At 56.3% G+C, this 57671-nt stretch carries 44 protein-coding genes and 1 tRNA gene (1 of these 45 cut by a window edge); 26 read left to right on the forward strand and 19 right to left on the reverse strand.

All coding sequences use genetic code 11. From position 1 onward, the window contains the following. Positions 1-41 precede the first annotated feature (41 nt). On the forward strand, positions 42-614 hold the full coding sequence (gene yeiP, locus V1572_RS18090) for an elongation factor P-like protein YeiP (RefSeq protein ID WP_008500940.1): 573 nt from the start codon (positions 42-44) through the stop codon (positions 612-614). Between the two features lie 117 nt (positions 615-731). Here the strand turns inward: yeiP and uxuA are convergent, their stop codons facing one another. Then, positions 732-1922 carry a mannonate dehydratase gene (gene uxuA / locus V1572_RS18095; RefSeq protein WP_048028201.1) on the reverse strand — a complete coding sequence of 397 codons (1191 nt, stop codon included), beginning with the start codon at positions 1920-1922 and terminating at the stop codon, positions 732-734. Between the two features lie 205 nt (positions 1923-2127). Here uxuA and V1572_RS18100 point away from each other — a divergent pair, with 205 nt between their 5' ends. The 9 genes from V1572_RS18100 to yejF all read left to right on the forward strand — a co-directional run bounded on the left by V1572_RS18100 (position 2128) and on the right by yejF (position 13719). Then, the gene (locus V1572_RS18100; RefSeq protein WP_395299448.1) at positions 2128-3594 is read left to right on the forward strand and encodes a mannitol dehydrogenase family protein; all 1467 of its coding nucleotides are present in this window, start codon (positions 2128-2130) and stop codon (positions 3592-3594) included. A 122-nt stretch (positions 3595-3716) separates the two neighbouring features. After that, entirely contained in the window at positions 3717-4703 is a 987-nt protein-coding gene (locus V1572_RS18105; protein ID WP_395299449.1) for a CobW family GTP-binding protein, read from the forward strand. A 33-nt stretch (positions 4704-4736) separates the two neighbouring features. Then, positions 4737-5438 (forward strand): phosphatase PAP2 family protein, encoded by a 702-nt coding sequence (locus V1572_RS18110; protein WP_165473151.1) that lies wholly within the window; start codon positions 4737-4739, stop codon positions 5436-5438. A gap of 427 nt (positions 5439-5865) precedes the next feature. After that, entirely contained in the window at positions 5866-6435 is a 570-nt protein-coding gene (gene mepS, locus V1572_RS18115; protein WP_008500946.1) for a bifunctional murein DD-endopeptidase/murein LD-carboxypeptidase, read from the forward strand. Positions 6436-6562: 127 nt separating this feature from the next. After that, positions 6563-8119, forward strand: a complete 1557-nt coding sequence (locus tag V1572_RS18120) for a cyclic di-GMP phosphodiesterase (protein ID WP_045334347.1) — start codon at positions 6563-6565, stop codon at positions 8117-8119. Positions 8120-8193: 74 nt separating this feature from the next. Beyond that, positions 8194-9999, forward strand: coding sequence for an extracellular solute-binding protein (locus tag V1572_RS18125; protein WP_048028192.1), 1806 nt, complete (start codon positions 8194-8196; stop codon positions 9997-9999). Between the two features lie 9 nt (positions 10000-10008). Continuing rightward, positions 10009-11103: a microcin C ABC transporter permease YejB gene (locus V1572_RS18130; protein WP_395299450.1), complete on the forward strand. Its 1095-nt coding sequence runs from the start codon at positions 10009-10011 to the stop codon at positions 11101-11103. After that, positions 11103-12128, forward strand: a complete 1026-nt coding sequence (locus tag V1572_RS18135; RefSeq protein WP_395300001.1) for an ABC transporter permease — start codon at positions 11103-11105, stop codon at positions 12126-12128. The genes V1572_RS18130 and V1572_RS18135 overlap by 1 nt, the downstream gene beginning before the upstream one ends. 1 nt (position 12129) lies before the next feature. Then, positions 12130-13719 (forward strand): microcin C ABC transporter ATP-binding protein YejF, encoded by a 1590-nt coding sequence (gene yejF / locus V1572_RS18140; protein ID WP_395299451.1) that lies wholly within the window; start codon positions 12130-12132, stop codon positions 13717-13719. A 3-nt stretch (positions 13720-13722) separates the two neighbouring features. Here yejF and V1572_RS18145 read toward each other — a convergent pair whose 3' ends face one another. The 3 genes from V1572_RS18145 to rsuA form a co-directional block, all read right to left on the reverse strand. After that, positions 13723-14067, reverse strand: a complete 345-nt coding sequence (locus V1572_RS18145) for a YejG family protein (protein ID WP_008500952.1) — start codon at positions 14065-14067, stop codon at positions 13723-13725. 278 nt (positions 14068-14345) lie between these two features. Continuing rightward, on the reverse strand, positions 14346-15542 hold the full coding sequence (locus tag V1572_RS18150) for a Bcr/CflA family multidrug efflux MFS transporter (RefSeq protein ID WP_045334334.1): 1197 nt from the start codon (positions 15540-15542) through the stop codon (positions 14346-14348). A gap of 15 nt (positions 15543-15557) precedes the next feature. Further along, positions 15558-16265 carry a 16S rRNA pseudouridine(516) synthase RsuA gene (rsuA, locus tag V1572_RS18155; protein WP_021241522.1) on the reverse strand — a complete coding sequence of 236 codons (708 nt, stop codon included), beginning with the start codon at positions 16263-16265 and terminating at the stop codon, positions 15558-15560. Positions 16266-16546: 281 nt separating this feature from the next. Here rsuA and V1572_RS18160 point away from each other — a divergent pair, with 281 nt between their 5' ends. Beyond that, the gene (locus tag V1572_RS18160) at positions 16547-18307 is read left to right on the forward strand and encodes a DEAD/DEAH box helicase (protein WP_196351917.1); all 1761 of its coding nucleotides are present in this window, start codon (positions 16547-16549) and stop codon (positions 18305-18307) included. Between the two features lie 125 nt (positions 18308-18432). Continuing rightward, positions 18433-18717, forward strand: coding sequence for a 50S ribosomal protein L25 (gene rplY / locus V1572_RS18165; RefSeq protein WP_008500956.1), 285 nt, complete (start codon positions 18433-18435; stop codon positions 18715-18717). Between the two features lie 50 nt (positions 18718-18767). Here the strand turns inward: rplY and yejK are convergent, their stop codons facing one another. Then, complete coding sequence (yejK, locus tag V1572_RS18170; RefSeq protein ID WP_008500957.1) at positions 18768-19775, reverse strand: nucleoid-associated protein YejK; 1008 nt, start codon at positions 19773-19775, stop codon at positions 18768-18770. 134 nt (positions 19776-19909) lie between these two features. On the opposite strand from yejK, the gene V1572_RS18175 reads away from it, so the two are divergent. From V1572_RS18175 to V1572_RS18185, 3 genes are all read left to right on the forward strand, one after another. Next, a complete protein-coding gene (locus V1572_RS18175) occupies positions 19910-20137 on the forward strand; it encodes a YejL family protein (protein ID WP_008500958.1) in 228 nt (75 codons plus the stop codon). 19 nt (positions 20138-20156) lie between these two features. After that, positions 20157-21917 (forward strand): LPS biosynthesis-modulating metalloenzyme YejM, encoded by a 1761-nt coding sequence (gene yejM, locus V1572_RS18180; protein WP_229226157.1) that lies wholly within the window; start codon positions 20157-20159, stop codon positions 21915-21917. 72 nt (positions 21918-21989) lie between these two features. Continuing rightward, a tRNA-Pro gene (locus V1572_RS18185) sits at positions 21990-22066 on the forward strand. Between the two features lie 38 nt (positions 22067-22104). Here V1572_RS18185 and V1572_RS18190 read toward each other — a convergent pair. Together V1572_RS18190 and V1572_RS18195 are read right to left on the reverse strand one after the other, a co-directional pair. Next, complete coding sequence (locus tag V1572_RS18190; protein WP_395299452.1) at positions 22105-23292, reverse strand: MFS transporter; 1188 nt, start codon at positions 23290-23292, stop codon at positions 22105-22107. A 125-nt stretch (positions 23293-23417) separates the two neighbouring features. Continuing rightward, positions 23418-23678: a DUF2534 family protein gene (locus V1572_RS18195; protein ID WP_010433451.1), complete on the reverse strand. Its 261-nt coding sequence runs from the start codon at positions 23676-23678 to the stop codon at positions 23418-23420. Positions 23679-23887: 209 nt separating this feature from the next. On the opposite strand from V1572_RS18195, the gene eco reads away from it, so the two are divergent. Continuing rightward, the gene (gene eco / locus V1572_RS18200) at positions 23888-24391 is read left to right on the forward strand and encodes a serine protease inhibitor ecotin (RefSeq protein WP_234084061.1); all 504 of its coding nucleotides are present in this window, start codon (positions 23888-23890) and stop codon (positions 24389-24391) included. 93 nt (positions 24392-24484) lie between these two features. Here the strand turns inward: eco and mqo are convergent, their stop codons facing one another. Next, entirely contained in the window at positions 24485-26134 is a 1650-nt protein-coding gene (gene mqo, locus V1572_RS18205) for a malate dehydrogenase (quinone) (protein WP_023344564.1), read from the reverse strand. A 187-nt stretch (positions 26135-26321) separates the two neighbouring features. On the opposite strand from mqo, the gene V1572_RS18210 reads away from it, so the two are divergent. Next, positions 26322-27611, forward strand: a complete 1290-nt coding sequence (locus V1572_RS18210) for a SulP family inorganic anion transporter (protein ID WP_395299453.1) — start codon at positions 26322-26324, stop codon at positions 27609-27611. Here the strand turns inward: V1572_RS18210 and mgtE are convergent. The 6 genes from mgtE to V1572_RS18240 all read right to left on the reverse strand — a co-directional run bounded on the left by mgtE (position 27574) and on the right by V1572_RS18240 (position 34919). After that, the gene (mgtE, locus tag V1572_RS18215) at positions 27574-29010 is read right to left on the reverse strand and encodes a magnesium transporter (RefSeq protein WP_045414667.1); all 1437 of its coding nucleotides are present in this window, start codon (positions 29008-29010) and stop codon (positions 27574-27576) included. The genes V1572_RS18210 and mgtE overlap by 38 nt on opposite strands. Before the next feature lie 148 nt (positions 29011-29158). Next, complete coding sequence (locus V1572_RS18220; RefSeq protein ID WP_045908765.1) at positions 29159-30802, reverse strand: multidrug ABC transporter permease/ATP-binding protein; 1644 nt, start codon at positions 30800-30802, stop codon at positions 29159-29161. 69 nt (positions 30803-30871) lie between these two features. Next, entirely contained in the window at positions 30872-31528 is a 657-nt protein-coding gene (gene alkB, locus V1572_RS18225; protein ID WP_395299454.1) for a DNA oxidative demethylase AlkB, read from the reverse strand. Then, positions 31528-32586, reverse strand: coding sequence for a bifunctional DNA-binding transcriptional regulator/O6-methylguanine-DNA methyltransferase Ada (gene ada / locus V1572_RS18230; protein ID WP_395299455.1), 1059 nt, complete (start codon positions 32584-32586; stop codon positions 31528-31530). The genes alkB and ada overlap by 1 nt, the downstream gene beginning before the upstream one ends. Positions 32587-32658: 72 nt before the next feature. Continuing rightward, on the reverse strand, positions 32659-33714 hold the full coding sequence (gene apbE / locus V1572_RS18235; RefSeq protein ID WP_045908705.1) for an FAD:protein FMN transferase ApbE: 1056 nt from the start codon (positions 33712-33714) through the stop codon (positions 32659-32661). Positions 33715-33830: 116 nt separating this feature from the next. Further along, complete coding sequence (locus V1572_RS18240) at positions 33831-34919, reverse strand: porin OmpC (protein ID WP_048029692.1); 1089 nt, start codon at positions 34917-34919, stop codon at positions 33831-33833. Between the two features lie 743 nt (positions 34920-35662). Here V1572_RS18240 and rcsD point away from each other — a divergent pair. Together rcsD and rcsB are read left to right on the forward strand one after the other, a co-directional pair. Continuing rightward, positions 35663-38335 carry a phosphotransferase RcsD gene (gene rcsD, locus V1572_RS18245; protein ID WP_063622157.1) on the forward strand — a complete coding sequence of 891 codons (2673 nt, stop codon included), beginning with the start codon at positions 35663-35665 and terminating at the stop codon, positions 38333-38335. Positions 38336-38351: 16 nt separating this feature from the next. Continuing rightward, positions 38352-39002, forward strand: a complete 651-nt coding sequence (gene rcsB / locus V1572_RS18250) for a response regulator transcription factor RcsB (protein ID WP_003859405.1) — start codon at positions 38352-38354, stop codon at positions 39000-39002. 111 nt (positions 39003-39113) lie between these two features. Here the strand turns inward: rcsB and rcsC are convergent, their stop codons facing one another. Beyond that, positions 39114-41960: a two-component system sensor histidine kinase RcsC gene (gene rcsC / locus V1572_RS18255; RefSeq protein WP_104950479.1), complete on the reverse strand. Its 2847-nt coding sequence runs from the start codon at positions 41958-41960 to the stop codon at positions 39114-39116. Between the two features lie 135 nt (positions 41961-42095). Continuing rightward, a complete protein-coding gene (gene gyrA, locus V1572_RS18260; protein ID WP_395299456.1) occupies positions 42096-44732 on the reverse strand; it encodes a DNA topoisomerase (ATP-hydrolyzing) subunit A in 2637 nt (878 codons plus the stop codon). A gap of 146 nt (positions 44733-44878) precedes the next feature. On the opposite strand from gyrA, the gene ubiG reads away from it, so the two are divergent. The 4 genes from ubiG to yfaE all read left to right on the forward strand — a co-directional run bounded on the left by ubiG (position 44879) and on the right by yfaE (position 49725). Continuing rightward, positions 44879-45607, forward strand: a complete 729-nt coding sequence (gene ubiG, locus V1572_RS18265) for a bifunctional 2-polyprenyl-6-hydroxyphenol methylase/3-demethylubiquinol 3-O-methyltransferase UbiG (RefSeq protein ID WP_045908709.1) — start codon at positions 44879-44881, stop codon at positions 45605-45607. A gap of 347 nt (positions 45608-45954) precedes the next feature. Continuing rightward, positions 45955-48240 carry a class 1a ribonucleoside-diphosphate reductase subunit alpha gene (gene nrdA, locus V1572_RS18270; RefSeq protein ID WP_395299457.1) on the forward strand — a complete coding sequence of 762 codons (2286 nt, stop codon included), beginning with the start codon at positions 45955-45957 and terminating at the stop codon, positions 48238-48240. A gap of 100 nt (positions 48241-48340) precedes the next feature. Beyond that, positions 48341-49471 (forward strand): class Ia ribonucleoside-diphosphate reductase subunit beta, encoded by a 1131-nt coding sequence (gene nrdB, locus V1572_RS18275; RefSeq protein WP_045908711.1) that lies wholly within the window; start codon positions 48341-48343, stop codon positions 49469-49471. Continuing rightward, complete coding sequence (gene yfaE, locus V1572_RS18280; RefSeq protein ID WP_025757202.1) at positions 49471-49725, forward strand: class I ribonucleotide reductase maintenance protein YfaE; 255 nt, start codon at positions 49471-49473, stop codon at positions 49723-49725. Before nrdB ends, yfaE begins: the two co-directional genes overlap by 1 nt. A gap of 89 nt (positions 49726-49814) precedes the next feature. On the opposite strand, the gene glpQ is transcribed toward yfaE, so the two are convergent. Further along, complete coding sequence (gene glpQ, locus V1572_RS18285; RefSeq protein WP_048029690.1) at positions 49815-50870, reverse strand: glycerophosphodiester phosphodiesterase; 1056 nt, start codon at positions 50868-50870, stop codon at positions 49815-49817. An 11-nt stretch (positions 50871-50881) separates the two neighbouring features. Further along, positions 50882-52234, reverse strand: coding sequence for a glycerol-3-phosphate transporter (gene glpT / locus V1572_RS18290; protein ID WP_045354273.1), 1353 nt, complete (start codon positions 52232-52234; stop codon positions 50882-50884). A 251-nt stretch (positions 52235-52485) separates the two neighbouring features. Between glpT and glpA the strand changes: the two genes are divergently transcribed. From glpA to glpC, 3 genes are read left to right on the forward strand one after another with little or no spacing between them, the layout of a single operon-like run. Beyond that, positions 52486-54114 carry an anaerobic glycerol-3-phosphate dehydrogenase subunit A gene (gene glpA, locus V1572_RS18295; RefSeq protein WP_395299458.1) on the forward strand — a complete coding sequence of 543 codons (1629 nt, stop codon included), beginning with the start codon at positions 52486-52488 and terminating at the stop codon, positions 54112-54114. Continuing rightward, positions 54104-55321, forward strand: coding sequence for a glycerol-3-phosphate dehydrogenase subunit GlpB (glpB, locus tag V1572_RS18300; RefSeq protein WP_395299459.1), 1218 nt, complete (start codon positions 54104-54106; stop codon positions 55319-55321). Before glpA ends, glpB begins: the two co-directional genes overlap by 11 nt. Further along, complete coding sequence (gene glpC / locus V1572_RS18305; protein WP_395299460.1) at positions 55318-56508, forward strand: anaerobic glycerol-3-phosphate dehydrogenase subunit GlpC; 1191 nt, start codon at positions 55318-55320, stop codon at positions 56506-56508. The genes glpB and glpC overlap by 4 nt, the downstream gene beginning before the upstream one ends. 33 nt (positions 56509-56541) lie before the next feature. Here glpC and V1572_RS18310 read toward each other — a convergent pair whose 3' ends face one another. Further along, a protein-coding gene (locus V1572_RS18310) for a nicotinamide mononucleotide deamidase-related protein YfaY (RefSeq protein WP_045908716.1) crosses the window boundary here: on the reverse strand, positions 56542-57671 show its 3' portion. 70 nt of this gene lie beyond the right edge of the window; the window shows 1130 of its 1200 coding nt (coding positions 71-1200); its start codon lies off the right edge, out of view; it ends in the stop codon at positions 56542-56544.

Genomic DNA, 57671 nt, shown 5'->3' on the forward strand with positions numbered 1-57671 from the left:
TGGCGCGATATTTTTTACCTCCCGTAAACAGGATTACTGCAATGCCAAGAGCGAACGAAATTAAGAAAGGTATGGTACTGAATTACAACGGCAAACTGCTGATTGTGAAAGATATCGATATTCAGGCACCAAGCGCCCGTGGTGCAGCTACGCTGTACAAAATGCGTTTCGCCGATGTGCGTACCGGCCTGAAGGTGGAAGAGCGCTTTAAAGGTGACGATATCGTTGATACCGTGACCCTGACCCGTCGCTATGTTGATTTCTCCTACATCGACGGCAACGAATATGTGTTCATGGACAAAGAAGATTACACCCCGTACATCTTCACCAAAGATCAGATTGAAGAAGAGCTGCTGTTCATCCCGGAAGGCGGTATGCCAGACATGCAGGTTCTGACCTGGGACGGCGTGCTGCTGGCGCTGGAACTGCCTCAGACGGTCGATCTGGAAATCGTTGAAACGGCACCTGGCATCAAAGGCGCATCCGCAAGTGCCCGCAACAAACCGGCGACCCTGACAACCGGCCTGGTTGTGCAGGTACCGGAATACCTCTCTGCTGGCGAGAAGATCCGCATCCATATTGAAGAAAAACGCTATATGGGTCGCGCTGACTGATTGCGGCATTTGTCGGGTGGCGCTACGCTTACCCGACCTACGAAAAAACCGGCCCTGAAGCCGGTTTTTGTGTTTTTGTAGGCCGGGTAAGACGAAGCCGCCACCCGGCAATTCCGGTTACAGCAGCTCCGGATACTTCGTCATCTTCAGCGCCAGCTCAACGCCGCGCACTTCCGCCATCCCTTTAAGACGGCCAATCGCCGAATAACCCGGGTTAGTTTTTTTGCGCAGATCGTCCAGCATCTGATGGCCGTGGTCAGGACGGAACGGAATAGGACGCACATCGCCAGTCTGCTTGCGACGCGCCTCTTCCGCCAGAATGGCGTCTACCACCGCCACCATATTCACATCACCGCCCAGGTGCGCCGCCTCGTGGAAGGTTTTTGGGTTCTCTTCGCGGCAGGTCGCGCGCAGATGCGTGAAGTGGATACGATCGCCGAAGGTTTCAATCATCCGCACCAGGTCGTTATCCGCCCGCACACCGTAGGAGCCGGTACACATGGTGAAGCCGTTATAGATGCTGTCGACCGTCTCTTTCAGCCACTGCATATCTTCAATCGTGGATACGATACGCGGCAGGCCGAGGATTGGACGCGGTGGATCGTCCGGATGTACGGCCAGGCGAACCCCTACCTCTTCCGCAACCGGCACGATAGCGCGCAGGAAATACGCCATGTTTTCACGCAGCTGCTGCTTATCAATATCGCCGTATTCCGCCAGGCGGGCGCGGAACTGATCCAGCGTATACCCTTCTTCAGCCCCCGGCAGGCCCGCAATAATATTACGGGTCAGCTTTTCGATATCTGCGTCACTGGCGGCGTTAAACCACGCGAGCGCCTGCTGCTGCTCTTCCGCGGTGTAATCCGCGTCGGCGCCAGGGCGTTTCAGAATGTGCAGTTCGAATGCCGCAAAGGCAATCTGATCGAAACGCAGCGCTTTCGAGCCGTCCGGCATCTGATATTCAAGATCGGTTCGCGTCCAGTCCAGGATAGGCATGAAGTTGTAGCAAACCGTATCAATGCCGCAGGCCGCAAGGTTACGGATGCTCTGCTGGTAGTTAGCAATCCAGGTCTGGTACTCCCCTGAATGGGTTTTGATATCTTCATGAACCGGAATGCTTTCTACCACAGACCAGGTTAATCCCTTCTCCGCCAGCAGCGCCTGACGCGTCTGTATTTCCTCTACCGGCCAGACCTGACCGTTAGGAATATGATGCAGCGCCGTGACGACACCCGTTGCGCCAGCCTGACGCACATCATCAAGAGAAACCGGATCGTTCGGCCCGTACCAACGCCAGGTTTGTTCCATTGCCTCACCCTCTTAAGTTGTTATACCAATATGTGCTACTGCAATGACGACTACCATACATGTTTGCCGTGAAGGGTCAATACACCGCCACACATTGATTGATCAAACTCACATAACGGGGATATTTACGGCTCACCAATTTTATTTGCTGTCATATAACTTTACACTGGCATTGTTAATTAATGGTTAATCAGGTGTGTATCTCATGAAGACAATTGCCTCCACCGCCCTTCCTGCCCGGGTTCAGCAACCTCGCTACGATCGCCAGTCATTACGCTCCCGCATCGTCCACTTTGGCTTTGGCGCGTTTCACCGTGCGCACCAGGCATTGTTAACAAACCGGGTGCTGAATGAAAAAGGCGGCGACTGGGGGATTTGTGAGATTAGCCTTTTCAGCGGCGATGTGCTGATGAGCCAGCTGCGCGCGCAGGATCATCTGTTCACCGTGCTGGAAAAAGGGGCTGAAGGAAATGAGGCCATTATCGTCGGTGCTGTCCATGAATGCCTGAACGCAAAGCTGGACTCTCTGCCCGCCATTATTGAGAAATTTTGCGAGCCTCAGGTTGCGATTGTCTCGCTCACCATCACGGAAAAAGGCTATTGCATCGATCCCGCGACCGGAAAACTCGATCTGAATAACCCCCGGATCGTCCACGACCTTGAAAACCCCTCCGAGCCACATTCGGCCCCTGGCATCCTGGTCGAAGCCCTCCACCGCCGCCGCGAGCGCGGCTTGCCTGCGTTTACCGTGCTGTCCTGCGACAATATCCCTGACAACGGGCACGTGGTGAAAAACGCGGTGCTGGGCATGGCGCAAAAACGTTCCGCAGGGTTATCTGAATGGATTGATAGCCACGTGAGTTTCCCGGGGACGATGGTCGACAGGATTGTGCCCGCCGCAACGGAGGCCTCGCTGGCGGAAATCACCGACGCGCTCGGCGTGGAAGATCCGTGCGCCATCAGCTGCGAGCCGTTCATTCAGTGGGTCGTGGAAGATAATTTTGTCGCCGGGCGTCCCGAGTGGGAAGTGGCGGGTGTCCAGATGGTGCAGGATGTGCTGCCTTGGGAGCAGATGAAATTACGCATGCTCAACGGCAGCCACTCTTTCCTGGCGTATCTGGGGTACCTCGCGGGCTACGCTCATATAAATGAATGTATGGAGGACGCGGCGTTCCGCGAAGCCGCCCGTCGGCTGATGCTGGACGAGCAGGCCCCCACGTTGCGCATCAAGGATGTCGACCTCACGGCATACGCCGATAGTCTGATCGAACGCTTTGCCAACCCGGCCCTCCAGCATCGGACCTGGCAAATCGCGATGGACGGTAGCCAGAAGCTGCCCCAGAGAATGCTGGACGGGATCCGCGTTCATCTTGAGCGAAATACGCCGTGGTCGCTGCTGGCCCTGGGCGTGGCCGGCTGGATACGCTACGTCAGCGGTACCGACGAACGCGGAAACGCAATTGATGTTCGCGATCCCCTCAGCGATAAAATCCGCGCCATCGTCGACGCCAGCAGCGACGCCAACCGCGTCCACGCGCTGCTGGGGCTGAGTGAGGTCTTCGGGCACGATCTTGCGCATAATCGCGTTTTTGTGGAGGCTGTCAGCCAGGCCTATGAGCGCATTACCCGCCACGGCGCGCGTCAGGCTGTTATCGAAACGTTAAATCTTTAACGATTATTGCGCTTAATGCGAACGGATGAGGCCTCCGTTCGCCCTTCCCCTTCTCACGGGGCCCGTTTTTCGCCAGGATAGAGAACAGTGTTATAGCATCACAATTCTCATCCGGAGCGCACGTGACCAAAACCAACCTCATCACCGGTTTTCTCGGCAGCGGTAAAACCACCTCAATTCTCCACCTGCTGGCGAATAAAGATCCGGCCGAGAAGTGGGCCGTGCTGGTCAATGAATTTGGCGAGGTGGGCGTTGACGGCGCGTTGCTGTCATCCAGCGGCGCGATGATTAAAGAGATCCCCGGCGGATGCATGTGCTGCGTTAATGGCCTGCCGATGCAGGTCGGGCTCAATACCCTACTGCGTCAGGGCAAACCTGACCGCCTGCTGATTGAACCCACCGGGCTGGGTCACCCGAAGCAGATCCTCGATTTGCTGACAGCCCCGGTTTACGAGCCGTGGATCGATCTGCGCGCCACCCTGTGCCTGCTCGATCCGCGCCAGCTTCTGGATGACAAGGCGGTGGCCAACGAGAACTTCCGCGATCAGCTTGCCTCGGCGGATGTGATCGTCGCCAACAAGGAAGATCGCGCCACGCCAGAAAGCCAGGCCGCGCTGGAGGCGTGGTGGCACCATTTTGGCGGCAATCGCACGCGGGTGCAGGCCACCCAGGGGAATATTGATAGCGCCCTGCTTGACCTGCCTCGTCTGAACCTCACCGCGTTGCCCGCCAGCGCGGAGCATGCGCACAGTCACCCGGTTAAGCAGGGTCTGGCAGCCCTGAGTCTGCCGGAGCACCAGCGCTGGCGTCGTAATCTGAACAGCGGTCAGGGATATCAGGCCTGCGGATGGATTTTTGATGCTGAAACCGTTTTTGACACCATTGGGATCCTGGAGTGGGCCCGCCTTGCGCCCGTCGATCGCGTGAAAGGGATCATGCGCACGCCGGACGGACTGGTGCGGATCAACCGGCAGGGCGACGATTTCTTTATTGAAACGCAAAACGTGGCGCCGCCCGACAGCCGAATAGAGTTAATTAGTGCGGTTAACGCCGACTGGAATGCCCTCCAGTCCAGCCTGTTGAGGATTCGTTTAAGTTCGGGCGGCTAACGTTGCCCCAGTTTTCACTCTATGCAGAACGTTATGACAACTCGATTTCCCCTGATATTACTGCTTAATGTCGCCGGTCTGGCGCTTTTCTTCTCCTGGTATATCCCGGTGAATCATGGTTTCTGGTTCCCACTGGATTCTGCCCTCTTCCACTTCTTCAACCAGGAGCTGGTGAAGAGCAAGGCGTTTCTGTGGCTGGTGGCCATCACCAACAACCGTGCCTTTGACGGCTTCTCGCTGCTGGCGATGGGCTGCCTGATGCTCTCTTTCTGGCTGAAAGAAGATAAAGCAGGACGCCGACGTATTCTGATTATCGGTCTGGTGATGCTGCTGTTTGCTGTCATCATTAACCAGCTGGCCACCGCGATTATTCCGGTTAAGCGTTCCAGCCCAACGCTCTTTTTCACCGATATTTATCGCGTCAGTGAGCTGCTGCATATTCCAACAAAAGATGCGTCGAAGGACAGTTTCCCTGGCGATCACGGCATGATGCTGCTTATTTTTTCCGCAATTATGCTTCGCTATTTCGGCAGAAAAGCGTTTGCCATAGCCCTGATTATTTTTGTGGTTTTTGCCTTCCCGCGCGTAATGATTGGCGCTCACTGGTTCACCGATATTGCCGTCGGTTCGCTTTCCGTTGCGCTGATTGCGCTGCCGTGGTGTTTGATGACCCCACTGAGCGACAGGATAATAGCGCTGTTCGATCGCTACCTTCCCGGTAAAGCGCAACAATAATTGAACAAAAAACTAACTTAAATTAACGTGAGCTATCAGGGATCGACATGATCCCCGATAGCCTTCCCGCCACGATCTTTTCCCAGTGTCATATTCTTGTCATCACATTCATGATAAAAATGAAGCAATTGCGCGATAAAGCCTCGGATCTGACCGCATTTTAAGCAATTACGGATTTTTACTTTCTGTATCACATTTTCTTATAAAAAAAAGGCTTTTTTTACTCGCAATACCCCTGGCAATCGGTTAATCTCGAACTCGTTTTGCCCCATAGGGATAATTATTTCGATGGTGAATAATTTTGTGCGCTACGCCACAAATGTGACCAGAAAGAATTGTCTCAATGTGAACAGATAATTAGTCTCGTCACGTTTGGCATTTTTATAACGATATTTGTCGTTAAGGACTTCAAGGGATAATAAACAAAATGGTCAAATCTCAACCGTTTCTGAGATATATCTTACGGGGGATCCCGGCGATAGCAGTCGCGGTACTGTTATCTGCATGTAGTACATCGAACACCGCAAAGAATATGCATCCTGAGACGCGTGTTGTGGGAATGGAAGATTCCTCTTCACTGCAAGCCTCTCAGGATGAATTTGAAAATATGGTACGTAATCTGGACGTGAAGTCCCGAATTATGGACCAGTATGCTGACTGGAAAGGCGTGCGTTATCGTCTTGGCGGCAGCACGAAAACAGGTATTGATTGTTCCGGTTTTGTACAGCGTACGTTCCGCGAGCAATTTGGGTTAGATCTTCCGCGTTCGACCTATGAACAGCAGGAGATGGGCAAGTCGATTTCACGTACCAAACTGCGCACCGGTGATTTAGTTCTGTTCCGTGCCGGTTCGACAGGTCGACATGTTGGCATCTACATTGGTAATGACCAGTTTGTACATGCTTCCACCAGCAGCGGTGTGACCATTTCCAGCATGAACGAACCGTACTGGAAGAAGCGTTATAACGAAGCGCGCCGCGTACTGACCCGCAGTTAATATCGCTATTGTATCGTTGGTTATCCCTTGGCTGGCGATATGATGAAAAAAAGCACTGCTTCGGCAGTGTTTTTTTTTGCCCGTTACACTGAATACATCCAGCGGCTTTTCAGGAATCACGACGTCTATGCTTACCCGCTACTTCTCCAGTAATCGCAAGATACTGATCCTCAGTATTATCACTGGTCTCATTACCGCCCTGCTCCTGGGTTCCCTGCAATTTTCCTGGAGTTACCACAAGCGAGAAGTCAAATTCGACACCCTGGTGAATGATGTGAGCGCCTACATGGGGAGCTATTTCGACGATTTAAAAAAAGCGGTCAATGTTCTCCAGCCCCTCACGCTAAATACCTGCCACGACGTCAATCAGGAACTCACCTCACGCGCGGCCTTCAGCATTAACGTTCGCGCCTTCCTGCTGGTCAGGGACAAGATGGCGTTCTGCTCTTCCGCGACAGGCCCGATGAATGTCCCGATGAAGACGCTGATACCTGAGCTGAACATCGATAAACAGATCGATATGGCCCTGCTTCCGGGTACCCCCATGCTGCCTGATGAGCCTGCGATTGCGATCTGGTACCGCAACCCATTAGTAAAAGATGGCGGCGTGTTCACCTCAGTGAATATTAATCTGACGCCTTACCTGCTCTACACGGAGCGCCAGGACGAGTTCGCGGGTATCGCCATCATCATCGGCGATAACGCGCTGTCGACGCGGTCCAGCACCCTGGTTCATGCACACGAACTGCATGACATCCCGGTCCGCACGGCGACACTGAAAGACGTCCCCCTGACCATCAACCTGTATGCGGACGCATGGACAGGCGATGAAATCCTCTATGCGCTGTTTTTCGGGCTGGTATGCGGTATTTGTGCCGGATCGCTTAACTACTACATCCTCAGCATTCGGCTCAATCCGGGTAAAGAAATTTTAAGCGCCATCAAGCGCGGTCAGTTTTATGTGGTCTATCAACCCGTCGTCGATGCCAAATCGCTCAGGATGACCGGGCTTGAGGTCCTGATGCGCTGGAAACACCCGACAATGGGAGAAATTCCGCCGGACGCGTTTATTAATTTTGCCGAAGCGCAGAAGCTGATTGTCCCGCTGACGCTGCATCTCTTTGATCTTATCATTCACGACGCTCCCGTATTACAAACGCTGTTACCTCCGGGCGCCAAGGTGGGCATTAACATTGCGCCGGGGCATCTGCATGCGGAAAGCTTCAAGGACGATATGCGCACCTTCAAAGCGTTACTGCCGCCGGATTATTTCCAGATCGTGCTGGAAATTACCGAGCGCGATATGCTTAACCATCGGGAAGCCAACAGCCTCTTCGAATGGCTGCATAACGAAGGGTTTGAAATCGCCATTGATGATTTTGGAACCGGCCACAGCGCGCTGATTTACCTGGAGCATTTCACCATGGACTACCTCAAAATAGACCGTGGTTTTGTTAATGCGATCGGTACTGAGACCGTGACGTCGCCGGTGCTGGATGCCGTTCTGACGCTGGCAAGACGACTGAATATGTCGACCGTCGCCGAAGGGGTAGAGACGCCGGAACAGGCGGCCTGGCTACGCGAACACGGCGTTAACTTCCTGCAGGGATACTGGATTAGCCGTCCCATGCCGCTGGCGCAGTTCCGCGAATGGCGTCCTGATATTTCGCCCGAGGGCGATTAATTTCACATTGTCCGCGACGTCACTTATTATTCAGCTTAACCGAGCCGGTCTGTAAAAGAGGGAGCTGCCGCGAGATGCTTATGCGCTTTATGTTGCTGATGTTGGCATTCACGAGCCTGTCCAGCCAGGCGCAAGCCATCAAAGAAAATATCGCCTTCGCGGTGATTGGCGAGCCGAAATACGCGGTCAATTTTACGCACTTTGATTACGTCAACCCTGCCGCGCCTAAGGGCGGTAAGGTCACGCTTTCCGCCACGGGAACCTTCGACAACTTCAACCGCTACGCCCTGCGCGGCGTGGCGGCCGCGCGGACGGAATCCCTTTACGATACGCTCTTTGTCACCTCCGATGACGAGCCCGGTAGCTATTATCCGCTGATTGCCGAGAACGTGCGCTACGCCGATAACTTCGCCTGGGCGGAAATCTCGCTGAACCCGCGAGCACGTTTTCACGATGGCACGCCGGTTAAGGCCAGCGACGTCGCCTTCACCTTCCATAAATTCATGACCGAAGGCGTGCCCCAGTTCCGCATCGTATATAAAGGCGCGTCGGTCAGAGCCATTGCGCCGCTCACCGTGCGCATCGAACTGAGCGACCCCAACAAAGAGAACATGCTGAGCCTGTTCTCGCTGCCGGTGATGCCGGAATCGTTCTGGAAAGATCATAAGCTGAGCGACCCGCTCTCCACGCCACCACTGGCTGGCGGCCCCTACCGCATTACCGACTGGCGCATGGGGCAATATGTCGTCTATTCCCGCGTCAAAGACTACTGGGCGGCCAATCTGCCGGTAAACCGCGGGCGCTGGAACTTCGACACCCTTCGTTATGATTACTACCTCGACGATAACGTGGCGTTTGAGGCGTTCAAAGCCGGGGCCTTCGATTTGCGCGTCGAGAGCAGCGCCAAAAACTGGGCGACCCGCTATATCGGCAAAAATTTTGCTAAAGGCTATATCGTCAAAGACGAGCACAAAAATGCGTCTGCGCAAGACACGCGCTGGCTGGCGTTTAATATTCAACGTCCGGTATTTAGCGATCGCCGGGTGCGGGAAGCCATCTCCCTGGCCTTTGATTTTGAGTGGATGAACAAAGCGCTGTTTTACGGTGCCTACAGCCGCGCCAACAGCTATTTTCAGAATACCGAATACGCCGCGCGCGATTATCCGAAAGCCGACGAGCTGGTCCTGCTGGCGCCGCTGAAAGCGGAACTGCCACCGCAGGTTTTCACCACCGTGTTTCAGCCGCCCGCATCGAAGGGTGATGGTTACGACCGCGACAACCTGCTGAAGGCCAGCAAGCTGCTGGATGAGGCGGGCTGGCACCTGAAGAATCAAAAACGTGTTGATGCCAAAACGGGCAAGCCGCTCAGCTTTGAGCTGCTGCTCTCGTCCGGGGGCAACGATCAGTGGGTGCTGCCGTTTAAGCACAACCTTGAGCGGCTGGGCGTGACCATGAACATTCGCCAGGTGGATAACGCGCAGATCACCAGCCGCATGCGCAGCCGTGATTACGACATGATGCAGCGCCTGTGGCCCGCCCAACCGTGGCCCAGCTCGGACCTGCAAATCTCCTGGGCCTCCAGCTACATCGACTCCTCGTACAACGCGCCGGGGGTTAAAAGCCCGGCGATTGATGCGCTGATTGCGAAAATCGTGGCGGCGCAGGGGGATAAAGAAAAGCTCCTCCCGCTCGGGCGCGCCCTCGACAGGGTCTTAACCTGGAACTACTACATGCTGCCGATGTGGTATATGGGCGAAGATCGCCTTGCGCGCTGGGATAAGTTCTCCGTGCCTGCCGTGCGCCCTGTCTACTCCCTGGGCTTTGATACCTGGTGGTATGACGTTAACAAAGCCGCCAGACTTCCCGCTGAGCGGCGATAAGGAATTATCATGGGTGCCTATCTTCTCCGCCGTCTGCTGCTGGTCATCCCCACCCTGTGGGCCATCATCACGATTAACTTTTTTATCGTGCAAATCGCCCCCGGTGGGCCGGTCGATCAGGCCATTGCCGCCATTGAATTTGGCAACAGCGGCGGCATGCCCGGCGGCGGCGGTGAAGGGATGGGCGCCAGCCATGCGCGAACCGGCGTAGGGAATATCAGTGAAAGCCACTACCGCGGGGGACGCGGGCTGGATCCGGAAGTGATCGCCGAGATCACCCACCGCTACGGCTTTGACAAACCGATTCACGAGCGCTATTTCAAGATGCTCTGGGATTACATCCGCTTTGATTTTGGCGATAGCCTGTTTCGCAGTGCGTCAGTGCTGACGCTGATCAAGCAAAGCCTGCCGGTTTCGATCACGCTGGGGCTGTGGGGTACGCTTATCATCTATCTGGTCTCTATTCCGCTCGGGATCCGCAAAGCGGTGTACAACGGCAGCCGGTTCGATATCTGGAGCAGCACGTTCATCATTATCGGCTATGCCATCCCGGCGTTTCTGTTTGCTGTCCTGCTGATCGTCTTTTTTGCCGGGGGAAGTTATTTCGACCTCTTCCCGCTGCGAGGGCTCGTCTCCGCCGATTTCAACTCCCTGACCTGGTACCAGAAAATTACCGACTATCTCTGGCATATCACACTGCCGGTTCTGGCAACGGTCATTGGCGGGTTTGCGGCCCTGACCATGTTGACCAAAAACGCCTTTCTCGATGAAATTCGTAAACAGTACGTCGTCACGGCCCGCGCCAAAGGCGTGAGCGAGAAGCAGATCATGTGGAAACACGTGTTCCGCAACGCCATGCTGCTGGTGATCGCCGGGTTTCCGGCCACGTTCATCAGTATGTTTTTTACCGGCTCGCTGCTGATAGAGGTGATGTTCTCGCTCAACGGTCTGGGGCTGCTGGGCTATGAGGCCACCGTGTCGCGCGATTATCCGGTAATGTTTGGCACACTCTATATATTTACCCTGATTGGCCTGCTGCTGAATATCATCAGCGATATCAGCTATACGCTGGTCGATCCCCGAATCGATTTTGAGGGCCGATGATGCCGCGTTTAAGCCCCGTCAATCAGGCCCGCTGGGCCCGCTTTCGCCATAACCGCCGCGGCTACTGGTCGCTGTGTATTTTTGCCGTGCTGTTTGTCTTGAGCCTGTTTTCAGAACTGATCGCCAACGACAAACCGCTGCTGGTGCATTTTAACGATCGCTGGTACGTGCCGGTCATCGCCAATTACAGCGAAAGCGACTTTGGCGGCCCGTTTGCGACACCAGCGGAGTATCAGGATCCATGGCTTCGCCAGCAGATTGAGCAGCACGGCTGGGCGCTCTGGGCGCCGGTACGTTTTGGCGCTAACAGCATTAACTTCGCCACCACAAGCCCCTTCCCTTCCCCGCCCTCCGCGCAAAACTGGCTGGGAACGGATGCTAACGGCGGCGACGTGCTGGCACGCATCCTGTACGGTACACGAATCTCGCTTCTCTTTGGACTGATGCTGACGCTCTTCTCCAGCGTGATGGGCGTCGTGGCGGGTGCCGTTCAGGGTTACTACGGCGGGAAGATTGACCTGTGGTGTCAGCGGATTATTGAAGTCTGGTCAGGCATGCCGACGCTGTTTCTGATCATCCTGCTTTCCAGCGTCGTACAGCCCAACTTCTGGTGGCTATTAGGCATCACCGTCCTGTTCGGCTGGATGGCGCTGGTCGGTGTGGTAAGGGCCGAGTTTCTGCGCACCCGTAATTTCGACTATATTCGCGCCGCGCAGGCGCTTGGCGTGAGCGATCGCGGGATCATTTTCCGCCATATGTTGCCCAACGCCGTGGTGGCAACGCTCACCTTCCTGCCGTTTATTCTGTGTAGCTCCATCACCACCCTCACCTCACTGGATTTTCTCGGTTTCGGGTTACCGTTGGGTTCCCCATCGCTTGGCGAACTGCTGCTGCAGGGCAAGAACAACCTGCAGGCACCGTGGTTAGGCATCGCCGCCTTTCTTTCCGTGGCCGTACTGCTGTCGCTGCTGATTTTTATTGGCGAAGCCGTGCGCGATGCCTTTGATCCGAACAAGGCGGTATAAGATGACCCAGCCCCTGCTCAGTATTGATAACCTGTCGATTGCCTTTTCAAAACAGGACGAGACGCGTACCGTGGTCAGCGACCTGACGCTGCAGATCCAGCGCGGTGAAACGCTGGCCCTGGTGGGTGAATCGGGTTCAGGCAAGAGCGTTTCGGCGCTCTCCATCCTGCGGCTGCTGCCCTCTCCGCCGGTGAGCTACCCGCAAGGGGATATTTTCTTTCACGGCCGTTCGCTGCTGCAGGCCGACGAACAGACCCTGCGCGGCATTCGCGGCAACAAAATCGCGATGATTTTCCAGGAGCCGATGGTGTCGCTTAACCCGCTGCACAGTCTGGAAAAACAGCTCTATGAAGTGCTCTCCCTGCACCGTGGGATGCGCAAAGAGGCCGCGCGGGGAGAAATTCTGGATTGTCTTGAACGCACAGGCATACGCAATGCGCCCAAACGACTGAATGATTTTCCGCATCAGCTCTCCGGCGGCGAACGCCAGCGCGTGATGATCGCCATGGCCCTACTCACGCGCCCCGAACTGCTGATAGCCGACGAGCCCACAACGGCGCTGGACGTGACGGTACAGGCCCAAATACTGACGCTGCTGCGGGAACTGCGTGACGAGCTGAACATGAGCCTGCTGTTTATCACGCACAACCTGAGCATTGTCAGAAAGCTGGCCGACAGCGTGGCGGTGATGCAGAACGGGCGCTGTGTTGAACAGAATACGGCGTCAACGCTGCTGAGCGCACCGCAGCACCCCTATACGCAGCGGTTGCTCGACAGCGAACCCTCCGGCGACCCGGTTCCTCTCGATGCGGACAGCACGCCGCTGCTGCGCGTTGAGGATCTGTCCGTCTCGTTCCCGATCCGCAAAGGTATTCTGCGACGCATTGTCGATCGCAACCCGGTGCTGAAAAACCTCCGCTTCTCGCTGCGCCCGGGGGAATCCCTGGGGCTGGTGGGCGAATCCGGCTCGGGTAAAAGCACCACCGGTCTGGCGCTGCTGCGCTTAATTGCCTCCCAGGGCGAGATCCTGTTTGACGATATGCCGCTGCACCGCTGGAACCGCCGCCAGATGCTGCCCGTGCGTCCCCGCATGCAGGTGGTGTTTCAGGATCCCAACTCCTCGCTTAACCCACGGCTCAGCGTGTTACAGATTATCGAAGAGGGTCTGCGCGTCCATCAGCCCGGCCTGAGCGCGCAGCAACGCGAGCAGGAGGTCATGCGGGTCATGACCGAAGTGGGTCTAGATCCCGAGACGCGCCACCGCTACCCTGCGGAATTTTCCGGTGGGCAGCGCCAGCGTATCGCCATTGCCCGCGCGCTGATCCTGAAACCGGAGCTGATTATTCTGGATGAACCCACGTCGTCGCTGGACAGGACCGTTCAGGCGCAGATCCTGGCGCTGCTGAAAGGGTTACAGGAAAAGCACCGGCTGGCCTATATCTTTATCAGCCATGATTTACAGGTGGTGCGGGCGCTATGCCATCAGGTGATTGTGTTGCGTCAGGGAGAGGTGGTCGAGCAGGGCGATTGCCAGCGCGTATTTAGCGCGCCAACGCAGCGCTACACGCGCCAGCTGTTGTCGTCAGACTAGCGCTCAGAACGGGTACTGGCCGGAGAAAGGCTCGGCAATGGCAACGCCAAAATTTTTCAGACGGCAGGTGGCAGCAAACTCGTCCTGGCTTTTCACAAACAGGCACGGCTCACCTTCGCACTCCAGTACGGAGCTGTCCACTTCGATATCCGTCAGGGCCTGACTGAGGCGCTCCATCACCCGCCAGGCATTTTCGTCACTCGGGCTTAACAGCTTGAGCGCCACCAGGCAGTTTTCACAGCCCGCGACGTTTTGCGGAATCGGTTCAACTTTCGAACCAGCAAATCCCGCCGACCAGCGATAGCTCTGGGGCAAGCGATGGACAATAGAAAGTTGTAATGTATTCACGTTCGTTCCCCGGAAGCAAAATTTACTTCACAATTTATTTACATTTATAGTAACACATCATCGTCAGCCTGCACTATTCAGCACTTTTTTATCGGTATTCAGGCTCGCGTCGGCGCTATATGTACCCGTTTCTGCGATCTAACTCAACCTTTTTGAATACAATGATGTGACTTTTTACACAAATAGATTTTACATAAAATAAACAAACACAGCATAAACGAACGGGGTTTGGTTGATATGCATCAACAAAAAAGGCCCTGCCGGGCCTTCTCTGTGTTTTAGTGGACCGCTTTTCGCGGTCGGCTGGCGTAAAGATAGAAGAGTATCGAGCTGGTTGCGCAAAAAGCCATCGCCCACAGCATGGGCCATGCCGTCGTAAAGGTGGCCATCGAAAGCAACGCGCCGACGATAGCGCCGATGCCGAAGCGGAATGTCCCGGCCAGGGAAGATGCGGTTCCTGCCATGTGCGGGAACTCATCCAGAATCACCGCCATCGCATTGGATGACACCATCGACACGCAGCCGACAAAGGCCGCCACGCCGACCACCAGCGCCCAGAAGCCCACACCCAGAAACGCGCTCACCACCAGCCAGATCGCCATCACAAACTGGATCCACAGCCCGGCGCGGAACATGTTCAGCGCCCCCACCCGTCGGACAAAGCGGCTGTTAATGATGGTCATAATGAACAGGAAGACGATGTTAAGCGCAAAGTAATAGCCGAAGTGCTGCGGCGAAACGTGGTTCAGCTCGATGTAGACAAACGGCCCGGCGCTCAGGAAGGAGAACATTCCGGCGAAGCTGAACCCGCTCGCCAGCATATAGCTGAGCACGCGCTTGTGGCGAAACAGCGAGGCAAAGTTACCAATTGTGGTTCGGATGTGAAACTTCTGGCGGCGCTCGACGGGAAGCGTTTCATCAATAAAGAAGAAGATCATTGCGGAGGCCAGCAGCGCGGCCAGGGCCAGGATCCAGAAAATCACATGCCAGCTGAACCACACCAGCACCGCACCACCGGCCATCGGGGCCACCAGCGGCGCAATCGTCGTCACCAGCATGACAAACGACATCATGCGGGAGAACTCTTCTTTCGGGTAGATATCGCGCATCAGGGCGTTAATCACCACGCTTGCCGCTGCCGCCGCCAGACCGTGGAAGAAACGCATGATAATCAGATGATCGATAGTCTGCGCCAGCGCGCAGGCAACCGCTGCGGCCGCAAAGACCAGCGTCCCGCCCAGAATGACCGGCTTGCGTCCAAGGCTGTCGGCCATCGGGCCATAAAACAGCTGGCCGAGGGCAAAGCCAAGAATATAGGTGCTGAGCGTCATCTGCGCGCTGCCCGCCGGAACGCCAAACTGCGCGGAAATGACCGGCAGCGCGGGCAGGTACATATCAATAGACAGCGGCATCAGCATGGCCAGCAGGCCAAGAATGAAGACGATTTTGAACGACGAGTGTGGCCTGGTGGTCACAGAGTTCTCCTGAAATTAGTGCGAAGGCAGACCGACGCTGGCGATCTCTTCTTCCGTTAACGGGCGATATTCGCCAGGCGCCAGGTCGGGATCGAGTTCAATCGCACCAATCCGTTCGCGATGCAGGCCAACAACGTGGTTCCCCACCGCGGCAAACATACGTTTCACCTGATGATAGCGCCCTTCGCTGATGGTCAGGCGGACCTCGGTCGGGGTGATGACTTCGAGCACCGCCGGTTTGGTCAGATCTTTTTCATTATGCAGCTGAACGCCTTTCGCGAAGTGCTCTGCCGTGTCATCCGACACCGGTGACTCCAGCGTCACGAGATAGGTTTTCTCGCAGTGGTGGCGTGGAGAGGTGATGCGGTGTGACCACTGACCGTCGTCGGTCATCAGCACCAGCCCGGTGGTGTCGATATCGAGTCGACCTGCGGCGTGCAGCTTGTGCGCCACCGGCTCGTCGAGGAAATAGAGCACCGTCGGGTGATCCGGATCGTCCGTTGAGCAGACGTAGCCTTCCGGCTTATTGAGCATGAAGTAGCGCGGACCGTGCTGCTGGGTCAGCGGATTGCCGTCATACTCCACCTGATGGTCAGGTTGCAGTTTGAACGCGCTGTCTCTCACAATGTCGCCGTCCACGGTAACGCGGCTGGCGCGAATTTCGCGCCCGGCAATAGCGCGGCTTACGCCGAGTTGCTGAGCGATAAACTTATCAAGTCGCATGAAATCTTTTTAGCCTTAATGGTGCAGGAAGTCGGACAACAGGTCCGAAAAAAGAAGCAGTCTGGAACGGTTCAGTATAATGGTCTGGTTGCGCCACTCAAGGGAAAAAGTTTCGTGGCATACTATCTATACCCTAAATAATTCGAGTTGCATGAAGGCGGCAAAGGAGTGAATCCCCGGGAGCTTACATAAGTAAGTGACCGGGGTGAACGAGTGCAGCCAACGCACAGGCAACTTGAAGTATGACGGGTATATGTGCGGAATAACGAAACCGAGACCCTATGACTTTTACACTTCGTCCCTATCAGCAGGAAGCCGTTGACGCCACCCTCGCCTGGTTCCGCAAACATCGCGAGCCGGCGGCGATTGTGCTCCCGACCGGTGCAGGCAAAAGCCTGGTCATTGCCGAACTGGCGCGTCTTGCCCGCGGCCGCGTGCTGGTGCTGGCGCACGTTAAAGAGCTCGTCGCGCAAAACCATGCCAAGTATTGTGCGCTTGGACTGGAAGCCGACATTTTCGCCGCCGGGCTAAAGCGTAAAGAGAGCCACGGCAAAGTGGTGTTTGGCAGCGTGCAGTCGGTGGCCCGCAATCTGGATCTGTTTCGCAGCGAATTTTCGCTGCTGATTGTCGACGAATGTCACCGCATCAGCGATGACGACGACAGCCAGTATCAGCAAATCCTGTCCCACCTGAAAGAGGTGAATCCTCACCTGCGCCTGCTGGGCCTGACGGCGACCCCGTTTCGTCTGGGGAAAGGCTGGATCTATCGCTACCATTATCACGGCATGGTGCGCGGCGATGACAAGGCCCTGTTTAGCGACTGCATCTACGAGCTTCCGCTGCGCTACATGATTAAACATGGCTACCTGACGCCGCCTGAACGGCTGGATATGCCGGTGGTGCAGTACGATTTCAGCCGCCTGCAGGCGCAGAGCAACGGGTTATTCAGCGAAGCGGATCTTAACCAGGAGCTGAAAAAGCAAAAGCGCATTACGCCGCATATCATCAGCCAGATTGAGGAGTTCGCCGCGACGCGCAAAGGGGTGATGATCTTTGCCGCCACCGTTGAGCACGCGCGAGAAATCACCGGGTTACTGCCCTCCGGCGACGCGGCGCTCATCACCGGCGAGACGCCCGGCCCCGAGCGCGACCGCCTGATTGAGGCCTTTAAAGCCCAGCAGTTCCGCTATCTGGTTAACGTGTCGGTGTTGACCACCGGCTTTGACGCCCCGCACGTCGACCTGATCGCTATCTTGCGCCCGACCGAATCGGTCAGTCTGTATCAGCAAATTGTTGGCCGCGGCCTGCGTCTGGCACCGGGGAAAACCGACTGCCTGATTCTGGATTATGCCGGTAACCCGCACGATCTCTATACGCCTGAGGTCGGCGCGCCAAAAGGGAAAAGCGACAACGTGCCCGTTCAGGTCTTTTGCCCTGCCTGCGGGTTTGCCAACACCTTCTGGGGCAAAACCACCGCCGACGGCACGCTGATCGAACATTTTGGCCGCCGCTGTCAGGGCTGGTTTGAAGATGATGATGGGCATCGCGAGCAGTGCGATTTTCGTTTCCGCTTTAAAAACTGCCCGCAGTGCAACGCCGAAAATGACATTGCCGCTCGCCGCTGTCGGGAGTGCGACACGGTGCTGGTTGACCCGGACGACATGCTGAAAGCGGCATTAAAGCTGAAAGATGCGCTGGTGCTGCGCTGTTCCGGCATGGCGTTGCAGCCCGGTGCCGATGAAAAAGGCGAATGGCTGAAAATCACCTATTACGATGAAGACGGGGCGGACGTCAGCGAGCGCTTCCGGCTTCAGACGCCAGCTCAGCGAACGGCCTTCGAACAGCTGTTTATCCGCCCGCACACCCGCACTCCGGGCGTGCCCCTGCGCTGGATCACCGTGGCCGATATCGTGCGCCAGCAGGTGCTATTGCGCCATCCGGATTTTGTGGTCGCCCGCAAAAAAGGCCAGTTCTGGCAGGTGCGCGAAAAACTCTTCGACTACGAAGGTCGCTTCCGTCGCGCCAACGAATTGCGCGGGTAGCGGGACTTTTCATTGATGTGAGGGGCATTTGAGTATAAAATGCCGCCCGCTTCACATCCGTGAGGCAGAACACTCACCTGCTGCTGGGTCGCCTGTAGTAGGGTTTTAAATACAGAGAGAAATCAATGTTTACTATCGAAGCAGAAGTACGTAACGTGCAGGGTAAGGGTGCGAGCCGCCGCCTGCGTACCGCTAACAAGTTCCCGGCTATCGTTTACGGTGGCGAAGCTGCTCCAGTTGCAATCGAACTGGATCACGACAAACTGTGGAACCTGCAGACCAAAGCTGAATTCTACAGCGAAGTTCTGACCATCGTTGTTGGCGGTAAAGAAGAAAAAGTGAAAGTTCAGGCTGTTCAGCGTCACGCGTTCAAGCCAAAACTGACTCACATCGACTTCGTTCGCGCGTAATCGCAAACCTGTCGAAAAAAACCCCGCTTCTGCGGGGTTTTTTGTGCCTGCTATTTACCGCCCGAGGTGCGGCGCTGAAGCTGATCGCGCAGATTCGGCGGCGTCCCCTTAATGGTCAGCGTATCGGTGGCCGGATCCCAGAAGATACGTTCCCCCAGCAGCATCGCATCAAAGTTGATGGTTAACCCGCCGCCGCTGCCGGCAAACTTGGTTAACTGACGCAGCGTGCTGCGATCCGCCGGGAAGCTCTCTTCAAGCTCATAGCCCTTCTCTGCGGTAAATTCCTGGAAGCTGACTTCGCTGACGCCCGCCAACTCTTTTGACAGCGACTCCAGTTCAATCTCTTCCCCAGCCTGCAGCTGTTCGTTGCAGTAGCTGTAAACCTGCTGGCGCACCGTCTGGCGCTCAGATTTATCAAGCTGCGCTTCGGCTGTGAAATCGTCCACCGCCTGGAGCAGCCCTTTGTTCTGCGCTTTGGCGTTAAGCCCTTCACTGGCACCGAGGAAGTCCATGAAGAAATCCGCCACTTTGCGACCCACGCGTCCCTTCAGGAAAGTCAGGTAGCGGGTCGATTCCGGGTTGGTTTCCCACTCGGTCAAATCAATACGCGCCACGATATCCGCATGGTTAATGTCCAGATAGTGCGTCGAGCTGATATCCAGCTGCTCGTTCACGCGCATGCTGCTTAAGTTATTCAGCACGGTAACCAGCAGATACTCGACCGCCAGGTAGCGGTAGTGGCAGAACAGCACGATCCCACCGTCGGCGAACGGATATTTCGCCAGCTCGTCGCGCAGACGCCCGGTTGCCGCACGGCTAAACGCCAGGAAATCCTCTTCACCCTGGCGCTGCAGGCGCAGGCTATCGGCCAGTTCACTCTCTTCGCTGAACAGCCCATAGGCTTTATTTTTGGCGCTGTAGACACGATGCAGCTCTGCCATCATCTCCACAACGGTCGCCGTAGGTTCCAGTAACGAATCGCGTAGCACCACTTCAAGGGTTTGCTCATCGCGCTTGATAAGCTGGTGCAAGGCAATCTGGTTGATTTCCAGACTCATGATAAACTCTCCTTTTAGACCGGGCGGTATTCAACCACCACCAGGACATGTGTGCAACAACAGATAAAAAAGGGGAAAAAAAGCTGTTGCTACGGTAATATGTTGCCCTTTCATCAACAAACTGATTTTGATTTATGCCACAACATTCCCGCTACAGTGATGAACACGTTGAACAACTGCTCAGTGAGCTGGTCAACGTACTGGAAAAACATAAAACGCCGACCGATCTCTCCCTGATGGTTTTGGGAAATATGGTCACCAACCTGATTAACACCAGCGTTGCTCCGGCTCAGCGTCAGGCGATCGCAAAATCTTTCGCCCAGGCTTTACAGTCGTCCGTCAGCAACGACCCGGCCCATTAAGGGATACGAACAACAGTTTATGGTGACGAATCGTCAGCGCTACCGTGAAAAAGTCTCCCAGATGGTCAGCTGGGGGCACTGGTTTGCCCTGTTCAACATTCTGTTGGCGACGGTCATTGGCTGTCGTTATCTGTTTGTCGCAGACTGGCCTACAACGCTCACCGGGCGTATCTACTCCTGGATAAGCGTTGTCGGTCACTTTAGCTTTTTGGTTTTCGCCACCTATCTGCTGATCCTGTTCCCCTTGACGTTTATCGTCATGTCGCAGCGTCTGATGCGATTCTTGTCCGCAATCCTTGCGACGGTGGGGATGACGCTGCTGCTTATCGACAGTGAAGTGTTCACCCGCTTCCACCTGCATCTCAACCCCATCGTCTGGGAACTGGTGATTAACCCCGACCAGAACGAAACGGCCCGTGACTGGCAGCTGATGTTTATCAGCGTCCCGGTGATCCTGCTGATTGAGATGCTATTTGCCACCTGGAGCTGGCAAAAACTACGCAGCCTGACCCGCCGACGCCACTACGCGAAGCCCGTCGCCGCGCTCTTCTTCGTCTCCTTTATCAGTTCGCACATCATGTATATCTGGGCGGATGCGAACTTCTATCGCCCGATTACCATGCAGCGCGCGAACCTGCCGCTCTCGTACCCGATGACGGCACGTCGCTTCCTCGAAAAACATGGCCTGCTTGATGCGCAGGAGTACCAGCGACGTCTTATCGAGCAGGGTAACCCGGAAGCCGTCAGCGTGCAGTATCCGCTGAGCGACCTGCGCTATCGCGATATGGGCCGCGGGCAAAACGTCCTGCTGATCACCGTCGATGGCCTGAACTATTCCCGTTACGAGAAGCAGATGCCTGCGCTGGCCAATTTCGCGAGTCAAAACGTCACGTTTACTCAGCATATGAGCTCCGGTAACACAACCGACGCAGGCATCTTTGGCCTCTTCTATGGCATTTCAGCCGGATACATGGACGGCGTACTCTCTACCCGCACACCTGCGGCGCTGATCACCGGGCTGAATCAGCAGGGCTATCAGTTAGGGTTGTTCTCATCCGATGGCTTTAACAGCCCGCTCTACCGCCAGGCGCTGCTGTCTGATTTCTCACTGCCAGCGGCACAAAATCAGTCCGATGCGCAGACCGCCAGCCAATGGATAAACTGGCTCCAGCGCTATGCCCAGGAAGATAACCGCTGGTTCTCATGGGTTTCCTTTAACGGCACTACGCTTGCCAACAGCAATAAGAGTGATTTCGCGCGCCGCTACGGCCGCGCGGCGGGTGATGTTGATGCGCAGATTGGCCGCGTGCTTGACGCGCTACGTGAGTCCGGCAAGCTGGATAACACCGTAGTGATCGTGACCGCAGGCCATGGCGTCCCGTTAGGTGACGAGACGAAGAGCATGAGCTGGTCACGCCCGAACCTGCAGGTTCCGCTGGTCATCCACTGGCCGGGTACGCCGGCGCAGCGCATCAATATGCTTACCGAGCATAAAGATGTGATGACCACCCTGATGCAACGCCTGTTGCACGTCAGCACGCCTGCCAATGAGTATTCCCAGGGGCAGGATCTCTTCAGCGCCGCGCGCCGCCATAACTGGGTCACGGCTGCGGGGAATAATACGCTGGTGGTGACCACGCCGAAGCTGACGCTGGTGCTGAACAACAATGGGAATTATCAGACGTATAACCTGCAGGGTGAACGGCTTAAAGACCAGAAACCGCAGCTGAGCCTGCTGCTACAGGTCCTGACGGATGAGAAACGCTTCGTCGCTAACTGATTAATAATAAACCAGTTAGCGACGGATTCCCTTGCATTCGAAACGGAATCGAGTAGTATTCTTTCTATGCGTCGGCACGTAGCGCAGCCTGGTAGCGCACCGTCATGGGGTGTCGGGGGTCGGAGGTTCAAATCCTCTCGTGCCGACCAAAAACACATTGAAAACCAGCCTTTTATGGCTGGTTTTTTTATTTCGCCTCGTCCGGCGTTTTGCGCAGGTACACCAGCGTAACCAGGCAAATCACCGCTCCGGCATAGAACGTATATTCCGCGCCAAACGTTTCCCAGATGACCCCGGCGCCCAGGCTGGCGACTAACAATCCCACGCCGCTGACCAGGCTAAAAATGCCGTAGGCGGTACCGCGCAGATCCGCAGGCGCGGTTTTCGCAATCATTGCCGCCAGCAGCCCCTGCGTCATCCCCATATGCACTCCCCAAAGCGCAACGCCCAGAAGCATTCCAGCCCAGTGGGTGCTCAGCGCCAACACAACATCTGCCCCAATCAGCATCACCAGACCCCACTGCAGTAATCGGGTGTGGTTCATCCCGTCCGATAACTTGCCAAACGGATAGGCAGAGAGGAAATAGAGCAGATTCATGGCCACCATCACCAGCGGGATCAGCGCCAGCGGCACCCCCGACTGCTGTGCGCGCAGCACAAGAAAGGCTTCACTGAAACGTGCGAGCGTGAAGATGGCCCCCAGGCCAATGACCCACCAGCAGCCTTTCCCGAGACGTCTGAGGTTCTCTTTTTTGATGGGGTTCGTGCGTTTATGTTCGACGGGCGTTTTCGGCTCATGCAGGCCGAAGAAAAGCAGCGCCACGGCGAGCACGCCGGGGATCACCGCGATCCAGAAAATCGTGCGGAAATCATCGTTCCACAGCAGCATTAATCCTACGGCCAGCAGCGGCCCGAGAAATGCGCCGACGGTGTCCATCGACTGACGCAGCCCAAAGGCCGCGCCGCGAAGGTCCGGCGGCGTAACGTCAGCAACCAGCGCATCGCGTGGCGCTCCCCGTATCCCCTTCCCGACCCGGTCAATTAAGCGCGCCCCAAGGATCATGCCGGAAGAAGAGGCGATAGCGAACAACGGTTTACTCAATGCGCCAAGACCGTAGCCCAGAACCGCCAGTCCTTTACGCTTGCCCAGATAGTCACTGATGGCGCCGGAAAACACCTTGATAAACAGCGCTGTGGCTTCGGCCAGACCTTCAATCAAACCAATGAAAATAACGCTGGCGCCCAGCGTCGTCACCATAAACAGCGGCAGCAGGCTGTGAATAATCTCCGAGGAGATATCCATTAACATACTGACGCCGCCCACCACCCAGACTCCTTTCGGGATCCGGCTGAGCGTTGCAAACCGGGATAACATTGCGCATCTCCTGCTTCATGTTGAACTGTCTTGTTCGAAACAGAATATCCTAGAAATGCGAATAAAAATTATTAGACATAAAAAAAGCCACCCCGCAGGATGGCTTCGATATCGCAAATCGGCGTCTAGTGTTTATCACGTCCGCCCAGGAAGAAAATGCCCAGCGGGATGGCCAGCAGAACGGTGAACACCAGGCTGTAGACAAAGATCATCGCCGATTGCAGGACATACATGCTGGTTGTCCAGGCAGAGAGAGGAATATTGTACTGTTCGATGACGCCAACAATGGTGGCCCGCCCCACGCACGCGGCAGCAATCATAAACACAACCAGCAGCGCCAGGAGGAACTTGCGGCCTTCAGGCGTTTTCAGTTTTGCACGAACCATCTCTCTTCCCTTTTACAGATGAATAACATTATAGAGGGTCTAAAATAACACAAACGCCTGCTGGACTCCATGCCAGTACAAATCTCTACTTAAATGGTAAATATGTGGTTTATTACGCTATTCATATTGAAAATGTAAGTAAATAACACCAATCATTCATAGTTGATATGTTAACCTGTGCAGGATCGTTTTGACATAAAGGAATGACAATGAAAAACGCACCTAAATTTGCCATCGCACTCATCGCCGCCGCGTGTGTCAGCACCAGTGCTTTCGCCAGCGAACCCCCTAAAGAGCAGCCGCTGGAAAAAGTCGCCCCGTATCCGAAAGCGGATAAAGGGATGAAGCGTCAGGTGATCCAGCTGCCGGCACAGCAGGATGAAGCGAATTTCAAAGTAGAGTTGTTAATTGGCAAGACGCTGGAAGTGGATTGCAACCAGCATCGCCTGGGTGGTCAGCTGGAAAGCAAAACGCTGGAAGGCTGGGGTTACGACTACTACGTCTTTGATAAAGTGACCTCGCCGGTCTCCACCATGATGGCCTGCCCGGATGGCAAGAAAGAGAAGAAATTTGTGACAGCGTATCTGGGCGACAATAGCCTGCTGCGCTACAACAGCAAGTTGCCGATCGTGGTTTATACGCCTGAAAACGTGGAAGTGAAGTATCGCGTGTGGAAGGCTGAAGAGAAGATTGAGCAGGCTGTCGTACGTTGAAATTAAGTCGGGTGGCGGCTTCGCCTTACCCGACCTACAAAACAACACCGAACATAGGCCGGGTAGGCGTCAGCGCCACCCGGCTTTTTTACCTTACAGCGCGATATCCGCAACCGGTTTGTTTTCCGGCTGAGGCTTCAGCTCCGCTTTTGGGGCAGCATCCGCAGCCTGCGGTTTAATGTACTGCAACTGCAGTACGCGGCTGGTGTATTCCAGCTCCTGCTCCGTCGCGCTCACGTTACCGTTCAGCTTCGTGCCGTAGGATGGAATAATGGTCTTCAGCTTCGCCTGCCATTCCGGACTGGCGACTTTATCTTTAAACACTTTTTCCATCAGGTGCAGCATGATTGGCGCAGCGGTAGACGCACCCGGTGACGCACCCAGCAGCGCGGCGATGGTGCCATCCTTATCGCTCACCACTTCGGTGCCCAGACGCAGCACGCCGCCCTCTTTCGGATCGCGCTTGATGATCTGTACGCGCTGACCCGCCTGCCACAAGCGCCAGTCTTCTTTCTTCGCCTGCGGATAGTACTCTTTCAGCGCCTCGAAACGGTCGTCGTCGGAGAGCATCACCTGGCTAATCAGGTATTTCACCAGATCGAAGTTATCCAGCCCCACGTCCATCATCGGCTTGACGTTAGAGGTGGTGGTTGCGCTCAGCAGATCCCACAGGGAGCCGTTTTTCAGGAACTTCGTGGAGAAGGTCGCGAACGGTCCAAACAGCACCACGCGTTTGCCGTCAAGCATACGGGTGTCAATGTGCGGAACAGACATTGGCGGCGCGCCCACGGAAGCCTGACCGTACACTTTTGCCAGATGACGGTTCACCACTTCCGGGTTATCGGACACCAGGAACTGACCGCCGACCGGGAAGCCCGCGTAGTCGTCCGCTTCCGGAATGCCGGACTCCTGCAGCAGCTTCAGCGCCGCGCCACCCGCACCGATAAAGACAAACTTCGCCTTGATGACGTGCTCGGCTTCATTGTTTTTCAGATCGGCAACGGTCACGCTCCAGCTGTTATCCGCGTTGCGCTTGAAACCGCGCACTTCGGTGCTGAGCTGCAGGTTGAAGTTCTCTTTTTTCTTCAGAGACGTCACCAGCTGACGGGTAATTTCACCGTAGTTGACGTCGGTACCAATTTCGGTACGGGTCGCCGCCACTTTCTGGTTCGGATCACGACCTTCCATGACCAGCGGAGCCCACTCTTTAATCTGCGCGTGATCTTCAGAGTATTTCATCCCGCGGAACAGCGTGCTCTGCTGCAGTGCGGCGTAGCGCGCGCGCAGGAAGTTGACGTTCTGCTCGCCCCACACAAAGCTCATGTGCGGTACGGTATTGATAAAGGAGTGCGGGTCGTGCAGCACGCCGCTGTTGACCTGGTGAGACCAGAACTGACGAGAAACCTGGAACGCCTCGTTGATCTCTACCGCTTTCTCGATACTAATGGAACCGTCCTTTTTCTGCGGCGTATAGTTCAGTTCCATGAGTGCCGAATGACCGGTACCGGCGTTGTTCCAGCCGTTCGAACTCTCCTGCGCCACGCCATCAAGGCGCTCGACCATGGTCATTGACCAGTCCGGCTGCAGTTCTTGCAGATAGGTTCCCAGCGTGGCGCTCATGATACCGCCACCGATTAAAAGGACGTCCGTTTCCTGCTCTTTTGGTGCGTCAGCTTTCGCCGCCATGGAGACGGTGTTAAGCCCCACGGCCAGAGAAAAGAGCATGGCAGTCATTTTTTTCATAATTTATGCCTTAGTGTAAAAGTGCTTGATGCGTGGAAATTGCAGGTGAAAAAAGCTGCGGGGGCACGGTAACAACTTTTAAATATTGTTTAAAGGTTACGAAATTATTGTAATTGTGAAATTTAATGATGGATTGTTTGTGAGGAATTATCGAAGCGTCTGGTAAAGGGCGGTTTAACGGGCTAGTATGTTGCGTTTTGTGATCGCGCGCACGGAAGCCTGCCCTAACCAGCGAAACGTTATGTCCCTACCCCATTCTCCTTTATCTCCCGAAAACCGTGTCGCCAGCGTGCTGCGTTCCCCTAAGCAGCTGACGCGTGAAACGCTGGCGGGCGTGATTACCGCCCTGGCGCTGATCCCCGAGGTCATCTCATTTTCCGTGGTGGCGGGCGTTGACCCGAAGGTCAGCCTGATCGCTTCCGTGGTGCTCTGTCTTGCCCTGTCCGTACTGGGCGGTCGCCCGGCGATGGTCACGGCCGCGGCCGGTTCCGTGGCGCTGGTTATTGGGCCCATGGTGCATCAGCACGGCGTACAGTACATTCTTCCCTCCGTGCTCATGGCTGGCGTGATTCAGATTCTGTTTGGCGTGCTGGGCATGGCAAGGCTGATGCGCTTTATTCCCCAGTCGGTCATGACCGGGTTTGTTAACGCCCTCGGGATATTGATTTTCTTTGCGCAGGTTCCCCATTTCTGGAGCCGAAGCCCGCTGATTGTGGGCCTGTTCGTGCTGACGGTACTGATCGTGCTGTGGGTGCCGCGCTATATCAAAAGCATCCCTTCCCCACTGATTGCGATTGTGCTGTTAACCTTGTTTACCGTTTCAACCGGGCAAAGCCTGCCGACCGTGGGCGATGAAGGCGCCATGAGCGGCGGCTTGCCGGGTCTTAGTGAACTTCTGGTCCCTCTCAATCTCCAGACGCTGAGCATAATCTGGCCGTGCGCGTTGAGCATCGCGTTTGTCGGCCTGCTGGAATCCCTGCTGACCGCAAAGCTGGTGGATGAGCTGACCGCGACGCCGTCAAGTAAACGCCGCGAAAGCATTGGATTAGGCGTCGGCAATATCCTGGCCGGATTTTACGGTGGTATTGCGGGCTGCGCGATGATCGGACAAACCATCGTTAACGTGGAGATGGGAAAAGGCCGAAGCCGCATTTCAACCTTCGCTGCGGGCATCGTGCTGCTGATCCTGGTGACGGCGCTCAGCGACGTGATGGCCAACATCCCGATGGCGGTGCTGGCGGGCATTATGGCGATCGTCGCCGTCAAAACCTTCAGCTGGCACAGCCTTCAGCCCGCCACGCTGAAAACGGCCCCGATTGCAGAAACGGTCGTCATGCTGGTGACCGTTGCCGCCACGGTATCAACCGGCAATCTGGCGATTGGCGTGCTGGGCGGGATTATCGTCATGGTGCTGCTTCCCGCCCGCATTAAGCGTCGGCTTAAAGCAGAAAAATCGTCGCCAGCCCAAGAAAAATAAAGAAACCGCCGGTATCGGTGATGGCGGTGATCATCACGCTCGACCCCACCGCGGGGTCGCGACCCAGTTTGGTCATGGTCAACGGGATAATAACGCCCATCATCGATGCCACCAGCAGGTTCAGCACCATCGCCAGCATCATCACCCCACCCAGCGCCATATCGTCATACAACCACCAGGTGATGCCCCCCATAATCCCGCCCCAGACCAGGCCGTTGATCAACGCCACACCCATCTCTCTGAAGATCAGAAAGGCGAAGTTGCCGGGCTGAATATTCTCCAGCGCCAGCGCGCGAACGATCATCGTGATAGTCTGATTGCCAGTATTCCCGCCTATTCCGGCCACAATCGGCATCAGCGAGGCCAGCGCCACCAGCTGCGAAATGGTGTGTTCGAAACCGTCAATCACGCGGGAGGCGATAAACGCGGTACACAGGTTAATGGCCAGCCACGCCCAGCGCGTTTTCACCGCCTTGCCGACGGAGGCATGGACGTCATCTCCCGCACTGATCCCCCCCAGCGCACGCAGGTCGTTGTCGGTTTCTTCATAAACGACGTCAACGATCTCGTCGATGGTCAGACGCCCCATCAGTTTGCCAACGGAGTCCACGACGGCGGCACTGACGAGGTCGTCACGTTCGAAGGTACGCGCCGCTTTCTCGGCATCGTCCTCCGGGGAGAAGACCATCGGCTCGTTTTCCATCACCTCGCTCACCTTCCGCTGGGTGCTGTTGAGCAGGATGGTTTTCAGCTCCAGCTCGCCGAGCAGGGTTTTATCCCGGGAGGTGACAAACAGCTTATCGGTGTTATCCGGCATTTTGCCCAGGCGACGCAGATAGCGCTGCACGGTGCCGAGCGTCACGTCCGGACGCACCGTGATAACGCCGAACTCCATGATCGCGCCGACGCTGTTTTTCTCGTAGTGCATCACCTGGCGCACGCGCGCGCGTTCATCGGCAGGCAGTGACGCCAGCAGACGGCCGGTCAGGTTTCGCGGCAGGTGCTGAACCAGGTAAATCTGCTCGTCGATATCCAGGGTTTGCAGAGCGTCGAGAATATCCCGGTCGCTCATCTCGTCGATCAGGTCGTCCCAGACGTTTTCTGAGGCCTCAAGCAGCACCTGTCCGCGCTCGTGATCCTGCACCAGCCGCCACAGGGCGTGACGTTCTTCCGAGGGAAGCGCTTCCAGGGTATCCGCCAGATCCGGCGGGGGTAAGTGAGCAACCAGCGCACCTACCTCAGCAATATCGTCGGCTAAAGTGCCGACATCATATTGCTCAGCCAGGGTCAGTTTGCCTAATAGCGTAGAGGTGACCGCTTTATCGGTCGTGAGAAGCCAGATCAGTCGCGCACGTTCCTGGTCACGCTGTCTGGCGCTGTTTTTCTTTAATACCGACATCAATCATAAATCCATGAAATAAGTTGGTATTAAGCATAGCGCGAGGATATGTAAATAAGAATAAACAACGGGGCGGGATGGAGAAAAAATCGGCATTACGGCTACGATCTATCCCCTCTCCCTGTGGGAGAGGGTTAGGGTGAGGGCATCAGGCCGTGCGCGCCACCGCGTCACGCGAGGCTGCATCGCGCTCTTCACCGGTCAGCTCGCTCAGCCTGCCGTCGCGCATCTCCAGCAGGCGGTCGGCATGAATAAAGTAATGATCGTCGTGGCTGATGGCGAAAATGGTTTTACCCATCTGCTGCATCAGCGGCAGCAGCACCTGATAAAACTCGCGGCGGAAGTGCGGGTCCTGATCCGCCGCCCACTCATCCAGCAGAATGATGTCACGCTCTTCCGCCAGCGCCAGCAGCAGCGCCACGCGCTTTTTCTGCCCTTTGGAAAGCTTCAGATTGAGAATTTTACCGTCCTGAAGTTCCAGCTTGTGGGACATCTGCAGCTGCGCCAGCCATTTTTCCACCAGCGCAGGATTGGCCTGCTGCCCTTCCGGGCCCAGCAGTTGCTCAAACAGCCAGACGTCGGTGAACACCGCCGAGAATAACTTGCGGTAATCCTCGGGCTTCTCCGCGCTCAGCGCTCTGCCATCCAGTAAAATCTCGCCCGACTGCGGCTGATAAAGCCCGGTGAGCAGCATCGCCAGCGTCGATTTACCGCTGCCGTTGCCGCCAATCAGGAACAGCAGCTCGCCGCGGCGGATCGTCAGGTTGACCGGCCCCACGGAGAAGGCGCTGTCCTGATAGCGGAACGTGACGTTACGCAGCTCCAGCGTCTGCCAGTCAGGGAAGGCCTGCGGGCGCGGGAATTCGGCTTTAAACGGCGCGAGATCGAATTTGTTGAGCTTATTAAATGCCACCTGCGCACTCAGTAAGGTGGGCAACGCGCCGACCGCAGAGAGCAGCGGCGTGCGCAAAAACAGCAGCGTCAGCGAGTAGGTTGCCGCGACGTTGGTGTCCGCCCAGCCCAGGCTGTTCGCCATCCAGAATACCAGGCCAATGGCGCCCAGCATCATAATGTTTGACCAGTTCACCGCGCTCAGGTGGAAGGTATCAGCGCGAATGATGTGATGCCGGTACTCGCGTGCGTCCGGAATATAGAGATGGTTAAAGATATACTCGGCGCGCTCGCGGTTCAGGGTGAGTTCTTTGCGCCCTTCCAGCACCGTCTGGTAGTCGTTATAGAGCTTATCTTCGGTTTCGCGCAGCACCGCCATGTGTTTATAGACGCGTGACACCAGGACAAAACCGCCCCAGATGGTGATGGCGATCCACAGCGCAGTCACCGCCAGCATTTTGCTGGAGAGCCAGGCGAGATAGGCCGCCGAGCCAAAGGTCAGAATGATCCCCTGCACCAGCTCCGGCAAACGAACGAACGCGATGGTAATGGCGCGTACGTCGCTGGTAAGCCCCGCCAGCAGGGAGGCGCTACCGAGCTGCTCAACGCGCTCGACCTGGGTGTCCAGGATCCGCTTGATAAACTCACTGCGCAAACGAAAAACGAAATGGTGGCCGAGCGCGGTCAGCGCCAGCTGGGAGCCAAGCGTAACCGCCATCAGCAGCAGCAGCAGACCAAGAAACTCCGGCAATACGGAGAGCGAGGTGTCGACCATTTCAATTAACCGCACGTTAATAAACGCGATCAGGCCAATACCCAGAGCGGCGCTGGCCAGGCTTAACGCCATAACGGCGATGAAGGGCCAGCGGTACTGACGCCAGACGAGGAGAAGTAGTTGCATGCAGGCAATCCGGACAATAAAAATCAGCGAGCAGTGTAAACTGCCCTGCGCGGACATCAAGAATAATTCTTATTTTAGTTTACGCATCCCCGCCTGACGGAAGGTCAGATTAAAGCGGTACTCGCCCGTGAGGGGGTGAACGCCGGGTTTCAGGGGCTGAATGCCGTGATAATAAAGCCGCGATTCCCTGCCCCACACCACCACATCGCCATGTTCCAGCATAATGCGTTTGAGCGGATCGTTGCGGCGTAATCCCCCAAACTGAAAGACGGCGGGCAGACCTAACGATACCGAAACGATAGGCGCGCGCAGATCGGGCTCATCCTTGTCCTGATGCAGCGAGAGCTTCGCACCGACGGCGTAGCGGTTAATCAGACAAGCATCAGGACGAAAATCCGGATAATCCGCTGCCACGGCAGCCTCGTGACAAAGTGCCTGAAAAACCGCAGGTATGGGAGGCCACGGCCGGCCGGTCGTGGGATCGTTTGGAGCATACACATACCCACGTTCGTTTGTCGCCCAGCCCAGTTCGCCGCAGTTGGCCATGGCCACCGACATGGTGTAGCCGCCCGGCGTCACCATATGGCGAAACGGTGAAACCGCCGTGACCTCTTCAATACCGGCAAGCAACGCCGCCGCACGGAAGAGAGCAAAGCGGCGCAGGATCACCGCCCCTGGCGCAAGCGGTTCTTGCCAGGGTTCAGCATCCGCAAAAAGATCGAGCATTATTCCTCCCGGCGTTTCGCCTCACGTTTCAGTAACAGCGCTTTTCGCGCCGTCCCCCAGCGATAGCCCGACAGCGCACCGTCGTTGCGAACCACCCGATGACAGGGGATCACAATTGCCAGCGTGTTTGCCGCACAGGCGCCTGCTACGGCGCGTACCGCACTGGGTTGGCCAATCGCCTGCGCCACCTGCTGGTAGCTTGCCGTTTCGCCGCAGGGAATAGTGCGAAGGGCCTGCCAGACGCGCTGCTGGAACGCGGTACCGCGAATATCCAGCGGCAGCGCAAGCGGTACGTCGCGGTTATCAATACTGGCAATGACCTGGTGGATCCGCTGCACAAAGGCGTCGTCCAGCGGCGCGTGCGTAGCTTTTGGAAATTGCGTGGCAAGCTCTGCGGTGACTTCCGCATCGGTGTCACCCAGCAGAATCGCGCAGATCCCCCGCTCGCTTTCGGCAACCAGACAGCGTCCTAACGAACAGTCATGGATGGCATACCGCACGGCCACCTCTCCTTTACGGTACTGCTTCGCCGTCATGCCCAACGCATCGTTGGCTTTACGATAATAGCTGCTGCTGTCGGGAAATCCCGCCGCCAGCACGGCATCGGTAATTTTGTCTCCCTGCGTAAGCGCGGTGCGCAGACGCTGACCCCGCGCCGCCTGCTGCCAGGCTTTGGGCGTCATGCCGGTCACCGACTTAAACAGGCGGTGGAAATGGAAAGGACTCATGGCAACCTGCTCCGCCAGTCTCTCCAGGGTTAACGCGGGATCCTGCTCCAGAAGCCGGCAGGCATGTTCCACTTTTGCCAGCTTCTGCGCCTGCGGATCGCGTTTGTCCGGCATGCAGCGCTTGCACGGACGAAAGCCCGCCTGAGCGGCGTGCCAGGCATCGGGATAAAAGCGGACATTTTTACGCAGCGCGTGGCGGGCACGGCATGACGGGCGGCAGAAAATACCCGTCGTCTGCACGGCGAAGACAAACTGATCGTCTGCGAGCGGATCGCGGGCCAGCACGGCCTGCCAGCGATCCTCATCGGTCATTAAGGTTGGGTTTTTCATGATCGGCTCCTTGTATAAGCATACATAGAGCGTGCCTGAGCGCCACCGATAAAAAACCCGCAACCTTGCTTTTTAATTTTTGTCGCTGACCAGGAAACTGTTGAACTGCGGCGAGCTCCAGGTTTTGAACCCGTCGCCCTCTTTGGTGATCATATAAACCGCCAGCCCTTCCTGACGGACCACCTCTTTGGCTTTTTCCGGGCCGAGAACCATTAATCCGGTATCCCAGGCATCCGCTTCCAGCGCGGTGGGGGCAATGACCGTTACCGAGACCAGGTTATGCGTGATGGGGCGTCCGGTCTGCGGATCAATCACGTGCGAAATACGCTTCCCGTCAAGCTCGTAATAGTTGCGATAGCTTCCGGAGGTACTGATGCCATGTCCGTTGATATCCACTATCGCCTGCACGGCATTTTGCCGATCGGTTGGTTTTTGAATCGCTACGCGCCACGGTTTATCGCTGGCGTTCATACCCCGACTGACCAACGCGCCGCCCACCGAGACCAGATATCGGGAAATTCCTTCCTGCGCCATCAGTGCAGCAAGATGATCCGCCGCATAGCCTTCCCCGACCGTCGACAGATCGACAAACAGATCGGGGATATCTTTTTGCAGGTACTGCTGCCCGTACTGGTTGATCACGGTCAGATGCTGTAGCCCTGTCCGGGCGCGGGCGTCATCAATGGCCGCCTGTTCGGGCGTCTTCACCGGCTGTTTATTGGGGCCAAATCCCCAGAGGTTCACCAGAGGACCGACGGTCACATCCATCGCCCCGTTGGTTTTATAACCCACGCGCATTGCCTCGGTCACGATATCGGCCATCGCCTCGCTCACCGGCCACAGAGAAGTGCTGGTCGAGAGGTTAAAGCGCATCAGCGCCGAGTCATTTTTATAGGTCGACAGCAGCTGATCGTCGGCGTCCAGCTGCGACTGGATTTTGCCGCGAAGTTCATCCGTGCGTGTTTTATCGAGGTTCATCACGCTGACGCGCCAGAAGGTGCCCATCGTTTTACCTTCGAGCACCGTCGCGGCAGGTGCATCGGTTTTCGCCACGGTCGCGGGATCGTTACACGCGGTCAGGAAAAAAAGCATAGCCAGAAAGCTGGCGCGTAAAAAAGTCATGTCCATTCATTATTATCCTCATGCCAGGGCGGCAAGAGTACACCAAAAAAGGGGGGTTGTGAGAATCCAGCAAGCACAAAAAAGGGGGCCATCAGGCCCCCTTACGTCACACGTTAACGCGATTAGAACTGGTAAACCAGGCCCAGCGCGACGATATCGTCAGTACCGATACCCGCCTGACGGGTGAAGTCATTTTCATCAACCAGGTTGATTTTGTAATCCACGTAGGTGGACATGTTTTTGTTGAAGTAGTAAGTCGCACCCACATCAACATATTTCAGCAGATCCTGATCGCCGTAACCTTCGATGTCTTTGCCTTTAGACTGCAGGTAAGCCACGGATGGACGCAGGCCGAAGTCGAACTGGTACTGAGCAACCACTTCAAAGTTCTGCGCTTTGTTGGCCCAACCCAGATCGCCTGCGCGAGTCGCGTTGTAGGTCTGAGTATACTGAGCAGCCAGGTAGATGTTGTTCGCGTCGTATTTCAGACCGCCGGTATAGGTTTCAGCACGGTCGCCAGTACCGAAGCCCAGGTCGTTCTGGGAACTGGTGCGCTTAGAGCTGGACACGGCAGTACCAATACCGAAGCCTTCGCCCAGGTTATAAGTGATAGAACCGCCAACGCCATCACCGTTCTGACGCAGTGCTTCACGACCGTTGTTGGTCTGGTCCTCACCGCTTACGCTACCGTTTTTACCTTGATACTGAACAGCAAAGTTCAGGCCATCAACAAGGCCGAAGAAATCGCTGTTACGATAGGTCGCAAAGCCGTTACCACGCTGCTGCATGAAGTTGTCAGAACCGTAGGTGTCACCGCCGAATTCTGGCAGAACGTCGGTCCAGGAAGTTACATCGTAAACTACGCCGTAGTTACGACCGTAGTCGAAAGAACCCGCGTCACCAAATTTCAGACCGGCAAACGCCACACGGGTCCAGGCGTTGTTTTCATTCTCACCTGAGTTACCCTGAATCTGGTATTCCCACTGGCCGTAACCGGTCAGCTGATCGTTAACCTGGGTTTCGCCTTTGAAGCCAAGACGCATGTAGGTCTGGTCGCCATCAGCGCTGTCGTCATCGGAGAAATAGTGCAGACCATCAACTTTACCGTACAGATCTAATTTGTTGCCATCTTTGTTATAAATTTCGGCCGCATTTGCTGCGCCTGCCACCAGGAGTGCTGGTACCAGGAGGGACAGTACTTTAACTTTCATTTTATTAACCCTCTGTTATATGCCTTATAATTGCCACTGCTTACTGGTTAACCCTCATTAACCAGTCGGCAATTTCATTCTCCGCAAAATTACAGAATAATCCAACGCGAATATGATACGAAAACTTTGAAGATGTTTCATTTATCCATCAACATGTTTCAAAATGTAAATACCAAGGAACTTTTACAAAGCACAAATAGCTTAGAAATTTAGCACTTATAATCAAAAGAAAAAACATAGCCATAACAATCAATAAGTTATAATAAAAAACGTTACAGCACTGAATGACAAAACAAGATCTCACCTAATCTCTAAAATATCTCTCGCTATCATCATTAACTTTATTTATTACCGTCATTCAGTTTTGAATGTCTGTTTATCCCTAATTGAGCCGGATGCTTCGCATTCGGTTTTTTTTTACCTTTCTTTACGTAACTTCTCGTTTTTTGTGCTACCGCACCGAAATTGTAACGACTATTAACTAAATTCTCATCGGCCAACCTTCGCGAACACACAATTGATGTAAAACTTAATTTCTTGTTAATTCGTGCTATTTGCTGGCTAAGCGCACTTATTATTTGTACGCGCACGGCGTGTTTGTACATGTTTACTGCGCCGCCCGCCGCCGATATTGTCCGTTGAAAAAGTCGCCTTTTCCCGGACAGTGGCGCTGGAAATTCAGTTATTACCCTTTATACTGCCCTATCGCCACAGAGCATGACCATGACGGGTTAAAGATATCAATGAGTCAGACTGAAACCACCGCCCCGAGCAAATTCTCCCTCCTCCCCGGGAGCATCACCCGTTTCTTTCTTCTTTTGATCGTTGTGCTGTTAGTGACCATGGGGGTGATGGTACAAAGCGCGGTTAATGCCTGGCTGAAGGACAAGAGCTATCAGGTCGTCGATATCACCCACGCCGTGCATAAGCGCATCGATACCTGGCGCTACGCCACCTGGCAGATTTACGACAATATTGCAGCTGCACCGGCCTCCTCATCCGGAGATGGACTTCAGGAGACACGGCTTAAGCAGGATGTCTATTACCTCGAAAAACCGCAGCGTAAGACTGAGGCGCTTATTTTTGGCTCTCACGACAGCGCGACGCTTGAGATGACGCAGCGTATTTCGACCTATCTGGATACCCTCTGGGGCGCCGAAACGGTGCCATGGTCGATGTACTATCTGAACGGTCAGGACAACAGCATGATCCTGATCTCAACGCTGCCGTTAAAAGATCTCTCTTCCGGGTTTAAAGAGACCACCGTGGGCAGCATCGTCGATTCCCGCCGGGCAGAGATGCTGCAGCAGGCGAACGCCCTTGATGAACGTGAAAGCTTCTCTTCCCTGCGCCGCCTGGCCTGGCAAAACGGTCATTATTTTACTCTGCGCACTACCTTCAACCAGCCAGGGCATCTGGCGACGGTGGTCGCCTTCGATTTACCCATTAATGATTTAATCCCGCCGGATATGCCGCTCGATAGCTTCCGTCTGGAGCCCGACAGCAGCACCCAGAACATGCGTGCGGCGTCTGACAAAGAGGCCGCAGAGAGCGTATCGATCTCCTTTAACGGTTCAAAAATCGAAATTGCCTCATCCCTGAACTCGACCGGTATGCGTCTGGTGTGGCAGGTGCCGTTTGGTACGCTGTTGCTCGACACGCTGCAAAATATCCTGCTGCCTCTGCTGCTGAATATCGGTCTGCTGGCGCTGGCGCTGTTTGGCTACAGCACCTTCCGCTTCCAGTCGGGGCGTCAGAGCGACGCCGCGGCGGTCCCGGCCGGTACCAGCAATGAGCTGCGCGTATTACGCGCGCTGAATGAAGAGATTGTTTCCGTGCTGCCGCTTGGGGTCTTAGTTCACGATCAGGAAGCAAATCGTACGGTAATGAGCAATAAAATTGCCGACCATCTGCTGCCGCATCTTAACCTGCAGAACATCACCACCATGGCGGATCAGCACCAGGGGGTGATTCAGGCCACCATCAACAATGAACTGTACGAGATCCGCCAGTTCCGCAGCCAGGTGGCTCCCCGCACGCAAATCTTCATCATCCGCGATCAGGATCGCGAAGTGCTGGTGAATAAAAAGCTCAAGCAGGCGCAAAGACTGTATGAGAAAAACCAGCAGGGGCGCGCCGCATTTATGCAGAACATTGGCGATGCCTTCAAGCAGCCGTTAAAAACGCTGGCGACCCAGGCGGCGGCGTTAAATACGTCAGAAAGCCACCAGCTTGCCTGTCAGGCCGACTCGCTGGTCAGAATGGTTGATGAGATCCAGCTGGCGAACATGCTGGAGAATGATTTCTGGAAGGGAACCCCCACCCTCTTCTCCATTCAGGATCTGATCGATGAAGTGGTTCCGGAAGTCCTGCCCGTGATTAAGCGCAAAGGGCTGCAGCTGCTGATCAATAACAATCTTCCGGCAAATGACGAGCGCCACGGCGATCGTGAAGCGCTGCGCCGTATACTGTTGATGATTATTCAGTACGCGGTAACCACCACGCAGATCGGCAAGATCACCCTCGAAGTCAGTACGGAGGAGTCGGCAGAAGACCGCCTGACGTTCCGCATCCTGGACACCGGGGAAGGCGTCACCACGAGTGAAATTGATAATCTGCACTTCCCGTTCCTGAATGACACGCAAAGCGATCGTTACGGCAAGGCAAATGCCCTAACCTTCTGGCTGTGCGATCAGCTGGCGCGTAAGCTCGGTGGCCATCTCAATATCAAGGCCCGTGAATCTCTCGGCACCCGCTATTCTCTGCACGTGAAAATGGCGGCCAATCCGCAGGAAGAAGATGAAGAACGTCTGCTGGATGATGTCGTGGTGATGGTCGATGTTACGTCGAACGAGATCCGCAATATCGTCGTTCGTCAGTTAGAAAACTGGGGTGCGGCCTGCATCACGCCGGATGAAAGACTTGCAAGTCAAGAATTTGATCTGTTTTTAACTGATAATCCGTCTAATCTTACTGCCTCCGGCTTGCTTTTAAGCGATGATGAGTCAGGCGTGCGGAAAATCGGCCCTGGCCAGCTGCGCGTCAACTTTAATATAAGCAATGCGATGCAGGAAGCTGTACTACAACTAATAGAAGAGCAGCTGGCGCAGGAAGAGATAGCGGAATCACCGTTAGGCGGTAATGAAAATGCCGAGCTTCACGCCAGCGGATACTATTCACTCTTTGTTGATACAGTACCAGATGATGTTAAGCGGTTGTATACTGAGTCCGCTGCGAATGATTTTGCAGCGCTGGCACAGACAGCACACCGGCTTAAAGGGGTGTTTGCCATGCTTAATCTGGTTCCCGGCAAGCAGTTATGTGAAACGCTGGAACATCTAATTCGTGAGAAAGATGCCTCTGGCATTGAAAAATACATCAGCGACATTGACGCCTACGTCAAAAGCTTGCTGTAGCAAGGTAGCCTTATACATGAACAATATGAACGTAATTATTGCCGATGACCATCCGATTGTACTGTTCGGTATTCGCAAATCACTTGAACAGATCGAGTGGGTGAATGTAGTCGGTGAATTTGAAGACTCTACAGCACTGATCAATAACCTCCCAAAGCTTGATGCACACGTGCTCATTACCGATCTCTCCATGCCTGGAGACAAATACGGTGATGGGATCACGCTCATCAAATATATTAAACGTCACTTCCCGGATATCTCGATCATTGTTCTGACCATGAACAACAACCCGGCGATCCTGAGCGCGGTACTGGATCTGGACATCGAAGGGATTGTGCTGAAACAAGGTGCACCGACCGATCTGCCTAAAGCGCTTGCGGCGCTGCAGAAAGGCAAGAAGTTCACGCCTGAAAGCGTTTCTCGTCTGCTGGAAAAAATCAGCGCGGGTGGCTACGGTGACAAACGCCTGTCGCCGAAAGAGAGTGAAGTTCTGCGCCTGTTCGCAGAAGGTTTCCTGGTGACCGAGATTGCCAAGAAGCTGAACCGCAGTATTAAAACCATCAGCAGCCAGAAGAAATCAGCGATGATGAAGCTGGGCGTGGATAACGATATTGCTCTGCTGAACTATCTCTCCTCCGTCACGCTGAGCGCAACCGACAAGGATTGATCTCCGCTGTTTATGCCGGGTGGCGCTCGCGCTTACCCGGCCTACAGAACCCGCAGGCCCGCGCAAGCGCAGTACCGCCGGGCAATTAAAAAAGGCCCTTCCGGGCCTTTTTTATATCCGTGTTTTTCTCACACGCTCCGCGTAAATCGACAATGTCTGCTTCAGCACGTCCAGCGTCACCGGTTTCGACAGACAGCTGTCCATGCCTGACTCCAGACAGCGCTGCTTCTCTTCCGCCAGCGCGTTCGCCGTTACGCCCACCACCGGCAGCGTCAGGCCAAGCTGTCGGATGCGCTGCGTCAGACGGTAGCCGTCCATGTTAGGCATGTTGACGTCGCTCAGCACGATATCTATATGATTCTTACTCAGCACGTTTAGCGCATCCACGCCGTCATTGGCGGTTTTGCACTGGTAGCCCAGCGATCCAAGCTGGTCAGCCAGCAGGCGACGGTTAATCGGATGGTCATCCACCACCAGAATCATCATATCGTCATTCACCGACGCCAGAGACTCCGGTGACGGCAGTCCGCCCGCGCCGTCGCTCTCTTCCAGTTCCACTTTGTAGATGCGCGCCAGCAGACTCAACAGCTCGTGCGGGGTGGCGACACTGTGTACCCATTCCCCTGGCGCACGCTCAACCGGGATACCGATGTGGCGACGGCAGAAGAGCACTGACCCTCTCCCCTGCCACGGCTGTTCCGGCATCTCGTCGGCGATCAGCACATCGTCCACGTCCGGTGTTTGACCTTCATAGCGGCACACCCTCACGCCGCTGTGGGTAAGCAGCGCCGTCAGATAGTCATTCAGCGAGGCGTTATGCACCGCCAGCCAGCAGCGCTTATCGCTCAGCCCGTCTACCGTGGCTTTTGCCGGATACTGCGCCGAATAGAGCGGAATGCGGATGGTGAACTGGCTGCCCATGCCGGGCTCGGTATCCACGGAGATATCACCGTCCATCATGCTGACGAGCTTCTCACAAATCGCCAGCCCCAGTCCGGTACCCTGGAAGTTACGCTGCACGCCGGTACCGACCTGGAAGAACGGATCGAACAGACGAACCACCTCCTTCGCCGGGATGCCGACGCCCGTGTCGCGCACGCGAATGCTCAGGTAATCCCCCGCCCGGCAGACGTGCAGCACAATACAGCCGGTATCGGTGAATTTAATGGCGTTGCTGAGCAGGTTAGAGATGACCTGCTGCAGGCGCATCGGATCGCCGTGCAGCGTCAGCGGCACGTCCGGCTCAATAAAGCAGTAGAGCCCCAGCTGTTTACGCACCACCAGCGGGAGATAGTTGGCGCTGATATGGTTCATCACCTCGCGCGGCGAAAACTCGCGCGGCTCGATTTTCAACTGCTCGGACTCGATTTTAGAGAAGTCGAGAATATCGCTGATGATCTTCAGCAACAGGCTGGAGGAGTTGTTCATCGCCGTCACCAGCCGGTCGACGCCTTTCGGCAATTCCTTGGTCTGAAGCAGATCAAGGTTACCGATAATCCCGTACAGCGGCGTACGCAGCTCGTGGCTGACGGTGGCAAGGAACATGGACTTCGACTGGCTGGCCTGCTCTGCCGCCTGCGCCATCTCCTGCAACGACTCTTCCATCTTCACGCGCGCGGAGACATCCACCAGCACGCAAATCGCTACGTTTTCATTGCGATAGCGGGAATGCACAAAGCTGATCTGCAGGTTGGTGTGCGTACTGGTCAACACGTCGACAAAGTTAACCTGCTGACCGCAGATAATTTGCGTCAGCCTCTGCCGGTCTTCGTGCGTCAGCATGTTCAGGTAGTTATGTGCCAGTTCGTTACTCAGGATATTGGTCCCGTCCTGGGTACGCAGGATACAGATCCCCACCGGCGCCGAGGCAACAATCTTGCGGTTAAACTGCTCGTGTTCCTCCAGTCGCTGGGCGTCGCTTTCGGCAGGAATAAAGATTTTCCGCTCATACATGCGCGCCAGCGTAAACAGCGCGCCCCCGGCCAGCAGGTTGAGCAGAATCGCATTCATGATAAGAATGCGTATCCGCTCAAGCACCATATCCACCGGCAGCGAATAGACGATACTGAGCGACGAAGGCGGCAGGCTCTTCTTCAGCACCAGCTCGCGGAAACCTGAGGTATAGCCAAACCACGACCGCTCCTGCATCCAGTGCGGTTCGACGTTTAGACGGTTATCAGGCCCGGCAAGCGAGATCAACTGATGACCGTTTTCATCCAGAATGGTCACGCCCATGGGCAGGCTGCCCGGGGTGAAGAAGTTTTCCATGCGAATGGTCTGCTCAATCCCCAGCAGCGCCTGCAGGCGATTGCCCAGATAAACCGGCGTCAGGGCGTAGAAATAGCCCACGCCCGGACGCGGGCCCTGGCTCACCCAGAAGATGTTATTGCCGCGCTCGTCCTGCGGTGCATTGCGGTATTTGACAATACGTTCATGCAGGCTTTTCAGCGCATCGTCACGTTCAACGGGCACGTCGCGCAGGCCAAAGTCAGCCATGCAGAGATTCTCGCTGCCAATCAGGAAGACGCGGTTCAGGTCGTAGGCGGCGGAGAAATTGTCGCGCCAGTAGCGCATAAACCAGGCGAGCGATTCCAGAGAGCCGCGCCAGGTATTGCTCATGGTGGAGCAATCGGAATCCGGGAACAGCGGCTGGAAGTCCGGGACTTCGGTTTTGTCATCACGCCCGCGAAGCGCAAGGATGCCGTTTTCCGCCGTCAGACGATTTTCGGCAATATACTTCAGCTCCTTCATCACGTCAGACGTTCGCTGAATGTAGCGCTGGGCCTGGTCGGAGCTTAAGTTAAACTCCTGGCGGATCTCCGCTTCTTTCTGGTGCAGGGCGTTAACGATGTAAAACACCGAGAACAGGGCTACCAGCAGCCAAAGCAGGAGCGCCAGCGCCCGAAACAGATAGCGAGAGACTTTCAGCGTAGTACGAAAGGAGACGAGGTATTTCAAGGGGGCGAGGCTCCGCCGTCGGGGTCAAAAGAATGTGGTTAAGGTAGCGGTAAACGCGCCAGGTCGCAACGTTGACTTATCTGCTTGTGCAAAAGAAAAGGGCCGGAATCCGGCCCTTTTTTGCATCAGGAGACATTACTCGTCAGCGTCATCCGCTACGTCATCGTCGGTGTCGGCTTCCGGCGCGATATCCTCATCGCCTTCCGCGACGCTACCGTCGATGGAGTCGAGCTCTTCGTCATCCACCGGCTCAGCAACGCGCTGCAGACCCACCACGTTTTCATCTTCCGCTGTACGGATGAGGATCACGCCCTGGGTGTTACGACCCACCACGCTGATCTCAGACACGCGGGTACGCACCAGCGTACCGGCATCGGTGATCATCATGATCTGGTCCGCATCGTCCACCTGCACCGCGCCGACAACGGAACCGTTGCGCTCGGTCACCTTGATGGAGATGACGCCCTGCGTGCCGCGAGACTTGGTTGGGTATTCCCCTTCCGCCGTACGTTTACCGTAACCATTCTGCGTCACGGTCAGGATAGCCCCTTCACCGCGCGGAATAATCAGAGAAACAACGCTGTCTTCGCCAGCCAGCTTGATACCACGCACGCCCGTCGCGGTACGACCCATCGCACGAACGGCGTCTTCTTTGAAGCGCACCACTTTACCGGCCGCAGAGAAGAGCATCACTTCATCGGAACCGGAGGTCAGATCCACGCCAATCAGCTCGTCGCCTTCGTTCAGGTTCACGGCGATAATACCGGCAGAACGCGGACGGCTGAATTCGGTCAGCGCGGTTTTCTTCACGGTACCGCTGGCGGTCGCCATAAAGACGTTCACGCCCTCTTCGTACTCGCGTACCGGCAGGATAGCGGTGATACGTTCGTTCGCTTCCAGCGGCAGCAGGTTAACGATTGGACGACCACGCGCGCCACGGCTTGCTTCCGGCAGCTGATAGACTTTCATCCAGTACAGACGACCGCGGCTGGAGAAGCAGAGGATCGTGTCATGGGTGTTCGCCACCAGCAGGCGGTCAATGAAGTCTTCTTCTTTAATACGTGCTGCAGACTTGCCTTTACCGCCACGACGCTGTGCTTCGTAATCAGTTAACGGCTGATACTTCACGTAGCCCTGGTGAGACAGGGTCACAACAACGTCTTCCTGGTTGATCAGGTCTTCGATGTTGATGTCCGCGCTGTTGGCGGTGATTTCGGTGCGGCGCTCGTCGCCGAACTGATCGCGGACCAGCTCCAGCTCTTCATGGATCACTTCCATCAGGCGCTCTGCGCTGCCCAGAATGTGCAGCAGCTCAGCAATCTGTTCCAGCAACTCTTTGTATTCGTCGAGCAGTTTTTCATGCTCAAGGCCGGTCAGTTTCTGCAGACGCAGATCCAGAATCGCCTGGGCCTGCTGTTCAGTCAGGTAGTACTGACCGTCACGCACGCCGAATTCAGGTTCCAGCCACTCAGGACGCGCCGCGTCATCGCCCGCACGTTCCAGCATCGCGGCGACGTTGCCCAGATCCCACGGACGGGAAATCAGCGCAGTTTTCGCTTCCGCCGGGGTTGGTGCACGACGGATCAGTTCGATGATCGGGTCGATGTTGGCCAGCGCAACCGCCAGCGCTTCAAGGATGTGCGCACGGTCGCGCGCTTTGCGCAGTTCGAAGATAGTACGACGGGTCACCACTTCACGGCGGTGACGGACGAACGCGCTCAGGATCTCTTTCAGGTTCATGATCTTCGGCTGACCATGGTGCAGTGCAACCATGTTGATACCGAAGGAGACCTGAAGCTGCGTCTGGGAGTACAGGTTGTTCAGGACAACCTCACCCACCGCGTCGCGTTTGATCTCAATCACGATGCGCATACCGTCTTTGTCAGACTCGTCACGCAGCGCGCTGATGCCTTCAACACGTTTTTCTTTTACCAGCTCGGCGATTTTTTCAATCAGACGCGCTTTGTTCACCTGATACGGGATCTCGTGAACAATGATGGTTTCACGGCCGGTTTTGGCGTCCGCTTCCACTTCGGCACGGGCACGGATGTAAATCTTGCCGCGGCCGGTACGGTACGCTTCTTCAATACCGCGACGACCGTTGATGATCGCCGCCGTTGGGAAGTCCGGGCCCGGAATGTGTGTCATCAGCCCTTCAATGCTGATGTCTTCATCATCGATATAGGCCAGACAGCCGTTGATCACCTCGGTGATATTGTGCGGCGGAATGTTGGTTGCCATACCGACCGCGATGCCGGACGAACCGTTCACTAACAGGTTCGGGATCTTGGTGGGCATCACATCTGGGATGCGCTCGGTGCCGTCGTAGTTATCGACGAAATCAACGGTCTCTTTTTCCAGGTCGGCCATCAGCTCATGAGCGATTTTCGACATACGGATTTCCGTATAACGCATCGCTGCAGCGGAGTCGCCGTCGACTGAACCAAAGTTACCCTGGCCATCTACCAGCATGTAGCGCAAGGAGAATGGCTGCGCCATACGAACGATGGTGTCATAAACGGCGGTATCACCATGCGGGTGATATTTACCGATGACGTCACCGACGACGCGGGCAGATTTTTTATAGGCTTTATTCCAGTCATTGCCCAATACGTTCATGGCGTATAGTACGCGACGGTGTACCGGCTTCAGGCCATCGCGGACGTCCGGCAGCGCACGGCCAACAATGACCGACATCGCATAGTCCAGATAGGAGCTCTTCAGCTCTTCCTCGATGTTAACCGGTGTAATTTCTCTCGCAAGGTCGCTCATCTAACCGCTATCCCTCTACTGTATCCCGGATTCAAAGGTCGCAAATTATAACACAGCCGAGGTGATTGAGGTAAACCTATACGCTTTATTCACAGGGATTGCCTGATATACTCATTCGTCTTGCTAAATAAGGAGTAAAAGCGCCCATGAATGCCGAAAAATCCCCGGTGGCTCACAACGTTGACCACGAAGAGATTGCCAAATTTGAAGCGGTGGCGTCCCGCTGGTGGGATCTCGAAGGTGAGTTCAAACCGCTGCACCGTATTAACCCGCTGCGTCTGGGCTATATCGCGGAGCGTTCTGGCGGTCTGTTCGGTAAAAAAGTGCTCGATGTCGGCTGCGGCGGCGGTATCCTGGCGGAAAGCATGGCGCGCGAAGGGGCGAACGTCACGGGCCTGGATATGGGTTTTGAACCGCTGCAGGTTGCCCGTCTTCACGCGCTGGAGTCTGGCATACAGGTAGACTACGTGCAGGAAACCGTGGAAGAACACGCGGCAAAACATGCCCATCAGTACGATGTGGTGACCTGCATGGAGATGCTGGAGCACGTTCCCGATCCACAGTCCGTAGTGCACGCCTGTGCAAAACTGGTGAAACCGGGCGGCCAGGTCTTCTTCTCAACCCTCAACCGCAATGCTAAAGCCTGGTTGATGGCCGTCGTCGGCGCGGAGTATGTGCTGCGCATGGTGCCGAAAGGCACGCACGACGTGAAGAAATTCATCAAGCCGGCGGAGCTGTTAAGCTGGGTTGACCAGACGTGGCTCAAGGAGCAGCACATCACCGGCCTGCACTACAATCCGCTGACCAATAAATTCAAACTCGCACCGGGCGTTGATGTTAACTATATGTTGCACACAACCGCCAAAAACGACTAACGTCATTCGTTATTCTTATAAAGATTGCGCGACATCATGTTGCGCAATTCTGACCTCCCGTTGAAGAAATCAGCACTCGATCAAATTTTGATTTTTTTTTCTTAATTATTGACATGTCTTCCAGGCCTTACGGTACGAGGACTTAGCCTTTTTTACCCTTTCACAACCTCAATTTAACGTCAAAATCAACCCTTGTGCTGAAAAGATTCGATACTAGAATACTCACCATATAGCGTTTTTCTTATCGCAAACCCCCTATATGTAGTATTTATCCACAGAGTTAGTCACAAGACGGTTCTGTGGATAAGCGGGGGATATTTTTTATTTCACGGACAGGTAAAACCCACATGAATCAGAGTCTGCTGGTGACAAAGCGCGACGGTACTACCGAGCGTATCAATCTGGACAAAATCCATCGAGTTCTCGACTGGGCAGCAGAAGGACTGAACAACGTATCTATCTCCCAGGTTGAACTGCGTTCTCATATTCAGTTCTACGACGGCATCAAAACGTCTGATATCCACGAAACCATCATCAAAGCGGCGGCGGACCTGATCTCCCGCGAAGCACCGGATTATCAGTACCTGGCTGCACGTCTGGCGATTTTCCACCTGCGTAAAAAAGCCTACGGCCAGTTTGAGCCGCCGAAGCTTTACGATCACGTGGTGAAAATGGTTGAGCTGGGCAAATACGACACGCATCTGCTGGAAGACTATACGGAAGAAGAGTTCGAGCAGATGAACGGGTTTATCGATCACTGGCGCGACATGAACTTCTCCTACGCGGCGGTGAAGCAGCTCGAAGGCAAATACCTGGTTCAGAACCGTGTAACCGGTGAGATCTACGAAAGCGCCCAGTTCCTCTACATTCTGGTGGCCGCCTGCCTGTTCTCAAACTACCCGCGTGATACCCGTCTGGATTACGTGAAGCGTTTCTACGATGCGGTATCGACGTTCAAGATTTCTCTGCCCACGCCAATCATGTCTGGCGTGCGCACCCCTACCCGTCAGTTCAGCTCCTGCGTGCTGATCGAGTGTGGTGACAGCCTGGACTCCATCAACGCCACCTCCAGCGCCATTGTGAAATACGTTTCCCAGCGCGCCGGTATCGGCATCAACGCCGGCCGCATCCGTGCGCTGGGCAGCCCGATTCGCGGCGGTGAAGCGTTCCACACCGGCTGTATCCCGTTCTATAAGCACTTCCAGACGGCAGTAAAATCCTGCTCTCAGGGCGGCGTACGCGGCGGTGCTGCGACCCTGTTCTACCCAATGTGGCACCTGGAAGTGGAAAGCCTGCTGGTTCTGAAAAACAACCGTGGTGTCGAAGGCAACCGCGTGCGTCACATGGACTACGGCGTGCAGATCAACAAGCTGATGTACACCCGTCTGCTGAAGGGCGAAGACATTACCCTGTTCAGCCCGTCCGACGTCCCGGGCCTGTACGACGCGTTCTTCGCCGATCAGGACGAGTTCGAGCGTCTTTACACCAAATACGAAAAAGACGACAGCATCCGCAAGCAGCGCGTGAAGGCAGTTGAGCTGTTCTCCCTGATGATGCAGGAACGTGCCTCTACCGGCCGTATCTACATCCAGAACGTTGACCACTGCAACACCCACAGCCCGTTTGATCCGGTCGTTGCGCCAGTGCGCCAGTCTAACCTGTGCCTGGAGATCGCCCTGCCGACCAAACCGCTGGAAGATGTGAACGACGAAAACGGTGAAATTGCGCTGTGTACGCTGTCCGCATTTAACCTGGGCGCAATTAAGAGCCTGGACGAGCTGGAAGAGCTGGCCGTGCTGGCAGTTCGTGCCCTTGACGCTCTGCTGGACTACCAGGATTACCCAATCCCGGCAGCGAAACGCGGTGCGATGGGCCGTCGTACCCTGGGTATCGGCGTGATCAACTTCGCCTACTGGCTGGCGAAAAACGGCAAGCGTTACTCCGACGGCAGCGCTAACAACCTGACGCACCAGACGTTTGAAGCCATTCAGTACTACCTGATGAAAGCGTCCAACGAGCTGGCGAAAGAGCAAGGCGCGTGCCCGTGGTTCAACGAAACCACCTACGCGAAAGGCATTCTGCCGATCGACACCTACAAGAAAGACCTGGATGCGATCGTCAGCGAGCCGCTGCATCTCGACTGGGAAGGCCTGCGCGAGTCCATTAAAACGCACGGCCTGCGTAACTCTACGCTGTCTGCCCTGATGCCGTCTGAGACCTCTTCGCAGATCTCTAACGCCACCAACGGCATTGAGCCACCGCGCGGCCACGTCAGCATCAAAGCCTCGAAAGACGGCGTGCTGCGTCAGGTGGTGCCGGATTACGAGACGCTGGGTGACAACTACGAGCTGCTGTGGGAAATGCCAAACAACGACGGCTACCTGCAGCTGGTGGGTATCATGCAGAAGTTTATCGACCAGTCGATCTCTGCCAATACCAACTATGACCCGACGCGCTTCCCGTCCGGCAAGGTTCCGATGCAGCAACTGCTGAAAGACCTGCTCACCGCCTACAAATTTGGCGTGAAAACCCTGTACTATCACAACACCCGTGATGGTGCAGAAGACGCGCAGGACGACCTGGTTCCGTCAATTCAGGACGATGGCTGCGAAAGCGGCGCATGTAAGATCTAAGCACTTCGCCGGGTGGCGCTACGCTTACCCGGCCTACGGTTTTGTAGGCCCGGCAAACGCAGTGCCGCCGGGCAATAAAATCTCAACAGGACTCACCGCAATGGCATATACCACCTTTTCACAGACGAAAAACGACCAGCTCAAAGAGCCGATGTTCTTCGGCCAGCCGGTCAACGTGGCACGCTACGATCAGCAAAAATATGACATCTTCGAAAAGCTGATTGAAAAGCAACTCTCCTTCTTCTGGCGTCCGGAAGAAGTGGACGTCTCCCGCGACCGTATTGACTACCAGTCTCTGCCGGATCACGAAAAACATATCTTCATCAGCAACCTGAAGTACCAGACGCTGCTGGACTCCATTCAGGGCCGTAGCCCGAACGTGGCGCTGCTGCCGCTGATCTCGATTCCAGAGCTGGAAACTTGGGTGGAAACCTGGGCGTTCTCCGAGACGATCCACTCCCGCTCTTATACCCACATTATCCGCAACATCGTGAACGATCCGGCGGTGGTGTTTGACGATATCGTCACCAACGAACAGATCCAGAAGCGCGCGGAAGGCATTGCTCATTACTACGACGAGCTGATCGAGATGACCAGCTACTGGCATCTGCTGGGTGAAGGCACCCACCACGTGGATGGCAAAACCATCACCGTAAACCTGCGTGCGCTGAAAAAGCAGCTGTACCTGTGCCTGATGAGCGTCAACGCGCTGGAAGCGATCCGCTTCTACGTGAGCTTCGCCTGCTCCTTCGCCTTTGCCGAGCGCAAGCTGATGGAAGGCAACGCCAAGATCATCCGTCTGATTGCCCGTGATGAAGCCCTGCACCTGACCGGTACCCAGCACATGCTGAACCTGCTGCGCAGCGGCACGGACGATCCTGAGATGGCGGCAATCGCCGAAGAGTGCAAGCAGGAGTGCTACGACCTGTTCGTGCTGGCGGCCCAGCAGGAGAAAGAGTGGGCAGACTACCTGTTCCGTGACGGCTCCATGATTGGCCTGAACAAAGACATCCTGTGCCAGTACGTGGAGTACATCACCAACATCCGCATGCAGGCTGTCGGTCTCGACCTGCCGTTCCAGACGCGCTCTAACCCTATCCCGTGGATCAACACCTGGCTGGTGTCCGATAACGTGCAGGTCGCGCCGCAGGAAGTGGAAGTGAGTTCTTATCTGGTCGGTCAGATTGATTCTGAAGTCAACACCGACGACCTGAGCGACTTCCAGCTCTGATGACGCGCGTCACGCTGAGCCTTTCGGGTACAGAAGTGCTGTGCCAGGAAGAGCACCCTTCCCTGCTGGTGGCGCTTGAAGCGCATCAGGTGGAGGTCGAGTACCAGTGTCGTGAAGGCTATTGCGGCTCGTGCCGCTGCCGTCTGGTCGCCGGCCAGGTGGACTGGCTGACCGAACCGCTGGCCTTTATCAATGAAGGGGAAATTTTGCCCTGCTGCTGCCGGGCAAAAGGCGATATCGAAATCGAGATGTGAATGTGTCGGGTGGCGCTTTGCTTACCCGACCTACAAAACCGCAGTTCGTAGGCCGGGTAAGGCGCAGCCGCCACCCGGCAATTTCAGCGTTAATCCTTCAAAAAGCTCACCGCTTTATCCGGGAAATCCGTGAACAGTCCGTCCACGCCCGCCTGCTTATACAACACCTCATAAAGCTGATTCACATCCGTGGCATACGGCGGAAGCTGGTCTGCACGCACGGTGTACGGATGCACCTGCATCTTGCTGGCATGCGCCTCTTTCACCATCGCCGTCAGCTTCACGTGGCCCGGCGTTGAGCCTTCCGCCACCAGCATATGGTAATCAGGCCCAATGCCGTCGGCGTACTGCGCAATCTGCTTCATCGCGCCCGGCTTAAACATCCAGTCGTAGTTGTAGTTCACCCACGTCCCGTCCGGCTGCTTCTCCTGGGTTTCATTCCAGTCAGTGTAGGCAATCAGCTGCACCAGGTTGAGGTTCATGCCCATCTTCGGCTCCAGCTCGGTTTTGATGCGCTTCAGCTCGGCGGCATCAAAACACTGCAGGTAGACCTTGTCCTTCTTGCTGGTGTAGCCGTACTGTTTCAGCACCTCCAGCGTCTTCGCGGCAATGTCCTTCCCTTCCTGATGGTGGAACCACGGCGCTTTAATTTCCGGATAGATGCCGATGTTTTTACCGGTTGAGTGGTTCAGCCCCTGAACAAACTCAATCTCTTCCTGGAAGGTATGGATCCGGAAGTCAGATTTGCCCATCGGGAAACGTCCCGGATAGACCTGCACCTTCTTGCCGTTTTCAATCTCGAAGCCTTCGGTAAACTTCAGAGAGCGGATCTCCGCCAGCGTGAAGTCAATGGCGTAGAAGCGGCCATCTTTGCGGGCGCGGTCCGGGAAGCGCTCCGCCACGTCCGTCACGCGGTCAAGATAGTGATCGTGCAGGACGACCAGCTGGTCGTCCTTCGTCATCACCAGATCCTGCTCCAGGTAATCCGCACCCTGCGCATAGGCCATCGCTTTCGCCGGCAGCGTATGCTCCGGCAGATAGCCGCTCGCGCCGCGGTGGGCAATAACGATTTTATCCGCCGCCAGCGCGGACCCGGTCATCAGGCCCGCCAGCAGCAGGCCTGTCGCTAACTGAGTTAATTTCATCGCAAAGCTCCTTATTGACGACGTGCCAGCACTTCAGCGTGGTGACGTTTTTCCCCGATCATCACAACAATCAGCAGCAGCACCGCCAGCACGCTACCGCCGATCATCACCATAAAGCCGCCGTCCCAGCCGAAGAAGTCAACGGTGTAGCCCACAATGGCGCTCGCCGCGACCGAACCGCCGAGGTAGCCGAACAGGCCGGTAAAGCCCGCCGCCGTGCCCGCCGCTTTTTTCGGCGCCAGCTCCAGGGCATGCAGACCGATCAGCATCACCGGACCGTAAATCAGGAAACCGATGACGATCATGCAGGCCATATCTACTGATGGGTTGCCCGGCGGGTTAAGCCAGTAAACGACCGTCGCGATGGTCACCAGCGTCATAAAGAACACGCCCGTCGCACCGCGGTTACCTTTAAACACTTTGTCCGACATCCAGCCGCAAAGCAGCGTGCCCGGGATCCCGGCATATTCATACAGGAAATAGGCCCAGGAGGATTTATCCAGCGCGAAGTGCTTCACCTCTTTCAGGTAGGTTGGCGACCAGTCGAGGATGCCGTAGCGCAGCAGGTAAACAAACACGTTCGCGACCGCGATGTACCACAGCAGCTTGTTCGGCAGCACGTACTTCATGAAGATCTGTTTTGCGGTCAGCTCTTCTTCATGCTCCTTGCTGTAATCATCCGGATAGTCGTTTTTGTACTCTTCAATCGGCGGCAGGCCGCAGGACTGCGGGGTATCGCGCATCAGGGCGAAGGCAATAATCGCCACCAGAATGGCGCCAAAGGCAGGCATGTAGAGCGCCGCGTGCCAGTCGTTGAACCAAGCCATCCCCAGCAGGAACAGCAGCGGCGGAATACCGCCGCCCACGTTATGGGCGCAGTTCCACACCGACACGATGCCGCCGCGCTCTTTCTGCGACCACCAGTGCACCATGGTGCGTCCGCACGGCGGCCACCCCATTCCCTGGAACCAGCCGCAGAGGAACAGCAGCACGAACATGATGGCAATGCTGGAGGTTGCCCATGGCACAAAGCCCATAAACAGCATCACCGCTGCCGCCAGGATCAGACCGGCGGGCAGGAACACGCGCGGATTCGAGCGATCCGACACGGAGCCCATGATGAATTTGGAAAAACCGTAGGCGATAGAGATCCCCGACAGCGCGAACCCCAGATCGCCGCGAGAAAAGCCCTGCTCCACCAGATACGGCATGGCGAGCGCGAAGTTTTTACGTACAAGGTAGTACGCCGCGTACCCGAAGAAGATCCCCAGGAAGATTTGCCAACGCAGGCGGCGATAGAGCGGATCTATTTCTGCCTCTGGCAGACGCGCCCTGTGGGGCGCAGGTTTGAAGATACTGAGCATAACAGCCTCCGTGGCCTTGAAATGAATGAGCAGGTGGCTCGCACCTGAATTCCAGAGGCGGGGATGTTAAGAAATCACGGTGATTGTTACTGTGAATCAACGCACAGATTGTTACAGAAATATGACGGAATGCGCAAAAAAGCGCATGAAATCACGTTTCACTTTCGAATTCCGCGCGTTTATGTTCGAAATCAAACAAACCACAAAATTAATATGGCTAAATGATAGAAAACGAACATAGAGGGTAAACAATGACCAGTCACGATCCTCGTTATAGCGATGTGATAATCATTGGTGGTGGCGCAACCGGCGCCGGGATCGCGCGCGATTGCGCCCTTCGCGGCTTAAGCGTCACGCTTCTGGAACGCCATGATATCGCCACGGGCGCAACCGGGCGTAACCACGGCCTGCTGCACAGCGGCGCCCGGTATGCGGTCACCGACGCGGAATCCGCACGCGAATGTATTGCTGAAAACCAGATCCTCAAGCGTATCGCCCGACAATGCATTGAACCGACCGACGGCCTCTTTATTACCCTTCCTGAAGATGACCTCGCCTTTCAGGACACCTTTATTACCGCCTGCGGCGCCGCGGGCATTCAGGCTGAAGCCATGGATCCGGCGCTGGCGCGGCGGCTGGAACCGTCGGTTAACCCGGCGCTTATCGGCGCGGTGAAAGTCCCTGACGGCACCGTCGATCCGTTCCGCCTGACCGCCGCCAACATGCTGGACGCCAGGGAGCATGGCGCACATATCCTCACCGGGCACGAAGTGACCGGCCTTATCCGCGAAGGCCATCGCATCTGCGGCGTGCGGCTTTTTAATGCGCAATACAATGAACACAGCGAGCTGTATGCCACCGTGGTGGTCAACGCGGCGGGGATCTGGGGGCAACGGATTGCGGAATACGCTGACCTGTCGGTGCGCATGTTCCCGGCGAAAGGCTCGCTGCTGATCCTCGACCACCGCATTAATAACCACGTGATCAACCGCTGCCGCAAACCGTCTGACGCCGATATCCTCGTGCCGGGAGATACCATTTCGTTAATCGGGACGACCTCAACCCACGTGGACTACAGCGAAATTGACTACAACCGCGTCACCGCTGAAGAGGTGGATATCCTGCTGCGCGAAGGGGAAAAACTGGCGCCGGTGATGGCGCAGACGCGCATTCTGCGCGCCTACGCGGGCGTGCGTCCGCTGGTCGCCAGCGACAACGATCCGAGCGGACGTAACGTCAGCCGGGGCATCGTGCTGCTCGATCACGCTACGCGCGACGGCATGGACGGGTTTATCACCATCACCGGCGGCAAGCTGATGACCTATCGCCTGATGGCCGAGTGGGCAACCGATGCCGTCTGCCGCAAGCTGGGGAATACCAGGCCGTGCGTGACGGCAGAACAGCCGCTGCCGGGATCGCGGCAGTCCACCGAAAAAACGTTGCAAAAAATCATCTCTTTGCCTGCGCCGCTGCGCGGGTCCGCGGTGTACCGCCACGGCGACAGAACGCCACCGTGGCTCGGTGAAGGACGAGTAAGCCGCAGCCTCGTGTGCGAGTGCGAAGCCGTCACCGCCGGTGAGGTGCAGTACGCGGTGGAGAACCTGACGGTCACCAGCCTGCTCGATCTTCGTCGCCGCACCCGCGTCGGAATGGGCACCTGCCAGGGCGAGCTGTGCGCCTGTCGCGCCGCCGGGCTGTTGCAGCGCTTTCACACCACCACCGCTACCCAGTCGCTCGATCAGCTCAGCGCGTTTTTAAACGAGCGCTGGAAAGGTATTCAGCCTGTCGCCTGGGGCGATGCCCTGCGTGAAAGTGAATTTACCCGCTGGGTCTACCAGGGGCTTTGCGGTCTTGAGAAGGAGCAACACGATGAAATTTGATACCGTGATTGTCGGCGGCGGGCTGGCGGGCCTGCTCTGCGGCATTAAGCTCACGAAGCAGGGGCTGCGCTGCGCGATTATCACCCGGGGGCAGAGCGCCCTGCACTTCTCGTCGGGCTCGCTGGATCTGGTGGACGAAGCGTACCGCGATAAGCTGCCACCCGAGCATCCGTATCACCTGATTGGCGCGCAGCATATTGACCGCTTTGCGCTGGAGACCGAAGCGCTGCTGGCGGAGTGCGGCGCACGTCTGCAGGGCAGCGCCCGGCTCAATCACCAGCGCGTCACGCCGCTCGGCACCCTGCGTTCCGCGTGGCTCAGCCCGGAGGAGGTGCCCGTTGCCCCCATTCGCGCGGAACGCGTGCGGGTGGTAGGGATTAGCGGCTTTCTGGATTTCCAGCCCCATCTCGCGGCGGCGTCGCTCTGTCGCCAGGGCGTTAACGCCGAAACGGCAGAGATAGAACTGCCTGAGCTTGATGTCCTGCGCGATAACCCGAGCGAGTTTCGCGCGGTGAATATCGCCCGTTTTCTGGATAACGAAGAGAAATGGCCGCTGCTGTATGACGCCCTCAGGCCGCTTAGCGACAACTGTGACGCCCTGCTGATGCCCGCCTGCTTCGGTTTACGCGACAACCGGCTCTGGCGCTGGCTCTCGGATCGTCTGCCCTGCTCGCTCGGCCTGCTGCCAACGCTGCCCCCGTCTGTACCCGGCATCCGCCTGCACACCCAGCTCCAGCGCCAGTTTGTTGCCCAGGGCGGCGTGTGGATGGCGGGGGATGAGGTGAAGAAAATTACCCTGGTGGACGGCGCGGTAAGCGAAATCTGGACGCGAAACCACGAGGATATTCCGCTTCGCGCCCGCTATACGGTGCTGGCAAGCGGCAGTTTCTTCAGCAACGGGCTGCTGAGCAGCCGGGAAGGCATTCGGGAAGCCATTATGGGGCTGGATGTTCGCCAGCTAGCCTCCCGCGCGGACTGGTATCAGAGTGATTTCTTCTCGCCGCAGCCCTGGCAGCAGTTCGGCGTGATTGTCGATAACCACCTGCATCCGCAGCTTTCCGGTAAGCCCATCAATACTCTTTTTGCCATCGGTTCGCTGCTGGGCGGATACGATCCCATCGCCCAGGGATGCGGTGGCGGCGTCTGCGCCGTCACCGCGCTGTATGTGGCAGAGCAGATTAGCCAGCGCACGGAGGCTGAACAATGAACGACACCCGTTTTGAAAGCTGCATCAAATGCACGGTGTGTACCACCGTCTGCCCGGTCAGCGGCGTGAACCCACGCTATCCCGGGCCTAAACAGGCCGGGCCGGACGGCGAGCGCCTGCGCCTGAAGGACGGCAAGCTGTACGATGAAGCCCTGAAATACTGCATCAACTGCAAACGCTGCGAAGTCGCCTGCCCGTCGGATGTGAAAATCGGCGATATTATCCAGCGCGCCCGGGCGCGCTACAGTACGCAAAAGCCGTCGCTGCGGGACGCGATTCTGAGCCACACCGATCTGATGGGCAGCGTCTCTACGCCGTTTGCCCCGCTGGTGAATGCCGCGACCTCTCTCAAACCGGTGCGCCAGCTGCTGGATGCCACGCTGAAAATAGACCATCACCGCAGCCTGCCGAAATATTCTCACGGCACCTTCCGCCGCTGGTATAAATCCGTGGCGGCGGAGCAGGCGCAGTACGCCGAGCAGGTGGCCTTTTTCCACGGCTGCTATGTGAATTACAACCATCCGCAGCTGGGTAAAGATCTGCTGAAAGTGCTGAACGCCATGGGAACCGGCGTACAGCTGCTTAGCAAGGAGAAGTGCTGCGGCGTGCCGCTGATTGCTAACGGGTTTACCGATAAAGCGCGCAGGCAGGCTCAAAGCAATGTCACCTTCCTGCGTGAAGCCATCGTCGACAAAGGCATACCGGTGCTGGCGACCTCGTCCACCTGTACCTTCACCCTGCGCGATGAGTATCCGCATCTGCTGGACGTGGACAACACCGGCCTGCGAGAGCACATCGAGCTGGCAACGCGCTTCCTGTGGCGCAAGCTGGACAGCGGGCAGACGTTGCCGCTGGGGAAATTGCCGCTGAAAGTGGTGTACCACACGCCGTGTCATATGGAGAAGATGGGCTGGTCGCTCTATACGCTGGAGCTGCTGCGGTTAATCCCGGGGCTGGAGCTGACGGTGCTGGACTCGCGCTGCTGCGGGATTGCGGGAACCTACGGCTTTAAGCGTGAAAACTACGAAACGTCGCAGGCGATCGGCGCTCCGCTGTTCCGTCAAATTGAGGAGAGCGGCGCGGATATCGTGGTGACGGACTGCGAAACCTGCAAGTGGCAGATTGAGATGTCCACCAGCAAGCGCTGCGAGCATCCGATTACGCTGCTGGCAAAGGCGCTCGGGTGAACATGGCCGGGGCGAAAGGCCCCGGCACAGGCGTTACTCCACGAACAGAGACTCAACCACGTTAATCCAGCCGTGCTCGCTGGCCACCTCTTTGCCATTCAGCCAGCGGCGCAGCATGTTCAGCGCCATCATAGCGCACACCTCCTGACGCACCGCCAGGCTGTGGCGGGTAATGCTCATTTTTACCCGCAGGGCGTGGGTGCCCTCGGGCGTCGCCAGCGCGAAGTTGAGATGTTCTTCATCCAGCCCGCCGACAAACAGTGCCAGACCGGCAAAATGCTTCACCCTTCTCTCGGACGCCCAGCGGGCGGTCTGCGCCAGGGTCTCCTGCTGGAACGGCACCACTTCGCTCGCCAGCAGCGGCGCGTTGACGCGCGACAACTGAAGTGCCAGCAGGCCACCGGTGAACTGCTCGCTTAAGGTCACGCTCAGCTGACGCGCCTGCAGCTGCTTCGCAATCTGCGCGGGCAACCCTTCCGTACCTTCAAAGATCAGGCTTTCGCCCGCCACGCGCTGCACCTCGGGCCACAACGCCAGCATCGCCTCTTTCTGTTCGGCCGGGCCTGTCAGCTTAAGTTCAATGATCGGCATGGAGGAGCGATAGCCCATGGACACGCCCGGCGGCAGCGGAAGGTGATCGAGGCTCTGGGCCAGATCGCTTTCCGAGCGGCCAAAGGTGGTCAGACGCAGGCACAGCGGCGGTTCCGGCAGGGTAAAACGATCGCGAAGGCGCGGCAGGATCTGCTGCTCGACCATCACTTTAAATTCTGACGGCACGCCCGGTGTGAAGAACATCAGGCAGCGGTTAAGTTGCATGGCAAACCCACACGCGGTACCGACCGGGTTATCGACCAGTTCAGCACTGGCGGGAATTTCAGCCTGTTTGCGGTTGCTGGGGGCCATGACGCGGCCACGTTCAGAGAAAAAACGCGCCATCTGCGAGAGCCACGCCTCATGCAGCACCAGCCCTTCGCCTTTTGCGGTCGCGGCGGCCAGGGCACTGAGATCGTCACTGGTGGGACCGAGCCCGCCGTTCACAATCAGCACGTCGCACTGTTCACTGCGCTCGCGCAGAACTGCGACCAGTGACTCAAGATTGTCGCCCACCGTATTGCGGCGCGTTAACGGTAATCCTTGCTCAAAGAAAAGATCGGCCAGCCAGG

It is taken from the genome of Enterobacter quasiroggenkampii (genome assembly GCF_043972695.1).
Lineage (GTDB): Bacteria > Pseudomonadota > Gammaproteobacteria > Enterobacterales > Enterobacteriaceae > Enterobacter > Enterobacter quasiroggenkampii.

Bases quoted from the DNA above. Each gene is read 5' to 3' on its own strand.
- V1572_RS18210 (WP_395299453.1), top strand. From the start codon at position 26,322: ATGTTGCGTTTTGTGATCGCGCGCACGGAAGCCTGCCCTAACCAGCGA.
- rplY (WP_008500956.1), top strand. From the start codon at position 18,433: ATGTTTACTATCGAAGCAGAAGTACGTAACGTGCAGGGTAAGGGTGCG.
- yeiP (WP_008500940.1), top strand. From the start codon at position 42: ATGCCAAGAGCGAACGAAATTAAGAAAGGTATGGTACTGAATTACAAC.
- uxuA (WP_048028201.1), bottom strand. From the start codon at position 1,922: ATGGAACAAACCTGGCGTTGGTACGGGCCGAACGATCCGGTTTCTCTT.
- apbE (WP_045908705.1), bottom strand. From the start codon at position 33,714: ATGGACATGACTTTTTTACGCGCCAGCTTTCTGGCTATGCTTTTTTTC.
- V1572_RS18175 (WP_008500958.1), top strand. From the start codon at position 19,910: ATGCCACAACATTCCCGCTACAGTGATGAACACGTTGAACAACTGCTC.
- V1572_RS18220 (WP_045908765.1), bottom strand. From the start codon at position 30,802: ATGCAACTACTTCTCCTCGTCTGGCGTCAGTACCGCTGGCCCTTCATC.
- alkB (WP_395299454.1), bottom strand. From the start codon at position 31,528: ATGCTCGATCTTTTTGCGGATGCTGAACCCTGGCAAGAACCGCTTGCG.
- ubiG (WP_045908709.1), top strand. From the start codon at position 44,879: ATGAATGCCGAAAAATCCCCGGTGGCTCACAACGTTGACCACGAAGAG.
- mepS (WP_008500946.1), top strand. From the start codon at position 5,866: ATGGTCAAATCTCAACCGTTTCTGAGATATATCTTACGGGGGATCCCG.
- V1572_RS18190 (WP_395299452.1), bottom strand. From the start codon at position 23,292: ATGTTATCCCGGTTTGCAACGCTCAGCCGGATCCCGAAAGGAGTCTGG.
- glpT (WP_045354273.1), bottom strand. From the start codon at position 52,234: ATGCTCAGTATCTTCAAACCTGCGCCCCACAGGGCGCGTCTGCCAGAG.
- rsuA (WP_021241522.1), bottom strand. From the start codon at position 16,265: ATGCGACTTGATAAGTTTATCGCTCAGCAACTCGGCGTAAGCCGCGCT.
- V1572_RS18160 (WP_196351917.1), top strand. From the start codon at position 16,547: ATGACTTTTACACTTCGTCCCTATCAGCAGGAAGCCGTTGACGCCACC.
- glpC (WP_395299460.1), top strand. From the start codon at position 55,318: ATGAACGACACCCGTTTTGAAAGCTGCATCAAATGCACGGTGTGTACC.
- rcsB (WP_003859405.1), top strand. From the start codon at position 38,352: ATGAACAATATGAACGTAATTATTGCCGATGACCATCCGATTGTACTG.
- yejK (WP_008500957.1), bottom strand. From the start codon at position 19,775: ATGAGTCTGGAAATCAACCAGATTGCCTTGCACCAGCTTATCAAGCGC.
- V1572_RS18100 (WP_395299448.1), top strand. From the start codon at position 2,128: ATGAAGACAATTGCCTCCACCGCCCTTCCTGCCCGGGTTCAGCAACCT.
- V1572_RS18135 (WP_395300001.1), top strand. From the start codon at position 11,103: ATGCCGCGTTTAAGCCCCGTCAATCAGGCCCGCTGGGCCCGCTTTCGC.
- V1572_RS18195 (WP_010433451.1), bottom strand. From the start codon at position 23,678: ATGGTTCGTGCAAAACTGAAAACGCCTGAAGGCCGCAAGTTCCTCCTG.
- yejF (WP_395299451.1), top strand. From the start codon at position 12,130: ATGACCCAGCCCCTGCTCAGTATTGATAACCTGTCGATTGCCTTTTCA.
- V1572_RS18125 (WP_048028192.1), top strand. From the start codon at position 8,194: ATGCTTATGCGCTTTATGTTGCTGATGTTGGCATTCACGAGCCTGTCC.
- glpA (WP_395299458.1), top strand. From the start codon at position 52,486: ATGACCAGTCACGATCCTCGTTATAGCGATGTGATAATCATTGGTGGT.
- V1572_RS18130 (WP_395299450.1), top strand. From the start codon at position 10,009: ATGGGTGCCTATCTTCTCCGCCGTCTGCTGCTGGTCATCCCCACCCTG.
- yfaE (WP_025757202.1), top strand. From the start codon at position 49,471: ATGACGCGCGTCACGCTGAGCCTTTCGGGTACAGAAGTGCTGTGCCAG.
- nrdA (WP_395299457.1), top strand. From the start codon at position 45,955: ATGAATCAGAGTCTGCTGGTGACAAAGCGCGACGGTACTACCGAGCGT.
- yejM (WP_229226157.1), top strand. From the start codon at position 20,157: ATGGTGACGAATCGTCAGCGCTACCGTGAAAAAGTCTCCCAGATGGTC.
- rcsD (WP_063622157.1), top strand. From the start codon at position 35,663: ATGAGTCAGACTGAAACCACCGCCCCGAGCAAATTCTCCCTCCTCCCC.
- V1572_RS18110 (WP_165473151.1), top strand. From the start codon at position 4,737: ATGACAACTCGATTTCCCCTGATATTACTGCTTAATGTCGCCGGTCTG.
- mgtE (WP_045414667.1), bottom strand. From the start codon at position 29,010: ATGTCGGTATTAAAGAAAAACAGCGCCAGACAGCGTGACCAGGAACGT.
- V1572_RS18120 (WP_045334347.1), top strand. From the start codon at position 6,563: ATGCTTACCCGCTACTTCTCCAGTAATCGCAAGATACTGATCCTCAGT.
- eco (WP_234084061.1), top strand. From the start codon at position 23,888: ATGAAAAACGCACCTAAATTTGCCATCGCACTCATCGCCGCCGCGTGT.
- nrdB (WP_045908711.1), top strand. From the start codon at position 48,341: ATGGCATATACCACCTTTTCACAGACGAAAAACGACCAGCTCAAAGAG.
- mqo (WP_023344564.1), bottom strand. From the start codon at position 26,134: ATGAAAAAAATGACTGCCATGCTCTTTTCTCTGGCCGTGGGGCTTAAC.
- glpB (WP_395299459.1), top strand. From the start codon at position 54,104: ATGAAATTTGATACCGTGATTGTCGGCGGCGGGCTGGCGGGCCTGCTC.
- gyrA (WP_395299456.1), bottom strand. From the start codon at position 44,732: ATGAGCGACCTTGCGAGAGAAATTACACCGGTTAACATCGAGGAAGAG.
- glpQ (WP_048029690.1), bottom strand. From the start codon at position 50,870: ATGAAATTAACTCAGTTAGCGACAGGCCTGCTGCTGGCGGGCCTGATG.
- ada (WP_395299455.1), bottom strand. From the start codon at position 32,586: ATGAAAAACCCAACCTTAATGACCGATGAGGATCGCTGGCAGGCCGTG.
- V1572_RS18240 (WP_048029692.1), bottom strand. From the start codon at position 34,919: ATGAAAGTTAAAGTACTGTCCCTCCTGGTACCAGCACTCCTGGTGGCA.